54 protein-coding genes (2 of these 54 only partly in view) are annotated in these 56,471 nt (G+C 68.3%); 31 read left to right on the plus strand and 23 right to left on the minus strand.

Annotated elements, in window-relative coordinates; all coding sequences use genetic code 11:
• The 6 genes from EV643_RS02990 to EV643_RS03010 all read left to right on the plus strand — a co-directional run.
• Positions 1–6: the 3' end of a PadR family transcriptional regulator gene (locus EV643_RS02990; RefSeq protein WP_133798356.1), read on the plus strand. 573 nt of this gene lie to the left of the window's left edge; the window shows 6 of its 579 coding nt (coding positions 574–579); its start codon lies off the left edge, out of view; it ends in the stop codon at positions 4–6.
• Between the two features lie 10 nt (positions 7–16).
• The gene (locus tag EV643_RS02995) at positions 17–1,096 is read left to right on the plus strand and encodes an inositol-3-phosphate synthase (protein ID WP_133798357.1); all 1,080 of its coding nucleotides are present in this window, start codon (positions 17–19) and stop codon (positions 1,094–1,096) included.
• 76 nt (positions 1,097–1,172) lie between these two features.
• Positions 1,173–1,598, plus strand: a complete 426-nt coding sequence (locus tag EV643_RS03000; protein ID WP_238165315.1) for a DUF72 domain-containing protein — start codon at positions 1,173–1,175, stop codon at positions 1,596–1,598.
• Between the two features lie 122 nt (positions 1,599–1,720).
• The gene (locus EV643_RS03005; protein ID WP_133798358.1) at positions 1,721–2,161 is read left to right on the plus strand and encodes a hypothetical protein; all 441 of its coding nucleotides are present in this window, start codon (positions 1,721–1,723) and stop codon (positions 2,159–2,161) included.
• 91 nt (positions 2,162–2,252) lie between these two features.
• A complete protein-coding gene (locus tag EV643_RS43990) occupies positions 2,253–2,414 on the plus strand; it encodes a hypothetical protein (protein WP_166665291.1) in 162 nt (53 codons plus the stop codon).
• Positions 2,411–3,490 carry a hypothetical protein gene (locus EV643_RS03010; protein WP_133798359.1) on the plus strand — a complete coding sequence of 360 codons (1,080 nt, stop codon included), beginning with the start codon at positions 2,411–2,413 and terminating at the stop codon, positions 3,488–3,490. Before EV643_RS43990 ends, EV643_RS03010 begins: the two co-directional genes overlap by 4 nt.
• A 40-nt stretch (positions 3,491–3,530) precedes the next feature.
• Here the strand turns inward: EV643_RS03010 and EV643_RS03015 are convergent, their stop codons facing one another.
• Positions 3,531–4,559: an Lrp/AsnC family transcriptional regulator gene (locus EV643_RS03015; protein ID WP_133798360.1), complete on the minus strand. Its 1,029-nt coding sequence runs from the start codon at positions 4,557–4,559 to the stop codon at positions 3,531–3,533.
• A gap of 210 nt (positions 4,560–4,769) precedes the next feature.
• Here EV643_RS03015 and EV643_RS03020 point away from each other — a divergent pair, with 210 nt between their 5' ends.
• The 6 genes from EV643_RS03020 to EV643_RS03045 all read left to right on the plus strand — a co-directional run bounded on the left by EV643_RS03020 (position 4,770) and on the right by EV643_RS03045 (position 11,589).
• Entirely contained in the window at positions 4,770–5,753 is a 984-nt protein-coding gene (locus EV643_RS03020) for an ABC transporter ATP-binding protein (protein ID WP_305000387.1), read from the plus strand.
• Positions 5,750–6,805 (plus strand): ABC transporter ATP-binding protein, encoded by a 1,056-nt coding sequence (locus EV643_RS03025; RefSeq protein WP_133798362.1) that lies wholly within the window; start codon positions 5,750–5,752, stop codon positions 6,803–6,805. Before EV643_RS03020 ends, EV643_RS03025 begins: the two co-directional genes overlap by 4 nt.
• Complete coding sequence (locus tag EV643_RS03030) at positions 6,805–7,755, plus strand: ABC transporter permease (protein ID WP_133798363.1); 951 nt, start codon at positions 6,805–6,807, stop codon at positions 7,753–7,755. The genes EV643_RS03025 and EV643_RS03030 overlap by 1 nt, the downstream gene beginning before the upstream one ends.
• Positions 7,756–7,797: 42 nt before the next feature.
• The gene (opp4C, locus tag EV643_RS03035; RefSeq protein ID WP_133798364.1) at positions 7,798–8,703 is read left to right on the plus strand and encodes an oligopeptide ABC transporter permease; all 906 of its coding nucleotides are present in this window, start codon (positions 7,798–7,800) and stop codon (positions 8,701–8,703) included.
• Between the two features lie 64 nt (positions 8,704–8,767).
• Positions 8,768–10,411, plus strand: a complete 1,644-nt coding sequence (locus tag EV643_RS03040; protein WP_133798365.1) for an ABC transporter substrate-binding protein — start codon at positions 8,768–8,770, stop codon at positions 10,409–10,411.
• Positions 10,411–11,589, plus strand: coding sequence for a M20 metallopeptidase family protein (locus EV643_RS03045; RefSeq protein WP_133798366.1), 1,179 nt, complete (start codon positions 10,411–10,413; stop codon positions 11,587–11,589). The genes EV643_RS03040 and EV643_RS03045 overlap by 1 nt, the downstream gene beginning before the upstream one ends.
• Before the next feature lie 59 nt (positions 11,590–11,648).
• On the opposite strand, the gene EV643_RS03050 is transcribed toward EV643_RS03045, so the two are convergent.
• The 4 genes from EV643_RS03050 to EV643_RS03065 all read right to left on the minus strand — a co-directional run bounded on the left by EV643_RS03050 (position 11,649) and on the right by EV643_RS03065 (position 16,333).
• Positions 11,649–13,088: a pre-peptidase C-terminal domain-containing protein gene (locus tag EV643_RS03050; RefSeq protein WP_133798367.1), complete on the minus strand. Its 1,440-nt coding sequence runs from the start codon at positions 13,086–13,088 to the stop codon at positions 11,649–11,651.
• Positions 13,089–13,196: 108 nt separating this feature from the next.
• Positions 13,197–14,645, minus strand: a complete 1,449-nt coding sequence (locus tag EV643_RS03055; RefSeq protein WP_133798368.1) for a M12 family metallo-peptidase — start codon at positions 14,643–14,645, stop codon at positions 13,197–13,199.
• Positions 14,646–14,813: 168 nt separating this feature from the next.
• A complete protein-coding gene (locus tag EV643_RS03060) occupies positions 14,814–15,920 on the minus strand; it encodes a zinc-dependent alcohol dehydrogenase family protein (protein ID WP_133798369.1) in 1,107 nt (368 codons plus the stop codon).
• Positions 15,917–16,333 (minus strand): acyl-CoA thioesterase, encoded by a 417-nt coding sequence (locus tag EV643_RS03065; RefSeq protein WP_133798370.1) that lies wholly within the window; start codon positions 16,331–16,333, stop codon positions 15,917–15,919. The genes EV643_RS03060 and EV643_RS03065 overlap by 4 nt, the downstream gene beginning before the upstream one ends.
• A 75-nt stretch (positions 16,334–16,408) precedes the next feature.
• Between EV643_RS03065 and EV643_RS03070 the strand changes: the two genes are divergently transcribed.
• A complete protein-coding gene (locus tag EV643_RS03070; protein ID WP_133798371.1) occupies positions 16,409–17,746 on the plus strand; it encodes an MFS transporter in 1,338 nt (445 codons plus the stop codon).
• Here EV643_RS03070 and EV643_RS03075 read toward each other — a convergent pair.
• The 4 genes from EV643_RS03075 to EV643_RS03090 are packed head-to-tail and all read right to left on the minus strand — an operon-like array spanning position 17,654 to position 22,084.
• Positions 17,654–19,060, minus strand: coding sequence for an ABC transporter permease (locus EV643_RS03075; RefSeq protein WP_238165316.1), 1,407 nt, complete (start codon positions 19,058–19,060; stop codon positions 17,654–17,656). The two genes, EV643_RS03070 and EV643_RS03075, sit on opposite strands and share 93 nt — an antisense overlap.
• Positions 19,054–19,746, minus strand: a complete 693-nt coding sequence (locus EV643_RS03080) for an ABC transporter ATP-binding protein (protein WP_133798372.1) — start codon at positions 19,744–19,746, stop codon at positions 19,054–19,056. The genes EV643_RS03075 and EV643_RS03080 overlap by 7 nt, the downstream gene beginning before the upstream one ends.
• Positions 19,743–21,041 carry a peptidoglycan-binding protein gene (locus tag EV643_RS03085; RefSeq protein WP_133798373.1) on the minus strand — a complete coding sequence of 433 codons (1,299 nt, stop codon included), beginning with the start codon at positions 21,039–21,041 and terminating at the stop codon, positions 19,743–19,745. Before EV643_RS03085 ends, EV643_RS03080 begins: the two co-directional genes overlap by 4 nt.
• Positions 21,038–22,084: a hypothetical protein gene (locus EV643_RS03090; protein ID WP_133798374.1), complete on the minus strand. Its 1,047-nt coding sequence runs from the start codon at positions 22,082–22,084 to the stop codon at positions 21,038–21,040. The genes EV643_RS03085 and EV643_RS03090 overlap by 4 nt, the downstream gene beginning before the upstream one ends.
• A gap of 111 nt (positions 22,085–22,195) precedes the next feature.
• On the opposite strand from EV643_RS03090, the gene EV643_RS03095 reads away from it, so the two are divergent.
• From EV643_RS03095 to EV643_RS03110, 4 genes are read left to right on the plus strand one after another with little or no spacing between them, the layout of a single operon-like run.
• Complete coding sequence (locus EV643_RS03095) at positions 22,196–22,894, plus strand: response regulator transcription factor (protein WP_133798375.1); 699 nt, start codon at positions 22,196–22,198, stop codon at positions 22,892–22,894.
• A complete protein-coding gene (locus tag EV643_RS03100; protein ID WP_133798376.1) occupies positions 22,884–24,764 on the plus strand; it encodes a sensor histidine kinase in 1,881 nt (626 codons plus the stop codon). The genes EV643_RS03095 and EV643_RS03100 overlap by 11 nt, the downstream gene beginning before the upstream one ends.
• Positions 24,765–24,773: 9 nt before the next feature.
• On the plus strand, positions 24,774–25,193 hold the full coding sequence (locus EV643_RS03105; RefSeq protein WP_238165317.1) for an MmcQ/YjbR family DNA-binding protein: 420 nt from the start codon (positions 24,774–24,776) through the stop codon (positions 25,191–25,193).
• A gap of 52 nt (positions 25,194–25,245) precedes the next feature.
• Complete coding sequence (locus EV643_RS03110) at positions 25,246–25,941, plus strand: hypothetical protein (RefSeq protein ID WP_133798377.1); 696 nt, start codon at positions 25,246–25,248, stop codon at positions 25,939–25,941.
• Between the two features lie 67 nt (positions 25,942–26,008).
• On the opposite strand, the gene EV643_RS03115 is transcribed toward EV643_RS03110, so the two are convergent.
• A complete protein-coding gene (locus EV643_RS03115) occupies positions 26,009–26,407 on the minus strand; it encodes a MarR family winged helix-turn-helix transcriptional regulator (protein WP_133798378.1) in 399 nt (132 codons plus the stop codon).
• Here EV643_RS03115 and EV643_RS03120 point away from each other — a divergent pair.
• Positions 26,387–26,590: a hypothetical protein gene (locus EV643_RS03120; protein WP_202869358.1), complete on the plus strand. Its 204-nt coding sequence runs from the start codon at positions 26,387–26,389 to the stop codon at positions 26,588–26,590. The genes EV643_RS03115 and EV643_RS03120 overlap by 21 nt on opposite strands.
• 4 nt (positions 26,591–26,594) lie before the next feature.
• On the opposite strand, the gene EV643_RS03125 is transcribed toward EV643_RS03120, so the two are convergent.
• From EV643_RS03125 to EV643_RS03150, 6 genes are read right to left on the minus strand one after another with little or no spacing between them, the layout of a single operon-like run.
• Complete coding sequence (locus EV643_RS03125; protein WP_133798380.1) at positions 26,595–27,539, minus strand: LLM class F420-dependent oxidoreductase; 945 nt, start codon at positions 27,537–27,539, stop codon at positions 26,595–26,597.
• On the minus strand, positions 27,539–28,294 hold the full coding sequence (locus EV643_RS03130) for an SDR family oxidoreductase (protein WP_133798381.1): 756 nt from the start codon (positions 28,292–28,294) through the stop codon (positions 27,539–27,541). Before EV643_RS03130 ends, EV643_RS03125 begins: the two co-directional genes overlap by 1 nt.
• 8 nt (positions 28,295–28,302) lie before the next feature.
• Complete coding sequence (locus EV643_RS03135) at positions 28,303–28,983, minus strand: histidine phosphatase family protein (protein ID WP_133798382.1); 681 nt, start codon at positions 28,981–28,983, stop codon at positions 28,303–28,305.
• A 33-nt stretch (positions 28,984–29,016) separates the two neighbouring features.
• Positions 29,017–30,105, minus strand: coding sequence for a phosphotransferase family protein (locus EV643_RS03140; protein WP_238165318.1), 1,089 nt, complete (start codon positions 30,103–30,105; stop codon positions 29,017–29,019).
• Positions 30,102–31,016 (minus strand): SDR family NAD(P)-dependent oxidoreductase, encoded by a 915-nt coding sequence (locus tag EV643_RS03145; RefSeq protein WP_133798383.1) that lies wholly within the window; start codon positions 31,014–31,016, stop codon positions 30,102–30,104. The genes EV643_RS03140 and EV643_RS03145 overlap by 4 nt, the downstream gene beginning before the upstream one ends.
• A 23-nt stretch (positions 31,017–31,039) precedes the next feature.
• Positions 31,040–32,260 carry an acyl-CoA dehydrogenase family protein gene (locus EV643_RS03150; protein ID WP_133798384.1) on the minus strand — a complete coding sequence of 407 codons (1,221 nt, stop codon included), beginning with the start codon at positions 32,258–32,260 and terminating at the stop codon, positions 31,040–31,042.
• 88 nt (positions 32,261–32,348) lie between these two features.
• On the opposite strand from EV643_RS03150, the gene EV643_RS03155 reads away from it, so the two are divergent.
• Positions 32,349–33,080: a TetR/AcrR family transcriptional regulator gene (locus EV643_RS03155; RefSeq protein ID WP_238165319.1), complete on the plus strand. Its 732-nt coding sequence runs from the start codon at positions 32,349–32,351 to the stop codon at positions 33,078–33,080.
• Here the strand turns inward: EV643_RS03155 and EV643_RS03160 are convergent.
• On the minus strand, positions 32,968–33,978 hold the full coding sequence (locus tag EV643_RS03160) for a LacI family DNA-binding transcriptional regulator (protein WP_133798386.1): 1,011 nt from the start codon (positions 33,976–33,978) through the stop codon (positions 32,968–32,970). The two genes, EV643_RS03155 and EV643_RS03160, sit on opposite strands and share 113 nt — an antisense overlap.
• A gap of 126 nt (positions 33,979–34,104) precedes the next feature.
• Here EV643_RS03160 and EV643_RS03165 point away from each other — a divergent pair, with 126 nt between their 5' ends.
• Entirely contained in the window at positions 34,105–36,030 is a 1,926-nt protein-coding gene (locus EV643_RS03165; RefSeq protein ID WP_133798387.1) for a glycoside hydrolase family 30 beta sandwich domain-containing protein, read from the plus strand.
• On the opposite strand, the gene EV643_RS03170 is transcribed toward EV643_RS03165, so the two are convergent.
• A complete protein-coding gene (locus tag EV643_RS03170; protein ID WP_133798388.1) occupies positions 36,021–37,283 on the minus strand; it encodes an amidase in 1,263 nt (420 codons plus the stop codon). The two genes, EV643_RS03165 and EV643_RS03170, sit on opposite strands and share 10 nt — an antisense overlap.
• A gap of 7 nt (positions 37,284–37,290) precedes the next feature.
• Complete coding sequence (locus tag EV643_RS03175; protein WP_133798389.1) at positions 37,291–38,847, minus strand: alkaline phosphatase D family protein; 1,557 nt, start codon at positions 38,845–38,847, stop codon at positions 37,291–37,293.
• 145 nt (positions 38,848–38,992) lie between these two features.
• On the opposite strand from EV643_RS03175, the gene EV643_RS03180 reads away from it, so the two are divergent.
• On the plus strand, positions 38,993–39,460 hold the full coding sequence (locus tag EV643_RS03180) for a GNAT family N-acetyltransferase (protein WP_133798390.1): 468 nt from the start codon (positions 38,993–38,995) through the stop codon (positions 39,458–39,460).
• A gap of 60 nt (positions 39,461–39,520) precedes the next feature.
• Here EV643_RS03180 and EV643_RS03185 read toward each other — a convergent pair whose 3' ends face one another.
• Positions 39,521–40,135, minus strand: coding sequence for a hypothetical protein (locus tag EV643_RS03185; protein ID WP_133798391.1), 615 nt, complete (start codon positions 40,133–40,135; stop codon positions 39,521–39,523).
• A 53-nt stretch (positions 40,136–40,188) separates the two neighbouring features.
• Here EV643_RS03185 and EV643_RS03190 point away from each other — a divergent pair, with 53 nt between their 5' ends.
• A complete protein-coding gene (locus tag EV643_RS03190) occupies positions 40,189–41,004 on the plus strand; it encodes an aminotransferase class IV (RefSeq protein WP_166665292.1) in 816 nt (271 codons plus the stop codon).
• A gap of 198 nt (positions 41,005–41,202) precedes the next feature.
• On the opposite strand, the gene EV643_RS03195 is transcribed toward EV643_RS03190, so the two are convergent.
• Together EV643_RS03195 and EV643_RS03200 are read right to left on the minus strand one after the other, a co-directional pair.
• On the minus strand, positions 41,203–41,970 hold the full coding sequence (locus EV643_RS03195; protein WP_133798393.1) for a hypothetical protein: 768 nt from the start codon (positions 41,968–41,970) through the stop codon (positions 41,203–41,205).
• A 90-nt stretch (positions 41,971–42,060) separates the two neighbouring features.
• Positions 42,061–43,452, minus strand: a complete 1,392-nt coding sequence (locus EV643_RS03200; RefSeq protein WP_202869359.1) for a CCA tRNA nucleotidyltransferase — start codon at positions 43,450–43,452, stop codon at positions 42,061–42,063.
• Between the two features lie 99 nt (positions 43,453–43,551).
• Between EV643_RS03200 and EV643_RS03205 the strand changes: the two genes are divergently transcribed.
• The 9 genes from EV643_RS03205 to EV643_RS03245 all read left to right on the plus strand — a co-directional run bounded on the left by EV643_RS03205 (position 43,552) and on the right by EV643_RS03245 (position 54,880).
• Positions 43,552–45,921: a hypothetical protein gene (locus EV643_RS03205; RefSeq protein ID WP_133798394.1), complete on the plus strand. Its 2,370-nt coding sequence runs from the start codon at positions 43,552–43,554 to the stop codon at positions 45,919–45,921.
• Positions 45,914–47,569 (plus strand): murein biosynthesis integral membrane protein MurJ, encoded by a 1,656-nt coding sequence (gene murJ / locus EV643_RS03210; protein WP_133798395.1) that lies wholly within the window; start codon positions 45,914–45,916, stop codon positions 47,567–47,569. Before EV643_RS03205 ends, murJ begins: the two co-directional genes overlap by 8 nt.
• 160 nt (positions 47,570–47,729) lie before the next feature.
• A complete protein-coding gene (locus tag EV643_RS03215) occupies positions 47,730–49,376 on the plus strand; it encodes a protein kinase family protein (RefSeq protein ID WP_133798396.1) in 1,647 nt (548 codons plus the stop codon).
• On the plus strand, positions 49,373–50,167 hold the full coding sequence (gene sigM / locus EV643_RS03220) for an RNA polymerase sigma factor SigM (protein ID WP_238165320.1): 795 nt from the start codon (positions 49,373–49,375) through the stop codon (positions 50,165–50,167). Before EV643_RS03215 ends, sigM begins: the two co-directional genes overlap by 4 nt.
• Positions 50,168–50,276: 109 nt before the next feature.
• A complete protein-coding gene (locus EV643_RS03225) occupies positions 50,277–51,035 on the plus strand; it encodes an anti-sigma factor family protein (protein ID WP_133798397.1) in 759 nt (252 codons plus the stop codon).
• Positions 51,036–51,152: 117 nt separating this feature from the next.
• Entirely contained in the window at positions 51,153–52,133 is a 981-nt protein-coding gene (trxB, locus tag EV643_RS03230; RefSeq protein ID WP_133798398.1) for a thioredoxin-disulfide reductase, read from the plus strand.
• 52 nt (positions 52,134–52,185) lie between these two features.
• On the plus strand, positions 52,186–52,503 hold the full coding sequence (gene trxA, locus EV643_RS03235; protein ID WP_440589962.1) for a thioredoxin: 318 nt from the start codon (positions 52,186–52,188) through the stop codon (positions 52,501–52,503).
• A 62-nt stretch (positions 52,504–52,565) separates the two neighbouring features.
• Positions 52,566–53,714, plus strand: coding sequence for an N-acetylmuramoyl-L-alanine amidase (locus tag EV643_RS03240; RefSeq protein WP_133798400.1), 1,149 nt, complete (start codon positions 52,566–52,568; stop codon positions 53,712–53,714).
• Positions 53,715–53,875: 161 nt separating this feature from the next.
• Positions 53,876–54,880 carry a DUF6528 family protein gene (locus EV643_RS03245; protein WP_133798401.1) on the plus strand — a complete coding sequence of 335 codons (1,005 nt, stop codon included), beginning with the start codon at positions 53,876–53,878 and terminating at the stop codon, positions 54,878–54,880.
• Here the strand turns inward: EV643_RS03245 and EV643_RS03250 are convergent.
• Positions 54,871–56,471, minus strand: the 3' portion of a protein-coding gene (locus EV643_RS03250) for an MMPL family transporter (protein ID WP_133798402.1). 550 nt of this gene lie beyond the right edge of the window; only the last 1,601 of its 2,151 coding nucleotides appear in the window; the start codon falls outside the window, past its right edge; its stop codon occupies positions 54,871–54,873. The two genes, EV643_RS03245 and EV643_RS03250, sit on opposite strands and share 10 nt — an antisense overlap.

Consider the following 56,471-nt stretch of genomic DNA (forward strand, 5'->3'; position numbering starts at 1 on the left):
AACTAAGGAGTTCCAGATGACTTCGATCCGCGTAGCGATCGTCGGTGTCGGCAACTGCGCCAGCTCGCTCGTCCAGGGCGTGCACTACTACCGCGATGCGAAGCCAACCGAGCGCGTCCCCGGCCTGATGCACGTCGTGTTCGGCGACTACCACGTCAGCGACGTCGAGTTCGTCGCCGCCTTCGACGTGGACGGCAAGAAGGTCGGCCTGGACCTCGCCGACGCGATCGGCGCCAGCGAGAACAACACGATCAAGATCTGCGACGTACCGCCGACCGGCATCACCGTGCAGCGCGGTCACACCCTGGACGGGCTGGGCAAGTACTACCGCGAGACCATCACCGAGTCCGACGCCGAGCCGGCCGACGTGGTCGCCACCCTGCGCGAGGCCGCCGTCGACGTACTGGTCTGCTACCTGCCGGTCGGCTCGGAGCAGGCGGCGAAGTTCTACGCCCAGTGCGCGATCGACGCCGGCGTCGCCTTCGTCAACGCGCTGCCGGTGTTCATCGCGGGCACCAAGGAGTGGGCGGACAAGTTCACCGCGGCCGGTGTGCCGATCGTCGGCGACGACATCAAGTCGCAGATCGGCGCGACCATCACGCACCGGGTGCTGACCAAGCTGTTCGAGGACCGCGGCGTCACCGTCGACCGGACCTACCAGCTGAACGTCGGCGGCAACATGGACTTCAAGAACATGCTCGAGCGGGAGCGGCTGGAGTCCAAGAAGATCAGCAAGACCCAGTCGGTCACTTCGCAGATGCGCGAGGAGATCGAGGACCGGAACGTGCACATCGGCCCGTCCGACTACGTGGCCTGGCTGGACGACCGGAAGTGGGCGTTCATCCGGCTGGAGGGCCGCAACTTCGGTGACGTGCCGCTGTCGCTGGAGTACAAGCTCGAGGTCTGGGACTCGCCGAACTCGGCCGGCATCATCATCGACGCGATCCGCGCCGCGAAGATCGCCAAGGACCGCGGTATCGGCGGCCCGATCCTGTCCGCCTCGTCGTACTTCATGAAGTCGCCGCCGGAGCAGTACGCCGACGACGTCTGCCGCGACCTGGTGGAGAAGTTCATCCGCGGCGAGGTCGAGCGCTGAGACACAGCTGACACAGGGCCCCGCGCAGTGCGGGGCCCTTTCAGTTTGTGTCTGTACGGGCGGCTAGCGTCTGGGCATGCGGCTGCACGTGGGATGTGCGATGTGGACTCATGCGTCCTGGGACCTGGGGTCGAAGGACAAGCTGCGGTCGTACGATACGGTCACGTTGTTCGGCCGGCCGGCGACCAGCTTGGCCGAGCGGGAGGCGTGGATGAACAAGCCTCGGGTGGCTCGCCGGACCCAGGCCCTGACCGCGCGGCCGATCGTCCGGTACATCGGGCGGGACGATCCGGACCAGACCGTCGCCGGTTGGCAGGACTGGGCGGAGCTGGCGGCGTCCTGGTTGCGGGAGGGCCGGTCGCCGACCGTGTTCATCCACACGCCCGACAATGTTGGCGCGTTGTGGCTGGCGCGGCGGTTCCACGACGACGTACGGGCCCGGGTTCCGGATCTGGAGCCGCTACCCGAGCCGTTGGACGTGAGCCCGCCAACGCTGTTCTGACGCCGCCGACGCCGTTCTGACGTTGGAATGACGGCCTTCGGGACCCGGCTTGGGCACCGGGCCCGATCGAAGACTCTCCGTGTCTCGCCCTCGGCGTCCGTTTTGCCCTAGGTTTGTTCACCGTGAGGTACGACGAGTTCCGCTCTGCTTACGACGGGGTGCAACAGGCGTGCCTCGAAGCACGGCTGGACGTGGACGGACTGGCCGCCGAGGTGACCCGGCTGGCCGTGCTCCGGGACCAGGTCGAGCTCCGCTCCGAGCGCCAGCAGGCATCCGCCGATCTGGCCGCGCTGACCGATCTGCTGGAGATGGTCCGGCGAACCGCGCCGCCGCCCGCGTCCCCGGCGTACGAGCAGGCCTTCCAGGAGGCGTTCGCGCTGACCGCCGAGGCCAATGCGGAGGACGGTTCGGTGACCGAGCGGATCAACCGGGCCAAGCGCGCGATCAACCGGATCCGCAAGATCGCCGAACGCGTCGACGACCCGCGCGAGCGGTTCACCCTGCTCAAGATGACCGAGCCGCTGACAGTGCTCGCGGACGGGCTCGAGCACTCTCGGTCCTGAGCTTTTCCACAGGCGGAAAACTCGTCGCTGAAACGCGGCCCGATCTCAGTACTTTCCCTGGCGAGACCTCAACTCGTCAGGGAGGACAGCAATGGAGCACGACCAGATCCAAGGTGACCGGCTGGCCCGTACGGAGTGGCTGATCGCCCAACTCCGCGAGCGCGCCGCGACCTGTGCAGACCCCAAGGAGCAGACCAACCTCCGCCGATCGGCCGACGCGCTGATCCGCCTCGCCACGGCGCTGCGCCCATGAGCACCGTCACGGATCCCATTCAGGCCGCCCTCCACCAGCACAACGCGGATCTGTTCGCTTCCGATGTCGTCGGGCATCCGCCTCAGACCCTGGTGGAGTTTCTGGCTCGGCACGCTGATGCCGCGCTCGCGGTTTCGGGTGCGGACCAGACCGCCTGGAACGGCCAGATCGTCGAGGCCGGTGAAGGCATCCTCGGCCTGGCCCACTGGGACGGCACGCTGCACCTCGACCGCGAGTGCATCCTCGAACCCCTGCGGGAGCTCTACCTGCGGGCCGGCGATCCACAATCGGACGCGGCGCTGATCCGCTATCGCGAAGCCCTGGTCACGATCCTGCACGAACAGTCCCACTTCCTCGGCCCGGCCGGCGCCACCCAGGAGGCCTCCCGCGTGGCCTTCAAACAACCGGGCAGCCGTGCCCTGGAGGAAGGCGTCGCCGAAGCCTGGTCGCACGCCAACCTCGACGACTATCTACTCGACCTCGGCATCGACGACCTCGCTCCCGGCATCACCGAAGTCACCGCCGACCCGTCGTACCAAGCCTTCGTGCCAGCCGTCCTGATCCTCACCGCCGACCTCGATCACCGCGCCGGTCTCCCACCCGGTACCGCCCTGCATCTCCTCAACCGCCAAACCGCCGAAGGCCAATGGCCGTTGGTCGTCGACCTCGCCTACACCTCCAGCCCTCTCCCCTCCGTGGTGCCGCCGGACCTCGAGCCGGCCATCCGCCTGAGCCTCGAATCCACCCTCCGCGAATACTTCGCCGACCTGGACACCCTCGAACCCCACCCCCGCGACTACGCGGCAGCCCGCTCACGCACCACCGCCCACCAAGCCCTGGCCCACCTGACCACCGAGATCCAATCCATCCACGACGTCTTCGCCCCCGACCCCACAATCCCCGACCGCCTCCGCCCCACCCCAGCCAGCCGGCACCAACCGTCCACCGACCCGTTCCACCACGCCTTCGCCGGGCTCGCGCCGCCCGGCCGACCGGTGCCCAGCTCGACCACCCCTTCCAAGCCCACGCGACCCTCCGCCAACGCAGCTGCCCTGCCAACCGAGCGAGGAGCTTGACGCGTGAGCCGATGAGGTCAGCGCTGGGTTGGTGGTGGGGTTAGTTGGTGGGTTGGAGGGGGAGGGGGGTTCGGGTGGGGCGGATGAAGTCGGTGTGGAGGCCGGTGGGGGTGAGGATGTGGCCGATGCGTTTGGCGAAGCGGGGGAGCATCCAGCGGTCGGCGATCTGGGCGCTGGGGAAGGCGCGGGCGATCTTGGCCTCGATGGCGTCGAACTCGCGGAGGTTGCGGAGCCAGAGGACGACCGCGAGGTTGGCGCTGTTGATGACGGAGCAGCACATTCTCGTCTCGGGCAACACGGCCAGACCGGCGCCGACGGTTTCCAGTTGGTGGTGCGGGACGCTGAACCAGACCATCACGGACGCGTTGTAGCCGACCAGGTTGTGGGCGAAGTCGATCCGGGTCCGGGCCCAGGGCGCGTGCAGGATCTGGCCGATCGCGCGTGTGACGGTGGCGACGCTCTTGCCGATCTCGTCGGCGATCGAGGTGGCCGATCGGCGGATGTCACCGGCCAGGCCCGCGATCACCTGGTCGTGCAGCCTTGTTGGTGCGGCCGGAGCGTCGATACCGGTGGCCGGAAGGGCGTGCAGGGCGCGGACCTGGCGTGGGGTGAGGACACCGGGCCGCCAGCTCGTGCCTTCCTTGAAGAAGGTGCGGGTGTAGTGGGTCCGGGTCCCCAATACGCCGGGGACCGCGGCCAGCTCCGTCGCGACGTACGTGTCGATGTCTGTGACGGAGTTGAAGGACAGGGTCAAGATCAGTTCGCGGGAGCCTGAGGTGCATTCGATGGTGAGCACCGAGGGGTTGGGGGCGATCCGCTCGATGACGTTCTCGCGATCGCCGGCGACGCAGGACACCTCGACCAAGGCGACCACACCGGCCGGGGGCTGAACCTGTTCGGGCGGGGTCACGGCGAAGCACGAACTCCACGCCAGACCGCTCTCGACCAGCCGGGCCCAGCGCCGCGAGAGCGTGGTCGCGTCCACGCCGAGGATCGCCTCGAGCTGCGACCAACTGGCCCGCGGGCTGACCTGTAAAGCGTTAATCAGTGCGAAATCTACTTCGTCCACGACTCAATATCCCCGCACTGATCACAGTCGCTGTGCAAGTTCCCCGCAATGTCATGACAGGAATTTGACCGAATGCGCGGAGCACGGACGATCCTCACTAGAGAGATCGTTTGTATACCGTTTGGCCGCCCCAGCCCTGACCGCACCGTGAGCTCCTCGACGCCCCCATGGAGGATCGCTTTGTCAGTCAATGCCCCGGTAGTGCTACGGGTGGAGAACCTGAGGACCGAGTTCGGTACCGACCAGGGTCCGGTCACGTCCGTCGACGAGGTCAGTTTCAGCCTGGCCGCCGGGGAGACCCTCTGCCTGGTCGGTGAGTCCGGCTCGGGCAAGTCGGTGACCGCGCTGTCGATCATGGGGCTGCTCGCCGACAACGGCCGGGTCGTGTCGGGCTCGGTGGTGTTCGAGGACGAGGACCTGGTGAGGTTGCCGGAGAACCGGCTGCGGGAGATCCGCGGCAACTCGATCGCGATGATCTTCCAGGAGCCGATGACATCGCTGAACCCGGTGCTGACCATCGGCGACCAACTCGCCGAGTCGATGATCCTGCACCTCGGCCTGACCAAAGCGCAGGCCAGGCAGCGGGTGATCGAACTGCTGGACAAGGTCGGCATCCCGCGCGCCCCGGAGGTGGTCGACGACTACCCGCATCGGTTGTCGGGTGGGATGCGGCAGCGGGCGATGATCGCGATGGCGTTGAGCTGCGAGCCGAAGCTGATCATCGCCGACGAGCCGACGACCGCGCTGGACGTGACGATCCAGGCGCAGATCCTCAAGCTGATGCGGGACCTGAGCGCCGAGACCGGGACGGCGATGATCTTCATCACCCACGATCTCGGCGTGGTGGCCGAGATGGCCGATCGGGTCGCGGTGATGTACGCCGGTCAGGTGGTCGAGCAGGCGGACGTCTACACGCTCTTCGACGAGCCGAAGCATCCGTACACGATCGCATTGCTGCGTTCGATCCCCCATCTGTCCACCGACGAGAGGCTCGCCTCGATCTCCGGATCGGTCCCCAGCCTGTTGTACATGCCGACCGGGTGCCGGTTCCACGAACGCTGCCCACAAGCGATGGACCGGTGCGTCGGCGAACGCCCGGAACTCCTGCCGATCGCGGGCGACCACGACGTACGGTGCTGGCTGTACGACGAGGCGGCGCAACCGCAGTCGTCCGGAGCGGCGGTGCCGGCATGACGATCACCAAGCCCTCCGAAGAGCAGGCCGCACCATCCACGCCGGACGAGCAACGTGAACCGCTGCTGCGGGTCCGCAATCTCAAGCGGTACTACCCGATCCGCAAGGGTGTGATCGCCCGTACCGTCGGCCACGTTCGCGCGGTCGACGACGTCAGTTTCGACGTGTACCCGGGCGAAACCCTCGGCATCGTCGGCGAATCCGGCTGCGGCAAGTCCACCACCGGCCGCGCGATCGTCCGGCTCGAAACCCCGACCGCCGGCTCGGTGATCTTCGACGGCACCGATATCGCCGAGCTCTCCACCGCCCGGATGCGCCGGCTCCGGACCGACCTCCAGATGGTCTTCCAGGATCCGTACTCCTCCCTCAACCCGCAGATCCGGATCGGCGACCTGCTGGCCGAACCACTCATCGCCCACCACCGGCTCGACCGATCCGGCGCGCACGCCAAGGCGGCCGAGATGCTGAAGATCGTCGGCCTGCCGGCGGCGTACCTGAACCGCTACCCACACGAGCTCTCCGGTGGCCAGCGGCAACGAGTCGGCATCGCCCGGGCCCTGATGCTCGAGCCGAAGCTGATCGTCTGCGACGAACCCGTGTCGGCGCTCGACGTCTCGATCCAGGCACAGGTGCTCAACCTGCTCAAGGATCTACAGGGCGAGTTCGGCCTGACCTACGTCTTCATCTCGCACGGTCTGGGCGCGATCAAGTACATCAGCGACCGGATCGTGGTGATGTACCTCGGCAAGGTGATGGAGACCGCGACCACCGCGGAGATCTTCGCCCGGCCCCGGCACCCGTACACCGAGATCCTGCTCGACGCCTATCCCGAGCCCAACCCGCATCTGCGCGACCGCGAGCGGATCATCGTCGAGGGCGACGTCCCGGACCCGGCCAAGCCGCCGCCCGGTTGCGTCTTCCACACCCGTTGCCCTTACGCACAAGAGATCTGCAAGACCGACGTCCCGCCGCTGACGACCGGCGTACACCAAGTTGCGTGTCACTTCCCGCTGGCGATCGAGAAGCTCGCAACCGAGAAGGCGGTGAGCTGATGGCCTCCTATCTGATCCGGCGCCTGCTGATCGGGATCCCGGTCCTGCTCGGTGTCACGGTGATCAACTTCTTCATCATCAACCTGGCCCCGGGCAGCCCGGCCGATCTCTATCTCTCCCCCACCGCGACCCCCGAGGACGTCGCCCGGACCGAGGCCGAGCTGGGCCTGAACCAGCCGATCTTCGTCCAGTACGTCCGCTGGCTCACCCAGCTCCTGCACGGCGATCTCGGGGTGTCGTTCCAGAACCGCGAACCGGTCGCGCAACTGATCGGCGACCGGATCGGCCCGACGCTGCTGCTGATGGGTACGTCGCTGGTCGTCGCCTACCTGATCGCCATCCCGATCGGGATCTTCGCCGCCCGGCGGAAGAACACGGCCGCCGACTACAGCGTGGTCGGCGCGTCGTTCCTCGGCATCTCGGTGCCGCACTTCTTCCTCGGCCTCGCGGTGATCTACCTCTTCGCGCTCCAGTTCGGCTGGTTCCCGACCGGCGGCATGCTCACCCTCGGCCGCGGCGGCGGATTCGTCGACCGGGTCGAACACCTGGTCCTGCCGGTGACCGTGCTGGCGACGGCGATCGCGGCGAACATGGTCCGCTACGTCCGGTCCAGCATGATCGACGCGTTCGGCCAGGACTACATCCGGACCGCGCGGGCGAAGGGGCTCGGCGGTTTCACGATCACCAACAAGCATGCCCTGCGAAACGCCTTGATCCCGGTGGTGACGGTGATCGGGGTCGACCTGTCCGCGTTGATCGGCGGCGCGATCGTCACCGAGCAGATCTTCCAGTGGCCCGGGATCGGGTTGCTGACGATCCAGTCGATCGGTTCCCGTGACTACTCGGTGCTGATGGGCATCAACCTGATCGCCGCGATCGCGGTGTTCGCCGCGAACCTGCTGACCGACGTCGCGTACGCCGTGGTCGATCCGCGGGTTGCTTATGCGTGAGCCCACGACGTACCGGCAAACCAAAGACCAGGAGGAGGCTCGATGACCGTCACGGTGAAGTCAGACACTCCGGTCGAGACGCCCGACAGCGTCACGGCGGCACTGGGCCGGGAACGATCCTCGGCCGGCCTGGTGGTCAAGCGATTCCTCCGTCATCGGATGGCGGTCGCGGGCCTGGTCATCGTCGTGTTGATGGTGCTGATCGCGATATGTGCGCCGTTGCTGGCACCCCACGATCCCAACCGGATCTTCGACTCCTTCGAGGCGGCGCCGTCAGCGGATCACCTGCTCGGCACGGACGCCGTCGGCCGGGATGTGCTGAGCCGGTTGATCTACGGCTCCCGCGTGTCGATGAGCGTCGGAGTCGGCGCCGTCGCTGTGTACGTGGTGATCGGTGTCCTGCTCGGACTGCTTGCCGGGTACTACGGACGCTGGGTGGACCTGGTCATCATGCGGATCACCGACGTGTTCATGTCGTTCCCGTACTTCATGGTGATCCTGATCCTGGTCAGCGTGCTCGGTCCGAGCCTGCTCACCATCATCGCGGTGATCGGCGTACTGGCCTGGCCGATGATCGGTCGCCTGGTCCGCGGCAGCGTGCTGTCGATCAAGCAGAGCGACTACGTCCAGGCCGCGGTGACGTTGGGGTACAGCACACCGCGGATCCTGTTCCGGCACATCCTGCCGAACGCGCTGTCGCCGATCATCGTGAACGCGACGTTCGGGGTGGCGCAGGCGATCATTCTCGAATCGGGACTCAGCTTCCTCGGGATGGGGGTCCGGCCGCCGGCCGCCAGCTGGGGGAACATGCTCAGCGAGGCCCAGTCGATCACGGTGCTTTCCAGCCAGCCGTGGATCTGGATTCCCCCCGGCCTGATGATCCTGTTCGCCGTGCTGGCGATCAACTTCGTCGGCGACGGCCTCCGCGACTCGATGGCCAGCCGTTGACCACACGGCCGCTCCCACCTGTAAGCCCCTTGAGACCGGCCCATCTGAGAAGGGAACCCCATCAATGAGTGCTGTGACCATCGCCCCACGACGAAGGCGTCGACTGCGCACGGTCCTGATCGCACCGATGACCGCCGGCGTACTGCTCGCCGCCGCGGCCTGCTCGGGCGACGCGGGCTCCGGCGGAGCCGGCGACACGTTGTACATCGGCACGGTCAACCCGCCGGCCAGCTTCAACCCGATCAACCAGGCCGACATCGCCGGCCAGTGGGCGACGCGGTTCGCGATGGACACCCTGCTGGACCAGCCGGAGCCGCTGAAGTTCATCCCGAAGCTGGCCGAGTCGATCGAGACCACGGACAACAAGACCTTCACCGTCAAAATGCATACCGGCGCCAAGTGGAGCGACAGCAAACCGATTACCGCCAAGGACGTCGTCTTCACCATCAACCTGATCGCCAACAAGGACTCGCTCACCACCCTCGGCGGCAACATCTCCTCGCTCACCGGGGTCGATGCCACCGGCAAACTCCCCAAGGGCCAGACCAAGGTGCCGGGGCTGCTGGCGAAGGACGACAGCACGGTCGTGTTCGCGACCAAGACCTCGGTGGATCCCAACTACATCAAGGAGATGCTCGGCACCAAGGTCGTGATCGTGCCCGAACACGTCCTCGGCAGCATCCCACCGGCTCAGGTGGACGACAGCAAGTACGCGCAACTCCCCGACGTCACCAGCGGGCCGTACAAGTTTACGAAGTACACCCAGAACGCCAGCATCGAGTACGCCGCGGACCCGACCTACTACGCCGGGGCGCCGAAGATCGCCAAGGTGATCATGAAGATCATGCCGGCCGCCAACCTGGCCGGTGAGCTGCAGACCGGATCCGTGCTGATGAACTCCGGCGGCGGGATCGGCAACATCCCGTTCCAGGACCTGAAGACCGTCCAGGGCCTGAAGGACGTGAACACCAAGGTGAATCCGACGATCGGGTTCCAGACCATCCAGTTCAACGTGAAGCGGTTCCCCGACCCGCGGATGCGGCTGGGCCTCGCGCACGCGATCAACCGGCAGCAGATCGTCGACGAACTCCTGCTCGGCAACGGCGAGGTGGTCGACGGTCCGTACACCAGCCAGAGCCCGTACCTGGACAAGGGCCTGAAGAACCTGACCTACGACCCGGCGCTGGCCAAGAAGCTGCTCACCGACGCCGGCTGGGACTTCGCCACCAAGATCAACTTCGTCGTCCCTACCGGCAACAAGATCCGGGAGCGCTCGGCCGACATCATGTTGCAGAACTTCAAGGCGATCGGCCTGAACGTCGTCCAGACCAACTACGACTTCCCCACCACGCTGTCCAAGGCCCGCGCGAAGGACCACGACATGGTGCTGATGGGACTCAACTTCAACATCGACCCGGACGTGTCGAACATGTACGCCTCGACCGGATCCTTCAACCTGACCGGGTACAACTCCAAGCAGAGTGACCAAATGCTCGAGGCCGGCAAGGCCGAGCCGAACACCGCCGCCCGGCACAAGATCTACAACGACCTGCAGAAGCTCTGGCAGACCGACCTACCGGTCCTCACCCTGTACTCCGACCACGCGGTCGCCTCGACCAACAAGGCGATCGCGGTCGGTGGCGCGGCACCGTTCTGGAACGGTACGGTCGCCACCGTCGGACAATGGGCGTTCGAAGGAGCGAACTGATGGGCTTCGCCGAGGAGGGCGCCGCGATCGCGCCCGACCTGATCGATCTGCGCCGGGTCCTGCACCAGATCCCCGAGGTCGGCCTGGACCTGCCGAACACCCAGGCCACGGTGCTGGATGCGTTGTCCGGGCTGCCGCTTGAGATCACCACCGGCAAGGAGCTCAGCTCCGTCGTGGGAGTGCTGCGCGGTGAGCACCCTGGGCCGACCGTGCTGCTCCGTGGCGACATGGACGCCCTCCCGGTGGTCGAGGAGACCGAGCTGGACTACGCGTCGGCCAACGGAAACATGCATGCCTGCGGCCACGATCTGCACACGGCCGGGCTCGTCGGCGCTGCGCGGTTGCTGACCGACCATCGCGGCGAGCTGCACGGGAATGTGATCTTCATGTTCCAGCCCGGCGAAGAGGGTCTGGGCGGCGCCGGGGTGATGATCAAGGAGGGCCTGCTCGCGAGCACCGGCGAGATGCCGGTCGCGGCGTATGCGCTGCACGTCTGGTCCCAGGCACCCAAGGGTCAGTTCCTCACCCGGCCCGGGACGATCATGGCCGGCTCGAACCAGCTGTACATGACGGTCCGGGGCAGGGGCGGGCACGGTTCGGCCCCGTACACCACGGCCGACCCGGTGCCGGTCCTTGCGGAGCTCGTGCTCGCGTTGCAGAGCTATACGACCCGCAAGCTGGACGTCTTCGATCCGGTGGTGATCACGGTGACCCAACTGTCGGCCGGGGTCGCGATCAACGTCATCCCGGACACGGCGAAACTCGGTGCCTCGGTCCGGACACTGTCCAACGCCACCTGGGATCAGCTGGCCCGGGATCTGCCGGTGCTGGCCGAAGGCGTCGCAGCGGCGTACGGGTGCACGGTCGAGGTGGACTTCAGCAAGCAGTACCCGGTGACGGTCAACGACTCGACGCGCACCAGTGAGACGCTCGCCGAGCTCGGCGAACTGCTGGGTTCCGATCGCGTGCTGCCGCTGGAGAATCCGCTGATGGGTTCAGAGGACTTCTCCATGGTGCTGAGCGAGGTGCCCGGCACGTTCGTGATGGTCGGCGCGCGGCCCGACGACGTGGGCGAGGACGGGCCGTCGAACCATTCGAACAAGGTCCGCTTCGATGACGCCGTACTGGCTGATCAGGCCGCGGCGCTTGCTCAGTTGGCGATGCTCAGGCTGAGCTGACTGACAGAGCCTGCGGTGGTTGGTCGCCCCGCCAGAGGGTGACCAACCACCGCAGGGGTTCAGCTCGGGTTGACGGCGAGGGTGTAGGCCCCGCGGCTCCCGTAGGTCGAATAGCCGGTGTCCAGCGGGTTGCCGTAGCCGACGTTGTCGATGCGGAGGTAGTACGTGCCGGGCTGGAGGGTGCTGGTGACGCTTGCACCCAGACCGGTCGGGGTGGCGGCGTTGCTCTGGCCGGAGTCCGGGTTCGCGGATGTCACCACGTTGCCGGCGCTGTCGAGCAGGTCGAGCTTGATGTCGAGGTTGCCGCCAAGACTCGCGGCGTCGGCGGTTGCCGTGTAGTTACCCGCGGTCGTGACGTCGAAACGGAGTACGTCGGTGTCGGACTCGGCCGCGATGTAACCGTTGACCGGAGTACCGATGGTCAGCGGGGATGCGGCGGCCGTGGTGTCGCCGTTGTCGTCGGTGCGGAGCGCGAGGCCGTTGGCGCCGATGACGGAGTAGTCGTCCTCGGTGTTGTTCGCACCGGAGTACTCGCCCTTGCTCCACTGGCTGATCCCGCGGTAGTAGCCGACGCCCATGATCGGTGCCCAGGCGCCGTGCCCCTGGTAGTAGCCGACGGACGCGGTGCCGTCGTGGCCGAGCCCGACGTTGTGACCGGCCTCGTGGGACGCGGCTTCGGCGATGTTCTTCGCACCGGTCCCGACGCCCTTGGTGAAGACGAGGGCGGGCTGATAATAGTCGTGCTGGCTGGTCGCGTCGTACACGCCGATATAGGCGACCCCACCACAACCACAGCCCGACTGGTACCAGGTGTCCGGATCGATCAGCACGCGCGTCCCGTACTGCAGATCACTGGAACTCGTCCGGTTGATCGCGTCCTGCGGCGGTTCCTGCGTGGTCACGTCCACGTCGAACGCGGCGTAGTCCTCCGCGACCCGCGCCCACACCTCATGTACGACGTCCTGCTCCGCGGTGCCGAACACCGCCGGATCACCGTCCGTGTCGTAGGCCGTGACGTTGACCGGGTCGATCCCCTTGCTCGCGTTCCACGCGGTTCCAGTGATCGTGTGGCCGTCGAAGTCCAGGTAGATCACCCGGTTCGAACCCGGCTTGCTGTGCAACTCGAACGCAGGACCTTCAGCGGCCGCGACGGCCTTGGTCGCCTTGCGCGGCGAGGCCTTGGCAGCCTTCTGCGCAGAGGTCAGCTGTGGTTCACGGAAGAACAGCCGGCCGTCGGCGTCGAGCCAGCTGGTCTTGTCGGTGGCGAGAATGTCGAGCAGTTTCTGCTCCGCCAGGCCGTTGTGCTCGGCAACTTCTGCCAGCCGGGACTGAACCTTCGCCAGCGCTGTCCTGCCCTGCGCCGGCTGGTCCAGCAGTTGGTCGATCGGTGACTGTGTCTGTTGTGCGTCGGCCTGGGTGCCGGCGGCAACCGCCAGCGCTCCGAAGACGACGGCACCGGCGCCGACAAGCGCACCGGTGCGGCGGAATCTGCTTCCCATCCGGAATCCTCCTCAAGGATTCCCCCCAGCCTCACTGTTGGTTCCCCCGACCCGGGCCACCGCCTCCTGCGGCAGAGGCGGCGACCGAGGCAAACCTGTTGAGTTGTGTCAGCCGTTGGCGACCCGGACGGAGTACCCGCCGAGGCTGCCGTAGGTCGAGTAGCCGTTGTTCAGCGGGTTGCCGTAGCCGACGTTCTCGATCCGCAGGTAGTACCGGCCCGCGGCCACCTGCTTGTCGATCCGCGCGCTCACCCCGGTCGGCGTCGCCGCGTTCGCCTGGCCCGAGGCCGGGTTGGCGGTGGCGATGACGGTCCCGGCGGAGTTCAGCAACTGTAGCCGGATGTCCAGGTCGGCGCCCTTCGCGGAGGGTGCGGCGACGAAGCTGAAGGTGCCGGCGGCCACGTCGATCCGGAAGACGTCCTTGTCCGAGTCGGTGGCGTAGACGCCCTTCCTGCTGGTGCCGAGCGTGAGCGCGGTCGCCGTCGCGGTGGTGTTGCCGTGGTCATCGGCCCGCCGCGCCAAACCGTTCTCGGCGACGACGGCGTAGTCGTCCTGCTTGTTGTTGGCGTCGGCGTACTCGCCCTTGCTCCACTGGGTGATCGCCTTGTTGTAGCCGACGCCCATGATCGGCGCCCAGGCCCCGTGACCGCGGTAGTAGCCCTCGGTCGAGGTGCCGTCGTGGCTGAGCCCGACGTTGTGGCCGGCCTCGTGCGCTGCGGCCTCGGCGATGTTCTTCGCACCCGTGCCGACGCCCTTGGTGAAGACCATGGCCGGCTGGTAGAACGAGTGCTGGCTGGTCCGGTCGAAAACGCCGACGTAGGCGATACCGCCACAGCCGCAACTCGTCTGGTACCAACTGGACGGGTCGATCAGCACCCGTGTCCCGTACTGCTGGTCGGCCGCGTCCGTACGCGTGATCGCCGATTCGGCCGGCGCCTGCGTTGTCACGTCGACGTCGAACGGCGCGTAGTCGTCGGCCACGCGGGCCCACACATCCTTGACGACGTCCTGCTCAGCCGTGCTCCAGTTGCTCGTGTTGCCGTCGGTGTCGTACGCCGGGACCTTCACGCTGGCCGGTTTGCCGTCGGAGTTCCACGCCGTACCGGTGACCGTGTGGCCGTCGAAGTCCAGGTAGATGACCCGGTTCGAGCCCTTCTTGCTGTGCAACTCGAACGCCGGGCCGACCGCTGCCGCGACGGCTGTGGTCGCCCACTTCGGCGACGCCACGGTCTCGGCCTGCTCTGCCTTGGTGGCAACGGGTTCGCGGTAGAAGAGCTTGCCGTCCTCGTCCAGCCAACTGGTCTTGTCGGTGGCCAGGATCCGTTCCAGCTGATCTGCGGCGATCCCGTTGCGGTCGGCCAGTTCGGCGAGCCGCGGTTGAAGTTTGGCCAGTGCCGTCCGGCCTTGGACCGACTGCTCACCGAGCAACTGGTCGAGCGGGGCCACGGGCGGAGTCTGTTCGGCGCCGGCTTGGTTGCCGAGCGCGACAGCCAACGCTCCGAACAGAACGGCACCGGCGCCCACGAGCGCACCGGTTCGGCGGAACCTGCTTTGCATGTTCGGGGTCCTCCTCAGGGACTCCTAGGCGACGACTGCCTGGGCGGCAGCCATCACCTACCTCACTATTGCCTCACTTGTGGTGCGCGAGCGCACACTTTGCGTAGCCTGCCTTAAGCGTTGCCTCTCTGTACACGGTTTCGTCCGGAATTTACGTAATACCGGGGGTCAGAGGACGAGAACCTGGCGGAGGGATCGGCCGGCCGCCAGTTCGTCGAAGGCCTCGTTCAGTCCGTCGAGCGGGACGGTCGAGCTGAGCAGCCGATCGACGGGGAGCCGGCCCGCGCGGTACAGGGCGATGTAGCGGGGGATGTCGCGGCTCGGGATGGCGGAGCCGAGGTACGAGCCCTTGAGGGTGCGTTCCTCGGCGACCAGGGAGACGGCCGGGATGGTCAGGGTCTGCGACGGATGCGGCAGCCCGACGGTGACAGTCGTTCCGCCGCGACGAGTGGCGGCGTACGCCTGCGCGAGCACAGCCGCATTGCCGACCGTCTCGAAGGCGTAATCCGCACCACCTGCCGTTGCGTCACGGACGGCCTCGACCAAGTCATCGTCGCGAGCGTTTATAGCAGCGGTCGCGCCGAGCGACAGGGCCAGCGTCAGCTTCTCCGGTACGACGTCGACGGCGACGATCGGATGAGCTCCGACCAGGACGGCACCGAGTAGGGCCGACAACCCGACCCCGCCGAGGCCGAAGATGACCGCACTCTGGCCGGCCCGTACGCGCGCGGTGTTCACCACAGCCCCGACGCCGGTCATCACCGCACACCCGAACAGCGCGGCGATCTCGGGCGGCAACTCCGGGTCCACCCGTACTGCGGACCGCGCCGACACCACCGCATGATCGGCAAACCCGGACACGCCGAGATGATGGTGTACGCCGGACAGCCGCCGTGATCCCCCGAGCAACGTGCCCTGCATGTTGGAGGCGGCACCTGGTTCGCACAAGGCCGCGCGTCCTTCCGCACAAGGGCCACACGCACCGCACGCCGGTACGAACGCGAAGCCGACCGTGTCCCCCGGCGCGAAACCGGGCGCCTCGGACACGACCACCTCACCCGTCGCCTCGTGCCCGAGCAGCATCGGCATCACCCGCGGCCGCGATCCGTCGATCACCGAGAGATCCGAGTGGCACAACCCGGCCGCCCGGATCCGGACCAGCAGCTCTCCCGGTCCGGGTGGATCCAGTTCGACCTCTTCGATCCGCAGCGGCCGCGATTCGGCGTACGGGCTGGGCAGGCCCATCTCCCGCAGTACCGCTCCTCGCACGATCATCCGGAGATCCCCTCCAGCGCGGTCCGCAGGTGATCCGGCAGCGGGACCGGTCGCCGTTCCTCCCGATCGACGAACACGTGCACGAACCGCCCGAGCGCGGCCGGCTCAGCCAGGCCCGCGCGGAACAGCCCAATCTCGTAGGCGACGCTCGAGTTCCCCAGCTTCGCGACCCGCAGCCCCGCGTCGACCGTGTCTGGAAACGCGAGCGACTGCTTGAACGTGCACTGCGACTCGACGCACAACCCGATCACCGGCCCACCGTGGATGTCGAGCCCACCGACCCGGATCAGGAACTCGTTGATCACCGTGTCGAAGAAGCTGTAGTACTCGACGTTGTTCACGTGCCCGTAGACGTCGTTGTCCTTCCAACGCGTCCCGATCGCCAGAAAGTGCGGAAAGGAGTCGCGGTCCATCGGCCCACAATAGGCGGCCGCCCTGACCTCAACCGGTGAAGCGGCGCGTTCTGCTTGGGGGGCTACAGTGCAGGCGTGCAGTTCAACCGGGATCTGGGCAGGCTGCTGAAGCGGGGTGACTTCCGGCGGCTGTTCGCTGTTCGGCTCACCTCGCAGTTCGGCGACGGCGTGTTCCAGGTCGCGCTCGCGTCGTACGTGCTGTTCTCGCCGGAGCGGGCGCCCGACGCCGCGGCGATCGCGGGGCTGTTCGCGGTCGCGCTGCTGCCGTATTCGGTGCTCGGCCCGTTCACCGGCGTACTGCTGGACCGGTGGTCGCGCCGCCAGATCCTGTTCGCCGCGAACGTCACCCGGGCCGCCTTGGTCCTGATCGTCGGCGCAGTCGTTGCTGTCGGCAACGCGGGGATCCCGTTCTACCTGATGGTCCTGCTCACGCTCGGGGTGAACCGCTTCCTGCTCTCCGGCCTGTCCGCGAGCCTGCCGCATGTGGTGGATACGGACGAGCTGGTGATGGCCAACGCGGTCACGCCGACCTCGGGCACAGCGCTGTTCCTCATCGGCGGCGGTGTCGGTGCCGGCGTGAAGCTGATCGTCGAGTCCGACCTGGCGGTCCTCGGGCTCACGTCCGCCATCTACCTGACCGCGGCGCTCCTGGCGTTGCGGCTGGCGCGGAACCAGCTCGGTCCCGACCTGAACGGTGACGAACCGGGCGTGCTGGAGGCGCTCGGCAGTATCGCGACCGGTCTGGTCGACGGCGGCCGGCATCTGCGGCAGCGACCGCAACCCGCCCTCGGTCTGGCCGCGATCGGCTCGCTCCGGTTCCTCTTCGGCCTGGTCACGGTCGCGATGATCCTGCTCTACCGCAACGAGTTCTACGGACCGGACCAGCTGGACCAAGCCTTCGGCGCGCTCGCCCTGGCGACCGGAGCGGTCGGCGCCGGGCTGTTCCTCGCCGCGCTGGTCACCCCGTGGGCCACCCGGGTGCTGACGCTGCGCCGCTGGATCACTGTGCTGTTCGTGGCGGCCGCGGTGGTGACGGCGATGCCGGGCGGGCTCTACACCCAGCCGGCCCTCCTGGTCGCGGGTTTCCTCACCGGGTTCTGCGCGCAGGGCGTGAAGATCAGCGTCGACACCCTCGTGCAGACCGGCGTCGACGACGTCTATCGCGGCCGGGTGTTCTCGCTCTACGACATGATCTTCAATGTCGGGCAGGTCTCGGCCGCCGCGCTCGGCGCCGTGATCCTGCCCGACAACGGGAAGTCCTACCCGGTACTGGTCTTCATCGTGTTCGGCTTCCTGGTGACCGCCTTGATCTATGCGCGGCTAAGTTCCCCGGAGCGCGGTGATCGGCTCGATGGCGGAGGCTTTCCAGGCTGGGTAGGTACCGGCGATCAGCCCGATCAGCGCGCCCAGTAGCGGCGAGCCGATCGCGAGCCGGTTGTCGAGGATCGGGGTCCAGTCCCGGCCCCAGGAGACCCCGATGGTGAGCAGTACCCCGACCGCCGTACCGAGCAGCCCGCCGAGGAAGCCGACGATCACGCTCTCGACCAGGAACTGCACGGCCACGTGTCTTCGGGCCGCGCCGAGGGCCCGGCGCAGGCCGATCTCGGAGATGCGTTCCAGCACCGAGAGCAGCGTGACGTTGGCGATCCCGAGACCGCCCACGAGCAACGCGACCGCGCCCAGCAACAAGAACAACGCATTCAGGTCGGACTCCACCCCGCGCCGTACACCGCCCTGGACCGGCGGGGCGTCGACCTTGATCGCGCTCGGGTTGTTCGGCTCGATCGCGACCGGCGCCTGACCGGCGATCAGCTGCGCCGCGCCGACCTGAGTACGGATCTCGACCGCATCCGGGGACTCCAGGTCGAACTCCGTCTTGGCGGCGCCGTTCGGCATGATCACGCCGTCGAGCAGCTCGGCCCGGCCACTGACAGCGTCGAGGATGCCGACCACCGTGTACGCCTGGTCGCCGATGAACACGGCCGGCTGCGAGTCCACCCGGTTGATCCCGAGCTTCTCCGCCGCGTGCTTGCCGAGGACAACGACCCGGTCGCCCCGCCGGTCGTGCCCGGCGTCGAAGAACCGCCCGGTCTTCAGGCTCGCCCGGACCGCGTCGAACAGCCCGGCCGATCCCGCGAGCACCGGCAGCGCGTACCCGGTCTTCTGCCCGTCGAGGCCCTCCACGCTGCGCACCATGTCGTCGCCGATGTCGAGCGCGCTCACCGTCCCAGCGGCGTCGACCCCGTTCAGCCGGGCGAGCCGGTCCGGCGCGTCCCACGGCAACTGCGTGGCAGCCTCGCCTTCCTGACCACCTTTGTCCTCCGGCTGTACTACGACCCGGGTGGCCGCGGCCAGGTCGAACCGCTGGGTGATCTGCCCCGCGGCCGTCTGCCCGAGTCCGAGGGTCCCGACCAGCGCGGCGATCCCGAGCACGGTCCCCAAGGTGGTGAGGATCAGCCTGGTAGGCCGGGCCGCGACCCCCGCGAGCGCCTCGTCGAGCAGGTCCCGTACGGCGGGCCCGCGTCTCAGCCGTACCGCGGATCCCCGCCTCAACCCGGGACCACGGGTCAGTCGCCCGCGCCGGGACGGACGCCCGACCCGTAGTACCAGCTCCGCGAGCCCGAGCCGCAGCCGGGCGAGCAGCCGACGGCGAGCGGGTGGGGACGTGGACGGGGAAGTGGACGGCCCGCCGGCGGGATCCGGGAGGCCGGTCTGTGGGTTCACCATTGGAGGGTCCCGTCGACGATCCGCACCTGGCGCTGGGCTCGGCGGCTGACTTGGTCGTCGTGAGTGATGACGGCCAGCGTCATGCCCTCGGCGTGCAGTTCGTCGAACACTTCGAGGATCGCCTCCGCGTTGACGGTGTCGAGGTTGCCGGTCGGCTCGTCGGCGAGGAGCAGGCTCGGCTCGGCGACCAGGGCACGGGCGATCGCGACGCGTTGGCGTTCACCGCCCGACAATGTGGTCGGCGCGAACTCCATCCGGTGTGCGAGGCCCACTCGTTCGAGTGCCACTCGCGCCCGGGCGAGGCGTTCCTTCCGCGGCACCCCGACGTACACCATCGAGAGCGCGACGTTCTCCAGCACGGTCCGGTGGTCGAGCAGGTGGAACGACTGGAAGACGAACCCGATCCGCTCACCACGCAGTACCGCACGCCGTCGCTCGCGCAGGTTCGACGTGTCGACTCCGTCGAGGCGGTAGACGCCCCCGGTCGGGTTGTCGAGCAGGCCGAGCAGATGCAGAAGAGTGGACTTGCCCGAGCCGGACGGGCCCACGATCGACAGGTACTCGCCCTGCCCGATGACCAGGTCCACCTCTCGGATCGCCTGGACCTCGGGCGGACCGGGGAAGAACCGGCGAACGCCGATCATCTCCACCACCGGAGCCGGCAGCGCCACTGCCGTCGCGGTCATCGCCCGACCACCACTTGATCGCCCTCGGCCAGCTTGGCGTCGCCGGTCGGGGTCACCTGAGCGAACCCGTCGGCGGACAGCCCGACCTTGACCGGAACCAGCTCGACCTTGCCTTCCCGCAGTACCTCGACGCGAGAAGAGCCGTCGGATCCGGCCGAAATCGCGGCGACCGGCACGGCCAGCACCTTGCCGTTCGTGCTCTGCACCGGGATGGTCACCTTGACGTTCGCCTCGCGGAGCCGCTCCAACTGGGCCGCGGTCAGCGACTTGGGTGCGACGACCACGTCGTACTGGTCCGCGTTCCGGGTGATCCGGCGGACCGTCGCCTGCACGATGGTGCCGTCGCCGAGGTCGAAGCTGGCCGGCATCCCGACCTTGAGCCGCTCCTTGGTCTGCGCGTCCACCTTCAGCGTGACGACCAGGGAGGCGCCGCTGACCGACATGACGACGCCGTTCACGGTGCCGCCGCGCTCGACCTTCACGTCGTCCACCCGGCGCGGCAGCGTCTTGACGAAGACCACCTCGGACACCGGCAGCGGCGTACCGGCCTTGAATTCGGCCTCGGCCAGCGCGGTCTCGGCGTCGTTCAGGTTCTCCTCCGCGTCGTCGACCTGGCCTTGCTCAACGGAGAAGTCCGTCTTACCGGGCTGCTTCTTGGCCTGCTTCAGCGCCGCCTCCGCCTGGCGCAGCGCGTTCTTCGCCTGGTCGACGGTCTTCTCGGCCTGGTCGACCGCCTGGGTGAGCTGCTCTTCGGGCTCCGGCGCTTCGTATCCCGCCGCCTCGTAGAGCTCCTCGATCGCCCGCGCGGTCCCACCGTCGTACTTCGAGTCCACCGTCCCCGGGTCGAACCCGAGCCGGTCGAGCGTCTGCTCCAGTTGCAGCACGTCCGGGCCGCGGCTACCCGGGCTGAGCGTGCGGTACATCGGCAGCACCCCGGCCAGACCGATGACCGGCCGCCCGGTGATCTCCAGCAGCGCCTTGCCCTCGTGGATCGTGGACCCGACCGCCGGAACCTTGCCGGTCACCACGGCCGGAGTACGCAGCCCGCTCGTCTCCACCCGGACGTTCACCGCGCCGTCGAACGACGTGTCGCCGCGGCCCACCACCTTGCTGGACAGCGCCTTCTTCTCCACCGGCACCGTGATCTGGGAAGCGCTAGGCGCTGCCGTCTTCGCAGCCGCGTCCTCGGGCGACTGGATCCGGCTGCCGGCGGCGACGCCGACCCCGAGGGAGAGCGTCGCCACCGCCGAGACACCGACCAGGACCCGCCGACGCGACTTGGGCGACGCGGTCACCGCTCCGCCATCGTGTCGCGGTACTGCTCGAGCTGAGCCTTGTTCTGCTCGACGAACTCCTTCTCCAGCTCGTACTGCACCTGCTTGTACGGCGCGTCGTAGACCTTCGCCATACACGCCTGGTCCGCCTTGGCCAGCTCGATCTCGAACTTCCGCAGCTCAGCCAGCTTCTGCGAGTCGACCTTGTCGAACGACGGCGGCCCGGACACGGTGGCCTTGCCCTGGTTCGGCCCGCTGGTGGTCCCGGTCAGCTCGTCCAGCTTCTGGTGCACCTTGGTCCGCGTCTCCTCCGGCTTCTTGTAGCCTGAGTGCCCGGAGTCGGCGAGGCAGTCGGACCAGGCCGTGGTCGCGGCGACCACCCGCTGGTCGGACTCGATCCGCTTGCGCAGCGCCTCGATGTCCTTGAACAGCGACTCGAACTTGTTGAAGTCGGCCATCCGGTCCTCGCCCTTGCCGTACACCTCCTCGGCGGACTTGCCCCGGCAGCCGGTGTTCATCTGCTTGTTCGTGCTCTTGCCGTCTTTCGGGGCGACCACAACGTTGCCGTCGCCCATGTCCCCGTTCAGCGCCTTGTCGTACGCCTTCTTCGCGGCGGCCGAGAGAGCGTTGCGGATCTTGGTGTTCGGGTTGCTGTCGTCCTCGTCCGGTTTCGACCAGTCGATCGTGCTGATGCCGTAGCCGTACTGCGCGGCGAACTTGTCCGGCGGCAGGTTGAAGGCTTCGTTGAACTTCGACTTCGGGTCCGACTCCGGCGGCACCGCGACGTACTCGAACCCGGCCGACTTCATACAGGCCGCGGTCGCTTCCTCGACCTTGCGCTGCTTGGCCAGCTCCTCCTCGGTCGAGCCCTGTCCGCCGCCGGCCCGGATGGCGACCCGCATTCCGCCGCCCGGACCGCTCGAGAAGCCCTCGCCCATGTACTCCGAGAGCGGGCTCTTGTCCTGGTTCTCGCTCGGTGGCGCCGCTCCCGGGTCGTTCGTGCTCCCGCATCCGGCCAACGCGAGCACCGCGACCAGAGCGACGGCTTTCGATGAGGTTTTCATGGTCGTGAGCCTGGCCGCGACGCTGTGAAGAACCTGTGAAGGACCGATCAGCACCCGATGCTCTCAGCCGATCTTCATCGAAATCTCATGAAGATCGGTCACTGTGAGGGAATGCCAGCCCGGATTCTCGTTGCCGAAGACGACCGGAAGCAGGCGGAGCTGATCCGGCGGTATCTCGAGCGAGAGGGCCATCTGACGGTCGTCGTGTACGACGGCCGGGCCGCCATCGACGAGGCCCGCCGGCGCAGCCCGGACCTGCTGGTGCTCGACGTGATGATGCCGAAGGTCGACGGCCTGGACGTCTGCCGGGTACTACGCGCCGATGGCGACGTGCCGATCATCATGCTGACCGCGCGCTCCACCGAGGACGACCTGCTGCTCGGCCTCGATCTGGGCGCCGACGACTACCTGACCAAGCCGTACAACCCGCGCGAACTCGTCGCCCGGGTCCGGACCGTACTGCGTCGCACCCAGAGCCGGTCCGAGGGCGAGGTGTACCGGGTCGGGGAACTGGAGATCGACCCGGTCCGGCACGAGGTCCGGCTGGCCGGCCGGCTGGTCGAGGTGACGCCGGCCGAGTTCAAGATCCTCGCCTGCCTGGCCGCGTCCCCGGGCCGTGCCTTCACCCGGCAGCAGTTGCTCGAACACGCCTTCGGCTTCGACCACTACGTGTTCGACCGGACGATCGACGTCCATGTGATGAACCTGCGCAAGAAGATCGAGCCGGCGCCCACCTCCCCGGCGTACCTGAAGACCGTGTACGGCGTGGGGTACAAGCTGGCCGACAAGGTGGTGTCCGATGCGTCATAGCGTCCTGGTCCGGTTCCTCGGGCTGTCCCTGGCCGTCGCTCTCGGGGCGGTGATCGCGACCGCGGTGATCGCCACCTACAGCACGTCGGAGAAGCTGCAGGGCGAGATCGCCACGAATCTCTCCCAGCTCGAGGTCGACGGCGAGATCTACTCTCGGCTGACCAAGTACGCCGAAGACAACACCGGCTGGTCCGGGGTCGACCAGATGGTCCGCGAACTGGCCGACCAGACCGGCCGGCGGATCGCGCTGACCAAGCCAGACGGCACGGTGATCGCGGACTCGGCGCGGATGCTCGGCGCCAGCCCCGAGCTCCCTTCGGTGCCAGCGGCAACCATCGACGCCGCCAGTCAAGGCAACGGGATGTTCAAGGCGGCGGCCGGTGGAGCGATGACCACCACGCGGCTGCGGACCGAGAAGGCGCTGGTCGGATCGGTGATGATCGGATCGGCCTCGGCCACGCCGTTCTGGGGACTCACCGACGAGGAGCGCCGGCAGCGCGAAGACCTCGCGAAGCAAGCGGTCGCGTGCTATCGGGCGGCGGGCCGCCAGGTCACGGTGACCAGCACCACCGAAGGGCCTCGGCTGGTCTTCGAGGCGGTCACGACGATGGACGGCGCCACGGTGACCGAGATCCAGAAGGCGAACGAGAAGGTCGACGACCCGTGCATGCCGCCCGGCCTCTATGCGCCGAGCGCCAAGGCCCGGACGGTGAACCAGGACGAGATCCGCCGCGCCACCGCATGCCTGCAGAAGGCCGGCGAACCGTACGAGCTCACGTCGATCCAGGCCGACGGATTGCAGTCCGTGACGCCGAAGAACCCCGAGGGCAAGGTCGTCTCACCCGCCTTCGTCGAGTGCACGTCCGCCGCCCGCACCGAGGCCCTCAAGCCGTACGTCGCTCCCGAGGCGCGCCTCTATCTCGGCTCCAGGTCGACCTTCAACGTGTTCTCCGCCGAGGGCATGCTCCGTACCGCGGCCACCGCGCTCGGCGTACTCCTGATCGCGGCGCTGGTGATGGTGTTCGCGGGTCGCCGCCTGGTTCGTCCGATCCTCGCGCTCACCGGCGCGGCGCAGCGGATGACGAACGGGGATCACGCGGCCCGGGTCCCGGTCGCCGGGCGGGACGAGGTGGCCCGGCTCGGGCACGCCTTCAACGCGATGGCCGAATCGATCCAGCGGCACGACTTCCAGCGCAAGGCGATGGTCAGCGACGTCGCCCACGAGTTGCGGACTCCACTCGCCAACATCAAGGGCTACCTGGTCGCGTCCGAGGACGGCGTGGTCCCGCTCGACCGGGAACTAGTCACCTCGCTGCTGGAGGAGACCGCGCTGCTCGAACACCTGGTCGCGGATCTCCAGGACCTCGCGCTCGCCGACGCCGGCATGCTCCGGCTGCACCCCGCGCTCCGCGACCTGAGCGAGCTCGCCACCCAAGTCGTCGCGGCGCACAGCCCCACCGCCGACGCGGCCGGGGTCACGCTGAGGGCCGAGGTCAACGGTCCCGCGCCGGCGATCGTCGACAACGCCCGAATCCGCCAGGCCCTCGGCAACCTGGTCTCGAACGCGATCCGCTTCACCCCGTCCGGCGGCCGGGTCGTCGTCGGCATCCGCCGCGTCGGCAACGGCTACAACCTCACTGTCACCGACAACGGCACCGGCATCGCCGCCGAACACCTCCCGCACCTCTTCGACCGCTTCTACCGCGTCGAACACTCCCGATCCCGAACCACCGGCGGCAGCGGCCTGGGCCTAGCCATCACCAAACACCTTGTCGAAGCCCACGACGGCACCATCACGGTCACCAGCCAGCCATCCCACGGCTCCACCTTCACCATCCACCTCCCCAGCCAGCCCTCAAGGCCGTCCTAGACTGCGGCTGTGGCGCGGAGCCGGAAAGCGCGGGTTGCCGACGTGCACGAGGTCGCGTCGGGGATGCCACATGTCACGGTCGTACAGGGTGGTGGGGAGAACCCGGTCTACCAGGTCGGCGGCAAGTCGTTCGTCTTCTTCCGGACGCCGCGAGCCGATGCCTTCGATCCGGAGACCGGCGAACGCTACGACGACGTGATCGTCTTCTGGGTACCCGCCGAAGAAGACAAGCTCGCCCTGGTCTCGGACGAGAGCAACCCGTTCTTCACCACTCCACACTTCGACGGCCACCTGTCGGTCCTGGTCCGCGCCAGCCGCCTCGGCGAACTCACCGTGCGGGAACTGACCGAGGTGATCCAGGACGCCTGGCTCTCCCGCGCTTCCAACCGCCGCGCCACCACCTGGCTCCAGGAACACCGCCTCTCCTGATCAGGAATCCATCGCGGGGCAGAGTGAGCCTCGCGCTGCGACACTGAGAGCTGTGAGCTACCCACCGCCCGGCCCGCAGGATCCCCGGCCGCAGGATCAGAACTCCGGCTGGCAGTCTCAGCCGTACCAGCCCCAGGGCTATCAGCCGGGCAACTACCCTCCGGGTGGGCGGGCCGCGCCGCCCTATGGTCAGCCGCCCAGGAAGAACAGAGCGGGCCTGATCATCATCCTGCTGCTCGTCGTCCTGCTCGCCGCGCTGGGAGTCGGAGGCGTGATCGCCTTCGGCCTCGTCGCAGGCGACGGCGAAGCATCCCCGGACCCCGGCCCGGCCACCTCGGGCGCGCCCCCGGCCAGTACTCCGACGCCGAAGAAGTCGATCCCGGCTCCGCAGCCGACGAGAACGGTCAAACCTCCGACGACCAAGCCGCCCGTCACCCAGCCGGCAAAGCCGGCGGCCAGCCCGGCCGAGCTCGCCAGGCGCTTCGTCGCCCAGCTCAACGCGAACAATCCCGCTGCCGCGACCGCCCTCGGCTGTGCGGGCACGAAACAGTTCCTTCCGGCGATCATCGAGCAGTGGATCGCACCGCCCACCAAACTCGTCGTCGGTGACCCGATCGGTCAGCAGTCGGCCTTCCTCGTCCCCCTCTCGGGTACTACCAAGGGCGCAGCCGTCAGCGGCATGGTCGTCGTCCGGAAGATCGGCAACGACCCACTCTGCGTGCAGGTCTTCCAGGTCACGCCACGCTGATCAGGTCTCGCTCCCGCTCGATGCCAAGGGCAAGGAAGAGCGTGGCACCGCGGCCCGCGCTCCTTGTTCAACCGTTGGCGAGGCGGCCGAGGATGCTGATCAGCGATCGCCGCTCGGCAGCGGTCAGCTCACTGAGCAGATCGTCTTCCATCGCGCGGATGCCGGCCTGGGCGGCGGCGTGCCGGGCCCGGCCCGTGGGCGTCAACTGGACCCGACGGTTCCGGCGATCCGCCGGGTCCGGCTCCCGGACGATCAGCCCGTCCCGCTCGAGCTCGTCGAGCAGCGCGATCAGGCGTGACTTGTCGTACCCGATCGCGGTGGCGAGAGCCAGCTGGTTGACCGCCGGCAGGCCCTGCCCCGCTGGGCTCCGGGGGTCGCCCGGGCCGTCCGCGTGGACGGCGACGACTGGATCCTCGAGAACGATCAGGGGGAAACCCGCGTCACCGTGCGCACCTCGCCAGACCACGGCACCGTCGACCTGCTGACCGCCGAGAACCAGGGAGCGTTCACCCGGGTCCTGCCGAACGGCGCAGGCAGCGAGTACCAGTTCACCTTGCTGTTCCCCGCAGACGTGCCCGACGACGCGGTCGCGCAGCAGATGACCATCGTCGAAGCGGAACTGGAGGCCGTCCGCGCACTCTGCGAGTGAGGTTTCAGGGGGCGAGAGCCCGGGCTGTTTCCAAGAGGTCAGTGCCAGTCGGAAGGGTGGCTATGATCGGGGTGTCCAGCCCGTTCTCCACGTACTGGTTGATCTGGGCGCGACAGTCGGCGGCCGTTCCGTGGACGATCAGGTCGTCGATCACCTCGACCGGCACCGCAGCCATTGCCGCGTTGCGGTCGCCTGCCGCCCAGGCATCGCGCATCGCCTTCATTGCCTCACCGCGGCCCAGCCAGTCGTGGAAGGCGGCGTAGCCGGGGACGGTCAGGTACGTGGCGATCAGGAAGCGGCCGATGTTGCGGGCCATCTCGGTGTCCTCGGTGACGCAGACGAAGATCCGGGCGGCCAGTTCCTTCTCGTCGCCGAGTTCAGCGCGGACCTGGCGGACGTCTTCGGCGGACAGCCAGTTCGTGATCGCGCCGTCGGCCTCGCGGGCGGCGAGACGGAGCATCTGTGGGCGGAGCGCGGCGAGCATGATCGACGGCGCGATCTCTGGCGCCTTCTCCAGCCGGAACCGCCGAATGGTGAAGCTGTCGAACTCGCCGTCCACCTTCTCCCCCGCGAACGCCTGCCGGAGGAACCGCAGTACGTCGCGGGTCCGGGCCAGCGGCGGGTCGTACGCGATCCCGTTCCACCCGGTCACGATGGTCTCCGACGACGCCCCGATCCCGAGCACGAACCGGCCGGGCGCGAGGTCGGCCAACGTCGCCGCACTCATCGCGAGCGCGGCCGGCCCACGCGTGTGCACCGGTACGACGGCCGTCCCCAACCGGAGCCGGTCGTCCCACTCGGAGGCCAGCACCAACGGCGTGAACGCGTCCGCGCCCGCCACCTCGGCCGACCAAAGATCGGTGTACCCCAGCGACGCGAGCTCCGCGACCAGGTGCCGGTGGTCCCGCAGCGGAACCCCGGTCAGCGGAACAGTCAGGCCCCAGCGCATCAGATCATCCTCCTCAGCAACGGCAACGGCGCCAGCCGCATCACCCGCGCGAGCGGCGCCCACGGCCAACCGGGAACATACGCCTTCGCCTTCTCGGCCTCGATCGCCGCCACCATCGCGCGTACGCCGACCTCGGTGTCGACCACGAACGGCGTGTTCGCGACGTGCTCGTTCAGCTCGGATCGGATGTACCCGGGGAAGATCGCGCTGACCTTGATCGGCTTGCCGAGCAGTTCGAGCTGTAGCCCTTCCGCCAGCGTGCCGACAGCAGCCTTCGTGGCGGCGTACGTCGTGACCGCTTTCGGCAGTCCACGGACCGCGGCGACCGAGGAGATGAAGACCAGATGCCCGGCGTTGCGGGCCCGGAACAGCTCCATCGCGGCCTCGGCCTGGGCCAGGGCGGCGATGAAGTTCGTCTCCGCGGTCTCCAGGTTCGCGTCGAACCGGCCGGTGCCGAGCGGGGTCCCCTTGCCGATGCCCGCGTTCACGATGATCCGGTGGAGACCGCCCTCGAGCTCGGCATCGGCGGCCCGGAACACCTCGAACACCTGCTCGTGGTCGGTCACGTCGAGCCGGTACGTGACGACCGTCGTACCGGACAGCCCCTCCTGCCCGGTCAGCTCCGTCTGCAGAGCCTTCAGCCGGTCCTCGCGCCGGGCGGTCAGCACGAGATTGTGGCCCTTGGCAGCGAACTGCCGGGCCATCTCCGCGCCGAGGCCGGAACTCGCCCCGGTGATCAGGATGTTGCGTCGCATCGGTCGCCCTATCGGTAGGTGAGCAGGTCGGTGCCGTCGAGATGCCCGTGGTCGTTGTAGCCGACCGCCGTCAGCCCGCTCCGGCCCACGGTGAACTTGGTGATCGCCGTGTTGATCGTGACGGGGTTGAGCGTGAGCCACAGCTCGTCGCCGCCGGACCACGATCGGCTGACCGCGGCCGCGATCGGACCACCCGAGGTGAACACCACGGCGGTCTCCCCTTTGCCCAGCCGATCCGCAGTACGCCGAACCGCGGCCTCCGCGCGACCACAGAAGTCGGCGAAGGTCTCGGTGTATCCGTCGCCACCCTGAGTCCATCGCTCCGTCGCCTCCGCGAACATCGCCTGGAAAGCGCGCCCCGGATGCCCCGTCCGGCCCAGATCCGCGAGCAACACCGCCCGATTCTGGTACGCCGGGTTGAGGGCCACGATGACCTCGTCGTGATCGAACTCGTTGAACCCTTCGTCGATGATCACGTCGTGGGTCAGCCCGGCGGCCTTCAGCGCGATCGCAGCGGTTTGCGCATGCCGCCGCATCGCCCCGGCGACCACCACGGTCGGCCTGATCCCGCGGGCGACCAGGGCTTCGCCGAGCCGGACCGACTGCCGCTCGCCGAGGTCCGAGAGCTGGTCGTAGTCGCGCTTGCCGAACGACGCCTGCGCGTGCCGGACCAGGTAGATCGTGCCCATCCGAAATCCCTTCGCCCGAATCCTTGGCCCGTCTCAGCGGCCGATGATCCGGCGGCAGCGCCGCTCGAGCAGGTTGACCGGCAGCCAGAGGTTCTTGAACCGCGGGTTCCTGGTCTGCTTGTGGTGGTAGCGGTAGTAGATCTGTTGCGCGATCACCGCGAGCCGGAACAGCCCGAACACCTCGTAGAACGCCCAGTTCGCCGGCTCGAGCCCAGACTTCTCCGTGTAGTACCGGACCAGTTCGTCGCGGCTGACCATGCCAGGAACGTCGGACGGCTGCAGCCGGAACTGCCGGAACGCCCAGTCGTCGTCCGCCTGGACCCAGTACGCGAGAGCGCCGCCGAGATCCATCAACGGGTCGCCGATGGTCGCCAGCTCCCAGTCGAGGACGCCGACCACCTTCAGCGGGTCATCCGGCGCGAGCACGACGTTGTCCAGCCGGAAGTCGTTGTGGATCACGCAACTGCCGACATCGTCCGGGCGGTTCGCCGCCAGCCAGGCCATCACCTTCTCGTAGCTGGGCACGTTCCACGTCTTGACCTTGCGGTACCGCTCGGACCAACCGGTCACCTGCCGCTCGACGTACCCCGGACCGCGGCCGAGATCCGCGAGGCCGGCCGCCTCCGGATCGACCTGATGCAGCGCGATCAACGTGTCGATCAGGGTGAAGCACAGCTGCCGGGTCTGCTCCGGCGTGAGGTCGACGCCGAGCTCGGAGGTGCGCGGGATCGTCCCCGGGATCCGGTCCATCACGTAGAAGTCGGAGCCGAGCACACCCGCATCGGTGCAGTGGGCAACCATCGTCGGCACGTACGGGAAGACAGGGGCGAGCGCGGCCTGGATCCGGTACTCGCGGCCCATGTCGTGCGCGCTCTTCGCCTTCGTCCCGACCGGCGGGCGGCGCAGAATCAGATCGCGATCGGTGTACCGCAGCAGATAGGTCAGATTCGAAGCCCCACCGGAGAACTGCCTGACCTCAGGCATTCCCTCCGGCAACGCGGTGTGCTCCCGCAGCCAGGAATCAACCGCCGGCACGTCGAAGGCATCCTCTTCCCGGACCGCCCGCGCGCCTTCAACCACTGCCGTCGGCGCGTCACCATCGCTCGCTGCCAATGCACTCACTGCTCTCCGGCCGACGGCACCTGAGCCACCTCGCCCGTGCCCTGGTCGGTATCGCCGCCCTGCCGCTCCCGGCCCGACTGCACGTGCTGCTCCTGGGCCGGCTGGGCCTGTTGTTCTCGGGCCGATTGCACCTGCGCATCCGCCTTGTCGCGCGCCCGCTCGGCGATCTTGCGCATCTGCCGGTCGTACAGCGGCCGGGCGAACCGCTTCGTCCGCCAGGCCAGCAGCGCCGGCCGATCCGGGATGATCAGGAACTGCTTCTTCTTCACCCCCGCGATCACCCCCGCCGCGATCTCGTCGGCCGTCCGCGGTGACTTCTCGATCAACTGGCGAGCGGTCGCGCCCATCGCGGCGTCATCGCCCTGGATCGAGTCCCCCAGGTTGGTCCGGAAGAACGACGGGCAGACCACCGACACACTCACGCCGTACGGGCTCAGCTCGTGCGACAGGGTCTCGGAGAGCGCGACGACGCCGGCCTTGACGGTGTTGTACGAACTCATCATCGGCGGATGCACGAGCCCGGCCGCCGACGCCGTGTTCACGATCTGTCCGGACCGCTGCCGCTTGAACACTGGGGTGAACGCACGGCACCCGCGCACCACACCCATCAGGTTGATGTCGACCACGCGATCCCACTCGTCCAGCGACTCGACGTCGATCCGCCCACCGGTGGCGATACCCGCGTTGTTCACCAGGATGTCGAGGCCGCCCCAGGTCTCCTCACACCACGCGACCGCCGCCGCCCAGTCGTCCGCGCTCCGCACGTTCAGCCGCAAGTACTGCCCTCCGTCGGGTGCGGACGCGTCGGCATGCACGTCGGTGCTGAGCACTTGGTGGCCTTCAGCAACGAACTGACGGACCAGGGCCAACCCGAGTCCGCTGGCCCCGCCGGTGACGAGAACCCTGCTCACTGCGCCTCCTCCCGCCCACTCCGCTACTGATACTTCGCCAGCTCCACCTTCGCGATGACTCCACGGTGCACCTCGTCGGGCCCGTCCGCCAGCCTCAACGCCCGCGCACTCGTCCACGCCCCGGCCAGCGGGAAGTCGTCGGACAGGCCACCGCCGCCGTGCAACTGGATCGCCATGTCGATCACGTCCTGCGCCATCCGCGGCACCGCCACCTTGATCTGGCTCACCTCGCTCAGCGCACCCGCAAGCCCTTTGGTGTCGAGCAACCAAGCCGTTTGCAGCACCAGCAACCGAGCCTGGTTGATCGCGATCCGCACATCGGCGATCCGCTCCCGGTTGCCGCCCAGGTTGACCAGCTGCTTACCGAACGCGGTCCGGCTGGTGCCCCGCTTCAGCGCCAACTCAAGCGACTTCTCGGCGAGTCCGATCAGCCGCATGCAGTGATGGACCCGGCCCGGACCGAGCCGGCCCTGCGCGATCCCGAAGGCACGTCCGAGGCCGACCAACACATTCGATGCCGGCACCCGGACCTCGGTGAACGACACCTCCCCGTGGCCGTACGGCTCGTCGTACCGCCCCATCGCGGGGAGCAGCCGCTCGACCTTGACGCCCGGGGTGCCCCGCGGAACCAACACCATCGTGTGGCGGGCATACCGATGAGCGTCCGGGTCGGTCAGGCCCATGAAGATGAGCAGTTCGCAGTCGGGGTGGCCGACGCCGGTGCTCCACCACTTCCGGCCGTTGAGGACGATCTCGTCGCCGTCGGGGATCGCGGTCGCGGCCATGTTGGTGGCATCGGACGAGGCGACGTCGGGCTCGGTCATGCAGAACGCGGACCGGATCGCGCCGTCGAGAAGTGGTTCCAGCCAGCGCTTCTTCTGCTCGGGTGTGCCGTAGCGGAGCAGGACCTCCATGTTGCCGGTGTCGGGCGCGTTGCAGTTGAACACATACGGCGCGACGAAGGACCGGCCGGTGAGCTCGGCGATCGGGGCGTAGTCCAGATTGGCGAGGCCCTCGCCGTACACCTCGTTGCCCGGCTCGGCGGGCGGCAGGAAGAGATTCCACAGGCCCTGCTTGCGGGCTTTTGCCTGCAACTCCTTGAACGCCGGCAACGGCTGCCACGGATCGTCGGCCGCGCGATGGGCAGCGTGCAGCTCACCCTCGACCGGCTCGATCTCGGTCCGGATGAACTCGTCCACCCGGTCGATCAGCTCCTGCGCCCTCGCGGACGGTTCGAATCCCATCAGCAGCTCCTCACCCTTCGGCTGCTGTTGACCGTAGCGCACTTTCTAAGCAATGCTCAATAGCGTGGATGCCGCAGATGCAGAACCAGTGGCCGCTCCAAGCACGTCCGGCGGCAAGCGGCAGCGACTGACGGCGGCCGATCGACGCAAGCAGTTGGTCGGGATCGGGCTGATGATGTTGCGGACCCAGCCGATCCACGAGCTGTCCATCGACGCCGTGGCGGCCGAGGCCGGGATCTCCCGCGGCCTGTTGTTCCACTACTTCCCGACCAAGCGCGACTTCTATGTCGCCGTGATGAGCGCGGCCGGCCGGCGCCTGCTGCGCGTGACCGAGCCGGATCCATCCCTCGCGCCACCCGACCAGCTCCGGCAGATGCTGCTGTCCTTCGTCGCCTTCGTGACCCGGCGACGTGACTCGTACATCTCGTTCGTCCGAGGCGCGGCAGGCGGCGACGTCTACGTCGTCGAGGTGTACGCCGAGACCCGGGCCGGCCTCACCACCCGCGTGCTCACCCTCCTCGGCGAGGAGCCACACGCCGGCAACCCCGCCTCGCCCGAGCGGATGACCGCACACGCCTGGCTCGCGTACGTCGAGGACCTCGCGATCGAGTGGTCGGGACTCCCCGAGTCCGAGCGCCCCTGCTCGGCCGAGGACCTCGTCAACCAGTCGCTCGCGGCCCTGGACGCCCTGCGGAACCTCACGCCTGCTACCCGCTCGGGGCAGCCCGCCCGGTGGACCCGCGGACGACCAGTTCGGTCGCGAGTTCCACGTGCAACGCCTCCACCTCGTGCCGATCAAGCAGGCGAATCAGCAGGCTGACCGCCATCCGTCCCATCTCCTGCAGCGGCTGGCGAACCGTGGTCAACTGCGGCGAAGTCGACCGACTCACATCGATGTCGTCGAACCCGGTCACCGACAAGTCGTCCGGCACACTCAACCCACGCTCAGCCGCTGCCCGCAACGCACCCACCGCCGCCTTGTCGTTGAACGCCACCAACACGGTCGGCCGATCGGGCAACGCCAGCAACTCGCCAGCCGCGAGGTAACCCTGCTCGGTGGTCGGCTCGACGTGCCGGACCAGCTCGGCCGTCGGCAGGAACCCGGCATCGGCGAGCGCAGCGGCGTGACCGCTGAGCCGGGCATCCGCGGCGAGCCACTCGCGAGGTCCGGCGATGACGCCGATCCGGCGGTGCCCGAGCTCCACCAGATGAGCCGTGACTTGGCGGGCGCCGGAGAAGTGCGCGGCGGAGACGGACGGGATGTCGCGCGGCAGCGTCGTCCGCGGATCGACCACCACGAAGGGGAATCGCCGACCGCGAAGCCGGATCAGGTCATCGCCCGGCTCGGGTGGAAGAATCAGGATCGCCCCAGCCAGGCCACTCTCCAAGGCCAAGCGCGCCAGCACGGGTTGATGCGCGGCGGCCTCGCCGGCGTTGAGGATGAGCCGCCGCCCGTGCCGGTCGAGCGTCTCCGCGATCGAGGAGACGATCAGGCCGAAGTAGTCGGTCAGCACATACGGGCAGCGCACGTACACCGCACCGGCCACCGGCCTCGCACCGCCGCGGAGTCCTGGTGTGCCAAGACGCCCGACGGCTTGCTCGACCAGTTCGCGGGTCTGTGGTGCCACGTTGCTCGCCTGGTTGAGGACACGGGAGACGGTCGCGATGGAGACGCCCGTTTCCGCCGCGATGTCCCGGACCGTGACTCGCCTAGGCATTTGTTACACCGATTTGTTTCATCATCACACCTTAGTTCAAGCCTTGACACCAGACCAGACCGGTTGTTTCGTGTGCTCTGAAGTGCCGCTCGTTGTTCCACTTGTTACATCGTGAGGAGCGCAGGTATGAGAACTCAGGCGCTGGGCGCGTCGGTCGCGGTTTCCGCTCTGGTGATGACCGGGCTGCTGCCCGCCGCAGAAGCCGTCCAACCGGCCGACCGGGAGTCCGCAGTACAGGCTCGGGTCTGGGTGACGACCCCCGATCGGGCCGAGCTGTTGCACGAGCGGACGCCGGTCGCGTTCGCCAAGGGGTCGAGCCCGTTGACGACGATCACGGTCGACCCCGCTACGAAGTACCAGACGATGGACGGCTTCGGCGCCTCCATCACGGACTCGGCGGCGAACGTGCTCTACCGGTTGTCGCCGGCCGTGCGGGATCAGACGATGCGGTCGCTGTTCGATCCACGGCAGGGAATCGGCGTGAGCTTCCTCCGCCAGCCGGTCGGCTCGTCCGACTTCACCGCCGAGGCCGAGCACTACACGTACGACGATGTGCCGGCCGGGCAGACCGATTTCGGGCTCAAGCACTTCAGCATCGCGCACGACCAGGGGCAGGTGCTTCCTCTGCTCCGCCGGGCGAAACAGCTCAACCCGGCGCTGAAGGTGCTGGCGACGCCGTGGAGCCCACCCGCCTGGATGAAGACCGGCGATTCCCTCGTCGGTGGTCGGCTCAAGGACGATCCGGCCGTGTACAACGCCTACGCGCGCTACCTAGTGAAGTTCGTGCAGGCGTACACCGCGGCCGGCGTACCGGTCGACTTCCTCACGATCCAGAACGAGCCGCAGAACCGCAAACCCAGCGGCTATCCCGGGATGGATCTGCCCGTCCGTCAGGCGGCCGCCGTGATCGAGCAACTCGGCCCGATGCTGCGAGCGGCCAGCCCGCGCACGAAGATCCTCGGTTACGACCACAACTGGACCACGCATCCCGGCGACATCGCTAGCACCCCGCCGGGCGAGGACCCGGAGACCGACTACCCGTACAAGTTGTTGCGGACCCGTGCCGCCAAGTGGATCGCGGGGACGGCGTACCACTGCTACTCCGGCGACGCGTCGGCGCAGACCGCCTTGCGGCAGGCGTTCCCGGAGAAGGGGATCTGGTTCACCGAGTGCTCCGGATCGCACGGGCCGAACGACACGCCTCCGCAGATCTTCCGCGGCACCCTCACCTGGCACGCGCGCAACCTGATGCTTGGGACCACCCGGAACTGGGCCAAGTCGGTGGTCAACTGGAACATCGCGCTCGACTCCGCAGGCGGCCCGCACAACGGCGGCTGCGACACGTGCACCGGGTTGGTCACCCTGCACCCGGACGGCACGGTCAGCAACGACGCGGAGTACTACACGATCGGTCACCTCTCGAAGTTCGTGAAGACGGGCGCGGTGCGGATCGGCAGTACGTCGTACGGGACGACCGGCTGGAACGGGCAACTGATGTCGGCCGCGTTCCGCAACCCCGACGGCTCGACCGCGTTGCTGGTCCACAACGAGAACGACGACCCTCGCTCGTTCGCGGTCGCGATCGGCGGCCGGTCGTTCGAGTACACGCTGCCCGGTGGATCGATCGCGACCTTCGTCTGGTCGAGTGACCTCCGTTCCGAGTTCACGCCCATCTCGCTGGCCAACGCCCGGGCCACCGCCTCGACCGCAGCCGACCTCGCGTCCCGCGCAATCGACGCCGATGGCTCGACGGTGTGGACGACCCAGGCAGCCCAGGTCCCGGGGCAGTACTTCCAGGTGGATCTGGGCACCGCTCGCTGGTTCCGTCGCATCGCCCTCGACAGCGGTGGCAACCAAGGGGATTACGCGGCCTCGTGGCAGCTCGCCTACAGCAACGACGGCATCACCTGGCGCCCGCTAGCCACAGGCACTTCCAACGGCCAACTCACCAACATCGACGTCACCCCGACTCGCGCCCGCTACCTCCGCATCACCTCGACCGCCACCAGCGACCACTGGTGGACCCTGGCCGACCTCCGCCTCTACAGCTGATCCTCGATCCAAGCGGCGGTGGTCGCGGCGCGATCGTTGTCGAGGGCAATGACCTGCAGGCCTATCGGCAACCCGGTAGTGGGAAGGGGGACGGTGATGGCGGGATGGCCGGTCAGGTTGGCCAGGCGGGTGTTCGTCAGGAGCTGAGCTCGTACTGCGCGAGCGCCGGTCGGCGTGGTCACCGCATCGATCGGTGGCGCCGTGGTGAGGACGGTCGGGGTCAGCACGGCGTCGACATCGTGGAGGAGGTTCGCCATCTTCAGGGTGTACGCGGCGGCCTTCGCGCGGGCCAGGTCGTACCGCGAGACCGGGATTTCGGCGGCCTCGCGGAGGCGTTCCTGGACGTCCGGCTGGTAGAGCTCGGTTGAGCGGCCGGCGTGGTTGGCGGCTGCTTCCGGTCCTTGGAGGTCGGCCGCTGTCCGGAAGGTGTCGGCCCAGTCGGGCAGTTGCACCAGCCTTGTGGTCGCCCCGGCCTTCTCCAGGTGCGCGATCGCGGCGGACCAGGCGGCGCCGACCTCCGCGGTGTGGTTCAGGTATTCCTCGTTCGTGACCACGCCGAGCCGCGGAGGCGTCGTACGGGGTGGTGCTGGTGTAGCGCCAGTGAGCGCTGCGAGTGCGTAGGCGGCGTCGGCGACCGTGGTGGTGAGGACGCCCACGTGGTCGAGTTCCTGGGCGAGTGGGAAGACACCGTCGGTGGGCAGCGTGGCGTAAGCGGGCTTGAAGCCGACCACTCCACACAGAGCCGCGGGGATGCGTACCGAGCCCGCCGTGTCCGTGCCGATCGCCAGGGGGACGACTCCGGCCGCGACCGCTGCGGCGGCGCCCGAACTGGACCCTCCGGTCATCCGGGTCGGGTCGTGTGGGTTGTGACACGGGCCGACCCGGTTCGACGTACCGGTGCAGCCGTAGGCGAATTCGTGCGTGTGGCTCAGTCCGATCAAGATCGCGCCCGACGCCCGCAGTACAGACACAATCCCGGCATCGCGGCGACCGATCTCGTCCATCGCGTTCGAGCCGCAGCGGAACGGCCAGCCCTCGACCTCGACGATCTCCTTCACCAGGACCGGCACGCCGGCGAGCGGACCGGACCGCGGGTGATCCTTCGCCGCCGCACGCGCACCGTCGGCGTCGAGATGGACCACGGCGTTCAGGTCGGCGGTCTCACCGGCCCGCCGCAACGCGTGCTCAACCAGCTCAACCGGATCCAGCTCACCCGCCCGGACTCCCGCGGCGATCTCCTGCAGCGACTGCACCCGCCCATCACAGCACGTCGATGGTCGAACTTCCCCTGGTTGTGCGGACCTGGTAGCTGGTGGACACCCCGGCATCGGCGTGCAACTTGTCGACGGCCCGGTACGACAGCTTGGCCTCGTCCCGGGTGACCTCCAGTACGCCGTACCCGTGCTGCCGCATGTCGGTCAGCTTCAGGTGCGGGTTGTACTGCAACCGCGTCTGCTCCTCCGCCTTCGACCCGGCCTCACCCTTGAGGTCACCGGTGTTCGTGGACGACACCGACGGTACGACGAACTCGACGCCCGCACGCCGGGTCCCACCCGGGTTGCCGGGACTCCCCGGCGCGAACCCGGTGTCCCAGAGCTCGCCGGAGAACGTGTCGTGGTCGTCGCCGGTGACCACTACCAGGTCGGAGACCCGTTCGGCCGCGAGCGAGAGGAGTTCGGTCCGCTCGGCGCCGTAGCCGTCCCAGGTGTCCATGAAGGCGCGCTCGCCGGCGGCACCGGTGACCATGCCCATCATCATGTTCGGGTTCGCGAGCACCTTCCATTGGGCGCCGGACGACCGCAGGCCCTGTTCGAGCCAGGTCTTCTGCGCCGGGCCGAGCATGCTCCGACCAGGAGTGTCGGCCGCCTCGCAGATGATGCTGCCACCGTCGTCGCAGGGCTGGTCGTCCTTGTACTGACGGTTGTCGATGGCAAACAACTCGACAGTCCGGCCGAGCCGCAGGGACCGGTATGTGCGGGTCATGTCACCGGCGTACCGCGGTACCGGCATCCGCTCGAACCAGGTGTGCCAGGCCGCGCTCTTCTTCTCCTGGAAGAACGCCTCCGGCAGGGTCCAGTTGTCCTTGCTGTAGTTGTTGCGGAACTCGTGGTCGTCCCACAACGGCAGGAACGCGTGCTGCGCGTGCATCGCCCGCAGGTCCGCGTCCGAGCGGTAGTACGTGTACTTCGCCCGCATGGTCGGCAGGATCTGTGGACAGAGGTTCAAGTCGATACCGCGGACTCCGGGCACGGTCGCCTCGTACACGTAGTCGCCGAGGCAGACGACCAGGTCGAGGTCCTCGGCGGCCAGGTGCCGGTGGGTCGCGTAGTACCCCTCGGTGAACCCCTGGCAGGTGAAGAACCCGATTCGCACCGGCTGGTTCGAATCGGCCGGGCGCAGGGTCTGGAACCGGCCGACCGGGGACACCTTGTCCTTGCCGCGGAACTGGTAGAAGTACTCCTCCCCCGGGGCCAGACCGGTCGCCTGGAAGTGGACGCAACCGTCCCACTGCTTCTGCGCGATCACCGTCTCGACGATCGCCGGCTGGGACAGGTCGCGCTGCCGGGACACGACGATCGCCAGCTCGGCGTCTCCCTCGAACAACCCGCGCGGGACTCTCGTCCACAACGTCGCGCCGTCGGTCCGGGGGACGCCGGCCATGATCCCCTCGGGGAACGTGGCGCCCGTGACGAGCGTGGCCGACGAGTCCGCCGCGGTCCGTAGTACGGGCGAACCCCAGGCCTGCGCGGGTGCCGCGGTGGCGGCGCCCAACGCGGTGAGCCCGCCGATCAGAGTCCTGCGCTTGAGCTGAGCCATGGCAGAAATACTGAGCGGTAATGATGAACCGCGGAAGAGCTCAGCGCGACGAATCGGTGGCGCAGCGTCGACCTCACTGCTCTTCCGGAGCCCAGAGAGGAATGTGAAACAGGAGCGTCATGCCAAGTTGCTACCGTCCGACCACATGATCGAAGGGGCGGAACTCATCGAAGGAGCAGTACTACGACCGGCCGAGGGCTCTGATCCCGCCGTCCAGGCGCTCACCAATGCCCAGCAGGCCGAACTCGCCGCGATGTACGGCGAGGACCAACCGCTGGTCGGCCTGCATCCCGGTATCGCCTTCACCCTGCTCCTGATCGAGGACGCCCCGGTCGGCTGCATCGGCCTGCAACCGGTCGCCCCCGGCGTCGGCGAGATCAAACGCCTGTACGTCGACCCCGCCTTCCGGGGCTGGGGCCTGTCCCGGCTACTCCTCACCCATCTGGAGTCCCAGGCGCGCGCCCAGGGCCTGACCACCCTCCGCCTGGAAACCGGCACCGAACAACACGCCGCCCTCGCCCTCTACACCCGCCACGGCTACACCCCCATCCCCGCCTATCCCCCCTTCGAAAACGAACCCGCCTCCCGCTGCTTCACCAAGTCCCTCGGCTAGCAACTGCAGTTTGTATAAACACACTTATAAGAAATTTGCTTATACAAACTGCTTGACCCGTCAGGGGAGGTTGAGGACGAGGTCGGGGCCTTCTCGGTGGAAGCCGAGGGTGTGGAGGTAGGAGGCGGACTCGCGCATCCGGCGGGGGGCTACGACCTGGTGGAAGCCGTGGTCGGTGAAGACGTCGCTGCGGCGGTAGACGAACTCGCCCGGGGTAAAGTCGCGGTACTTCGGCAGCACGTAGTCGAGGTCGATCTGGGCCCGGCCGTCGCCGGCGTCGTGGGCGAGGACCACGCCGACGGTGCGTTCACCGCGCTGGACCAGGAAGGCGTACGGGCTGATGGCAGAGGTGAAGTCGGGGTTGAAGCTGCTGATGTCCTTGCTGTTCGTCTTCAGCACGTGCCGGAGGTAGGCGTCGGCGGGATTCACCTCGAGCACCTCGTACTCCGCTTCGTCGTGGCGGTGACGGAGCAGTCCGTAGAGATGCACCGCGTTGATCACCGCGAGGACGGCGTTCATGCCGACCATCGGCCAGACCTCGATCACCAGGTTGAAGCCGACCAGGATCACGCAGCCGATCAAGTTCAGCACCCGGAGTCGCAGGATCCGGGTCTGCAGCAACGACACGACCACCAGGGCCGACCCGCCCCAGCCGATGATGTTCCACACGTCCACGTCGTGAGGGTAGACCAGATAGTTCAGTGGACTGGTTCGGTGAGACTTGGCGCGTGACCGACTACCTGGAACTGGACGGCGAACCGCTCGATCGGGTCGATCCGGGGTTGCTGCGAGCAATCAGCTCCGGGCACTTCACCTCGATGCAGGTCCGGGGTGGGCTGGTCCGGGGGTTGCCGTTCCACGTGGAACGGTTGGACCGGAGTTCGGTCGAGCTCTTCGGTCACGGGGTGCCGGCCGAGCGGTGGCGGTCGTACGTGAGGTCGGCGCTCGAACGCGCGGGCGTAGCGGACGCGTCAGTCCGGATCACCGCGTTCACCCGCGATCGGGCGAAGGTCGACCAGGGCATCGCTGTCGCGCCTGAGCTCCTGGTCACCGTCTCCGCACCGATCGCGTCGACCGGGCGACCACTCCGGTTGCTCGCGGTCGAGCACGAGCGACCAGTGCCGCACCTGAAGCACACCGGGTCCTTCTCACTCTCGTACTACGGACGCGCGGCGAAACTGGATGGGCACGATGACGCGCTGTTCTACGACCGGGCGGGCCACGTGTCCGAGGCGTCGATCTGGAACATCTGCTTCGCCCAAGCCGGCCGGATCGTCTGGCCGGAGGCGGCCGTCCTCCCCGGGATCACGATGCAGGTCCTCCAAGCGGGACTCGCCGCCACCGGCACCCCGAGCGAAACCCGGCCCGTGCCACTCGACGAACTCGCCACCTACGACGCCGCGTACCTGACCAACTCCATCGACCCAGCGCTCCCCGTCGCCGCGATCACCACCCCAGCCGGCACCACGTCGTACCAGCCCGACCCCACGTCAACAGCACAAATCGAAAAGGCCTACAAAGCAAAGCCGGCGCAGCCGATCTGAGCCGTAGGTAGACCCCGAAGGGAAGGCGAACAGTAGGCAGCGCGCGGGGCGCGCGCGGGGTGGTGGCGCGAGGTGTCTGCCGGCACGAGCCGCGTGCCGGCGCGGGGCGGTACGTGCGCGGGGGGTGCGGGCGCGAGGGTGCGGGCGCGGGGGTGCGGGCGCGGGGGTGCGGGCGCGAGGTGCGTGCGGGTGGGGCGGTCAGCCGTCGCCTCCACCGCCGCCGCCGGCGTCTCCTCCGCCGGGGTCGAAGCCGGCGTCGTGGCCGGTGGGGTCGTAGCCGGTGTGGGTGCCTGGGTCGCCCCAGCCGCCGGTGGCGCCGGCCTGGGATTCGAAGCCGGCCAGGGGGATGTAGCTTGCGCCGACGCCGACGGTGAAGTAGCCCTCGCCGTAGGGGGCGACCGCGGCGCCTGCCTCCCAGTAGGGGACCCGGCGGCTGCCGTACTGGACATAGCGGACCTCGGGCTCGTCCCCGGCTCTCACTCGTGCGGCGTCCTGGGCACAGGCCGGGACCGTGCGAGTACCGACCTTCGGCTGGGTCCAGACCACGTCCGTGGTCGACGGACCGTGCTGCGGGTTGAAGAAGCATGGCACCCGCCGCTCGGGTACCGGCTCGCCCGCGACCCGCGCCTGCACGCAGACGATCGCGTACCGCCCGGTGGCGAGCGCGTCGGTGACCGCGCTGATCGCTTCCGGCTTCCGGATCCCCCGCACCGCCCGCTGAGCCACCTCGTACGAGTCCAGTGCCAACTGATAGTCGACCCGCGTATCGGTATCGAGTTCGCGACCGGTCACCCGGCCGTCCAGCCGGGCCAGCTCCTCGCCGAGCAGGGTGACGTCCTCGTCGGCGAGCTTCTTGATCTGTTCGAGCTCCTCGGCGTCACCCTGCGTGGCCGCCCGCCGGTCCCACAGGTACCGGCCCGCGAGCGCCAGCCCGCCCCCACCCAAGGCCGCTAGAAACCACCACATCCCAAGAAGGTAACCCCGCCCGAAGGCGCTGGGGAGCGGTCGTCATAGACCTGTGGACAACCGTGACCTTCACCGAACAGCCCCCCAGGTTCAGGACCGCTCGTTCCACCACCTCAGGAGCTCCTCCCGAGCGCGTTCCTCGCCGAGCGGGCCGTGCTCCAGCCGCAGCTCCATCAGGAACTTGTACGCCTCACCGACGTCGCGTCCCGGGCCGATGCCGAGGATCTCCATGATCTGGTTGCCGTCCAGATCCGGCCGGAGCGAATCCAGTTCCTCCTGCTCCGCGAGCCGGGCGATCCGCTCCTCGAGATCGTCGTACGCCGCGCGCAGGGCCTCGGCCTTCCGCCTGTTCCGCGTGGTGCAGTCGGCTCGGGTGAGAACGTGCAGCCGGGTCAGCAGGGGTCCCGCGTCGCGGACGTACCGGCGTACGGCGGAGTCGGTCCACTCACCGGTTCCGTACCCGTGGAAGCGCAGATGGAGCTCGATCAGTTTGCTGACCTGCTCGATCTGCTCGTTGCTGAACCGCAGCGCCTTCATCCGCTTCCGGGCGAGTTTGGCGCCGTACACGTCGTGATGGTGGAACGTCACCTTGCCGGCGCCCTCGAACTTCCGGGTCTTCGGCTTGCCGATGTCGTGGATCAGCGCGGCGAACCGGACCACGAAGTCGGGCAGCTCGTCGACGTCGACCAGCCGGGACTCCAGGTCGATGGCCTGCTCAAGCACGGTCAGTGAGTGCTCGTACACGTCCTTGTGCCGGTGGTGCTCGTCCACCTCCAGCCGGAGCGCGGGCAGTTCGGGCAGCACGTGGTCGGCCAGGCCGGTCGACACCAGCAGGTCCAGACCGACCCTCGGGTTGCCGGCGTCGACCAGCTTGATCAGTTCGTCCCGGACGCGCTCGGCCGACACGATCGTGATCCGCTCGGCCATCGACGTCATCGCGGCCACCACGGCCGGGTCCGGGGTGAAGTTCAGCTGGGCCGCGAACCTTGCCGCCCGCATCATCCGCAACGGGTCGTCCGAGAACGAGTCCTCCGGCGAGCCAGGCGTCCGGATCACCTTGTTCCGCACGTCGTCGCGCCCGCCGAACGGGTCGACGAACTGGTGCGACGGCAGCAGCACCGCCATCGCGTTCATCGCGAAGTCCCGCCGGGACAGGTCGCCCTCGAGGGTGTCGCCGTACGCGACCTCCGGTTTGCGTGAGGTGGGATCGTAGGACTCCGACCGGTAGGTGGTGATCTCCAGAACCCATTCGCCCTTGCGACATCCGATGGTGCCGAAGGCTTTCCCGATGTCCCAGACGTGGTCGGCCCAGCCGGCCAGCAACCGTTCGACGACATCGGGGCGGGCCGAGGTGGCGAAGTCGAGGTCCTTGCTCCCGCGACCGAGGAGAATGTCCCGGACAGGACCTCCGACCAGCGCGATCTCGTACCCGGCCGCGTCGAAGCGAGCACCCAGCTCGTCGACCACCGGAGCGATCATCATCAGGGACTGGACACCTTTCCGCTGGACCGCTGACAACGATCCGGAGGAGGCCGAGCGGTCGGGGATAGGAGACACAGGAAACTAGGTTACGGTGACGGCGTGTTGAGACGGCGACTGAGGCTCTCCGCAGCAGCGGGTGCGAGCCTGGTGATCGCTGCGTCGGCAACGGTTCAGCCGCTTCCGGCGGCGGTGGCCGACCCACGCGCCGAGGACCCAGTGGTCGAGGTGACCATCGACTCGTTCGCTCCGGCCACCCCGATACCGGGCCAGCAGGTCGTCATCACCGGCCGGGTCACCAACACCAGCACCACCACCTTCGACAACCCGCAGGCGATCGCGTGTATCGAGGAACATCGGCTGACCACCCGCGCCGAGCTGGCCGCGATCCCGACCGAGCTCGAGCAGCCCCTGCAGAAGCAGAACGACTGCAGCGGTCTCGACAACCCCGCCTCCACCACCTTTCAGTCCTTCAAGGCGCCGCTGCAGCCGAAGGCCTCGGTGCCGTTCCGCCTCGTGGTGCCGTGGCAGGAGTGGCACATCAGCAAGCGGGCGGGCGTCTACGTGGTCGGCGTGACCTTCCGCGGTAACCCGTCCGACGGCAACCGGATCACCGCGGGCCGGGCCCGGACCCTGATGCCGGTGATCGATACCAAGCCGATGCCGCGCAAGGTGAACACCGCCCTGGTGATCCCGCTCCGGCACCGCCCGACGCTGCTGGCTGGTGACCGGTTCGCGAACGAGTCGCTGGCCGAGTCGATGGCGCCGAACGGCCAGCTCGGCCGACTCCTCGCGCTCGGCAGGCAACAGAAGGTCACCTGGCTGGTCGATCCGGCCATGATCGACGAGGCCAGGCGGATAGCCAACGGTTATCGGGTGGTCGGCAGCAACAACCAGACCAAGGCCGGGACCGGTCAGCAGACGGTCGCCGCCTGGCTCAAGGCCTTCGACGCCACCCGGACCCGGAACCCGGTCGTCCTGCTCCCGTACGGCGACCCGGACGTGGCCAGCCTGATCGACGCGGGCGGCACGCTGAAGGATCTGGTCGGTCAGTCCCGGTCGGCGACGGAGCAGTTCAACCTCGGCGTACCGCTCTTCCGGTCCGGGCTCTGGCTCGAGAACGGGTCCGCCACCAGCCGCAACCTCGCCGCCGCCTCCACCGGGTACGCCGGTGCCAAGGCCGACGACCTCAACCTCGTCAGCAGTGCGTCCTGGACCCCCGAGACCCGACCCAGTCTTTCCCCGTCACCGGTGTACGACGTACTCACGCCCGAGGGCCCCGTGAAGAGTGTGCGCACTGTGATCGCGGACTCCACCCTGACCACGGGCGGACCGGACGCGGCCACGGCGAACTCCCCGATCCAGGTACGGCAGCGCTTCGCGGCGGAGACCGCGTTGCTCGCGTCGACCGGCACGGGTTCGATCACGGTGGTCGCCCTCTCGCCGCGCGGCTGGGACACCGACGGCCGGGCGACGACCGCGATCGCGCAGGACCTGTCCCTGCCCTGGATCACCCCGGTCGGCATTGATCAGGTGCTCCCCCAGTCGTCGACCAGCCCAGCGGTCACCAAGCCGCCGACCGCACTGCGCTCGACCCCCGGGCTGACCGGCACCCAGCTGGACCAGATCAAGCAGCTCAACAACGCGACCACCACCTACGTCTCGCTGCTGAACAACCCGGAGGACGCGGACGAGAACATGCGCCGCGCGTTGCTCCGGGCGAGTTCCTACAGCTGGCGTGGCTTCCCCGACGAGTCGCAGCGATTCACCGGCTTCGAGCTGGCCGCGGTGAACTACCAGCTCGGCCGGGTGCACCTGGTGACCAACTCGGCCGGTGGCAAGGGAGCGCGCCGCGAGATCAAGGTCAACCTGTCCGGCAGCAAGGGCACCTTCCCGCTCACCATCGCGAACGAGCTGAACGTGTCCGTCCGGGTCGGCATCGTGGTCAGCTCGGCGAACCGGCCCGACCTGCGGATCGAGCCGCTGGAGACCAGGGTGCTCGCGGCCGGCCAGAAGGCGACGTACCAGATCAACGCAAGCGCGGAGCAGAACGGCCTGATCCGGGCCGACGCGCAGGTGATCTCGGCCCAGCAGCTCCCGGTCGGCCGGTCCCAGGAGCTCGTCATCCAGGCCGCGCAGTACGGCAGTGTCGGCTGGATCCTGGTCGGCTCGGCCGTCGCGCTGCTGTTCGGTACCTCGCTGGTCCGCATCTACCGGCGGATCCGGTCCGAGCGGAAGAACCCGACCGCGCCGGAGCCCGGATCCGATCCGTTGCACCCGGCCCCGATCGACCCACAGGACGTCGCGACAGCGGATCTGGAAGCGCAGGCGGAGGTTGATCCGGGCGGCGACGAGCCGAACGCGTTGGAACCGGTGAAGCAACTGCGAATCACCCCGGGCCGCGCGAACGGCGTACCGGCAGACGACACGGCGGAGAGCCTGAAAGAAGGAGTCGGTACCAAGGATGGCTGATCGCACCCTGCGATCCGCAGCGGTGATGGCAGCCGGAACGGTGCTGTCACGCCTGCTCGGATTCGTCCGGATCGCCCTCCTCGCGGCAGCGATCGGTACCGCACTGCGCGGCGACATCTTCACCGCGGCGAACACGATCCCGAACAGCCTCTACATCCTGCTGGCCGGCGGGGTCTTCAACACCGTCCTGGTGCCTCAGCTGGTCCGGGCGATCAAGAACCACGAGGACGGCGGCCAGGATTTCACCAACCGGCTGCTCACCTTCGGTTTCGTCGTGCTGGCCGTCGTCACGGTGGCCTGCGTGCTGCTGTCGCCGCTGATCGCCGAGCTCTACCTGCCGGGTGAGTTGAACGATCCGTCCCGGGCCGCGGAGAAGGCCTCGATGGTGATGTTCGTCCGGCTGTGCCTGCCGCAGATCTTCTTCTACGGCGCGTTCGTGCTGGTCGGCCAGGTGCTGAACGCGCGGCGGCGGTTCGGCCCGATGATGTGGGCCCCGATCGCGAACAACATCGTCGCCTGCGTCTCGATCGTGATCTTCCTGCTGGTCTACCGGGTCGGCGACAACCCGCCCACCTTCAGCGGCGGCGAGGAACTGCTGCTCGGTCTCGGTCACACGGTGGGCATCGCGGTTCAGTTGCTGGTGCTACTGCCCTATCTGAGGGCCAGCGGTCACCACTACCGGCCCAAGTTCGGCCTTCGCGGCACCGGGCTGGGGCGGACCGCCAAGCTGGGTATCTGGACGGTCCTGTTCGTCGCGGTCAACCAGGTGACGCTGGTCGTCGTCACCAAGCTGGCGATCGCCGGTAGTGCGTCCGATGCGCCAGGCTCCAAGGCAGGACTGGTCGCCTACAGCACGGCCATGCTGATCATCCTCGTCCCGCACGGCATCGTGACGGTCTCGCTCGCGACCGCTGCGCTGCCGCAGATGTCGTCGCTGGCCGCCGAGGGCGATGTGACCGAGGTGGCCCGGCTGTCGGCCCGGTCGATCCGGCAGACGCTCGCGATCGTGGTACCGGCGGCTGCCGCCATGGTGGCGTTCGCGCAGCCGATCACGACGGTCATCGCCGGCTACGGCGCCGGTAAGAACAACACCGAGTTGATGGGCTACACGCTGATCGCGCTGGCGCTCGGGCTGATCCCGTTCACCGTGCAGTACTTCCAGCTGCGCACGTTCTACGCGTTCGAGGACACCCGGACGCCGTTCTTCCTGCAGTGCGTGATCGCCGCGACCAACATCGCAGCGGCGATTGTCGGCGTCCGGGTGGTGCTGGGCGAGGAGCACCTGCGGTTCAGCGGTGTCGCACTCGGGGTGGCGTACTCGCTCGCCTACCTGGTCGCTGTGCTGATGTCGCGACGGGTGCTGGCCAGGCGGGTGCCGCGAGTGTCCGGCTCCGGCATCGGCCTGCCGCTGTTGGCGATGGTGATCGCGGCCGCGGTCGGTGCGGGGCTCGGCCGGTTGGTGCTCGTACTGCTCGAGATGGTGACCGATTGGGAGGGGCCGCTGACGTCGGCGTTGCAACTGGCGATCGCCGCGGCGGTGATGCTGCCGATTTACGTCGGTGTGGCCCGGGTATTGCGGATCCACGAGGTGACCGACCTCGTGTCCGTGGTCACATCCAAGCTGCCGGGAGGGTCCCGCCGCTCCTGATCCGGCTGCTTGTGCACTCGTGCACCTCGCCTCGCCGCCCCTGGGCACTAGCATGGGGGCTGCGATCGGGCCGCCACCCGATCGCAGCCGGGTCCCCGCCGACTGGATCCGGAGCGCCAGACGCAGGCCGACCAGTGCATCGAGGAGGGCGAAAGACACCGTGTCGAACCAGACCGTGAGTCCGGGTGCCCTGCTTGCCGGCCGCTACCGGATCGCCGAGTTGCTCGCGGAGATCGACGGTGCGCGGGTCTGGCGGGCAGTGGATGAGGTGCTCAGCAGAGCGGTCGTCGTGGACGTCCTACCGGTTGGCGACCCGCGGACGAACATGCTCTTCGACGCCGCCCGCCGGGCCGCCGCCGCTGCCGACCCCCGATTCCTCCGCGTCCTCGACTGCGACCTCTTCGAGGGCGTCACGTACTGCGTCCGCGAGTGGGCCGGCGGCCGTCCGCTGGAACGCATGCTGAGCGCGGGCCCACTCACCGGTCAGCAAGCCGGCTGGCTGGCCCGCGAGGTATCCGAAGCGCTGGAGAACCTGCACCGCACCGGGCACGCCCACGGCTCGATCAGCCCGGCCACGGTCGTGGTCACCGATGCCGGCGCTATCAAGGTCGTCGGACTCGCCACCGAAGCGGCGCTGCGATCCACTGGTCCGGGTACGCCGGAGCAGGACGTCCGCGCGCTCGGCGAGCTCCTGTACAGCTCCCTCACCGGTCGCTGGCCCAGCCCCGCGCCAGCGTGGGGTCTCCAGCCCGCGCCGGTCGAGCACGGCCGGCTGCTGAGCCCGCGGCAGGTGCGCGCCGGAGTGCCGCGTTCGCTGGACGACATCGCCGACCGGCTGCTCGGCGATCCGCCGCGGCACCACACAGCCCCGATCACGAGCGCCGCTGGTCTGTCCGCTGCCTTGTCCGGCGTGGTCGGCAGCTCGCACGAGCCGCCGAGCCAGATGGACGAGACGGTCGCGATCGCCCGGCAGAACGGCAGCGTCGACGACGCCACCCAGGTCGTCCCACAGACTCCGCCCGCGCTCGACCCGACCCCACCGGCGGTCGCGGTGGCGAGTAACGGTCACACCCCGCGCGCGGCGTACGGGCAGGTGACCGAGACCCGGCCGGTACGCCGGCAGCAGCCGAACCAGAACGGGAACGGCCGGCGCCGTCCGCCGGTCGACGAGCCGAAACCGCGCGGCAGCTGGGGCGGGCGGATCCTGATCCTGCTGGCGATCCTGGCCCTGTTGTCGGTGATCGCGATGGCGCAGTTCCTGGTCAAGGGTGCGATCAACAAGGACCAGGGCTCCGGCAACAACGCCACCGAGACGCCGCAGGCCACGGCCCCGGAGACCCCGACCAGCGCGAACGTCAAGATCGTCTCCGGCAAGGACTTCGACCCGCCGCCGGACGGCAACGGCGAGGAGCACCCGGAGGACGTCCCGAACACGTTCGACGGCAAGCCGAGCACCACCTGGACGACCATGTCCTACAAGCGCCGGGCGGACCTCGGCGGCACCAAGGACGGCGTCGGCATCATCTACGACCTCGGTCAGATGACGTCGGTTTCCCAGGTGACGGTGACCCTGGTCGGCGACGACACCGATCTCCAGCTGATGGTGCCCAAGGCCGATGGCAACACCTCCCCGACCGCGGCGAGCGGCTGGAAGTCGGTGGCGGCGGTCGAGGGTGCCGGTGAGTCGGCCGAGCTGAGGCCGGCCGCGGCGGTCCAGAGCCGGTACGTCCTGGTCTGGCTGACCAAACTGCCCAAGGAAGGCAGCGGCTTCCGGGGCGAGATCTCGGAGGTCACGGTCCAGCGATGACCTCCGGTATTGATTCCAGCCCCACCCCGCCGCCCCGGTCGGGCATCACCCGGATCGGCCCGCCGCCGAGCCCGGGTGAGCAGCCGGTGGCGCACGGCTATGAGGCGATGGACGACCACGAGCTGCTCCGGCTGCACGTGGCCGGCAACCCGGACTCGTTCGGGTTCCTGGTCAAGCGGCACCGGGATCGGATGTGGGCGGTCGCGATCCGTACCCTGGGCGAACCCGAGGAGGCTGCGGACGCGCTGCAGGAGGCGTTCATCTCCGCGTTCCGCCGGGCCGACTCGTTCCGCGGTGAGGCCAAGGTGACCACCTGGCTGCACCGGATCGTGGTCAACGCCTGCCTGGACCGGATCCGCCGCCGCCAGGTCCGCGCGGCCGACCCGCTGCCGGAGGACGAGGACCGCGCGGCCGAGCTCGCCGGTCCCGCCGAAGACGACCCGGCCGAGGTCCGGGAACGCCGGATCGACGTCCTGAACGCGCTCAAGCAGATCAACGTCGACCAGCGCAGCGCTCTCGTCCTGGTCGACATGGAGGGCTACTCGATCGAGGAGGCGGCCGCCATCCTCGGCTGTGCCCCGGGCACGGTGAAGAGCCGTTGTGCTCGCGGCCGGGCCCGGCTGCTGCCGCTGCTGAAGCACTGGCAGACCACCCACGCCGGGCGGTCCGACGTACCGGAGCAGGCCGCGGCGGAGACCGAGGCTGAAACCACGGCGGAGACCACAGTGGAGACCACGGCCGGGCCGGAGTCGGCCGCCAAGACGTCTGCGGAATCGGTGGGAACCGAATGAGCGGAACGCCCGTCGAAGCGAAGTCGCTCAACTGCGACCTGCCTTCACTTGCCTACCGGAGCATTCCGATGACCCATCTGCGCACCTCCAGCGAGGGGGCGAGTTCCCGATGACCGATTCCGGTCTGCCGACCAGTGAGCATCTCGAGCACCTGGACACGGACACCATCGCCGATCTGATCGAGAACCTGCTGCCCGCGACCGAGGCCCACCGGGCTCGTGAACACGTGAAGGCCTGCCCGGACTGCCAGCAGACATATGACGCGCTGTGGCAGCTGTCCGAGGACCTCGCCGAAGAGGGCCGCAGCGACATCCCGATTCCGCCCGACGTGGCCGAGCATCTGGACGCCGTGATCGTGTCGGAGTCCGTCCTGCGCGCCTCCACGGTCGGGGTGCACTCGTTGGCCCAGCTCCGCGAGGAGCCCCACCGGCACTTGCCGAAGCTGATGCTCGGAGCCGCCGCGGTCATCGTGGTCGCGGCCGTCGGGGTCGGCGTGGTGCTGGCGACCGCGGACCAGAGCAAGGACGGCGCCGCGGCGACCAAGACGACCCAGCCGGTGGCCGTCCCGACGCTCACGCCGGAGCAGGTCGGGCCGGAGGCGCAGCGCTGGCTGGAGAACTCCACCGACCCGGTGCTGCACGGCGCCAGCAGCGAGATCGACTGTGCCCGGGACTTCGCCTCCGGCCGGCCGAACCCGGTCGTCCGGCTGGTCCAGCCCGCCGAGGTGGGTGACCGGCGGGCCACCATCATCGGTCTGCAGGGTGGTTCACCCCGCGACATCCAGATCTTCGTGGTCACCGGCTGTAGCTCGTCCGGCGGTGTCGCGAGCCCGTTCTACGACACCACCATCACCCTGCGCAATCGCTGATTCCGTTCGGTGAGCCAGTGGCCTGCGTGGCGTGCGTCATGGGTACGGTGGGAATGGTCGGCCTCTAGGATCCGTTGAGTACGACGTCCAGTCTCGACGAGAACGAGGAACGCCTGCATGAGCGACGCAGCAGTCCGCAACGTGATCATCATCGGCTCCGGCCCCGCGGGCTACACGGCTGCCGTCTACGCCGCCCGCGCTCGGCTGGAACCACTGGTGTTCGAGGGGTCCGTCACCGCTGGTGGCGCGCTGATGAACACCACCGAGGTGGAGAACTTCCCCGGTTTCTCGGACGGCATCATGGGCCCGGCCCTGATGGACGAGATGCGTTCCCAGGCCGAGCGGTTCGGCGCCGAACTGGTCGCCGACGACATCGTCGAGGTCGACCTGACCGGTGACATCAAGGTGGTCACCGACTCGGCCGGTACCCAGCATCGGGCCAAGGCCGTCGTACTCGCGATGGGCTCGGGCTACCGCAAGCTGGATCTGCCGGACGAGGACCGGCTGTCCGGCCACGGTGTTTCCTGGTGTGCGACCTGTGACGGGTTCTTCTTCCGTGAACAGGAGATCGCGGTCGTCGGCGGCGGTGACTCCGCGGTCGAGGAGGCGATCTTCCTGACCCGGTTCGCCAGCAAGGTGACGCTGATCCACCGGCGCGACGAGCTGCGTGCCTCGAAGATCATGGCCGACCGGGCGTTCGCGAACGACAAGCTCGAGTTCGCCTGGAACTCCGAGGTCGCCGAGATCCACGGCGACGACAAGCTGACCGGCGTGACCCTGCGGGACACCAGCACCGGCGAGACCCGGGAGCTGCCCGTCGGCGGCCTGTTCATCGCGATCGGCCACGACCCGCGCTCGGAGCTGGTCAAGGGTCAGGTGGACCTGGACGACGAGGGCTATGTCCTTGTCGAGGAGGGCAGCACCGCCACCAACCTGCCGGGCGTGTTCGCGTCCGGCGACCTGGTGGACCACACCTACCGGCAGGCGATCACCGCGGCCGGCACGGGCTGCGCCGCCGCCCTGGACGCCGAGCGCTTCCTGGCGCACCTGGAACACGCCGAGGCCACCGCCCTGGCGACCGAACCTGTCTCTGTCTGAACACTCGAAGTTCGAGAAACAACCCGTTAAGGAGTTCGCCGTGGGCGAGAAGATGAAGGCCGTCACCGATGCCGAGTTCGAGCAGACCGTGCTGAAGAGCGACAAGCCGGTGCTGGTCGACTTCTGGGCGGAGTGGTGCGGCCCGTGCCGCCAGGTCTCGCCGATCCTGGAGGAGCTGAACGGTGAGCACAGCGACAAGCTCACCTTCCTGAAGATGAACGTCGACGAGAACCCGGTCACCCCGAGCAACTACCGCGTCACCGGTATCCCTACCATCAATGTCTACGTGAACGGTGAACTGGCCAGGTCCATCGTCGGCGCGAAGCCGAAGGCAGCGCTGCTGAAGGAGCTTGCTGAGTTCACCGCCTGACACACTGCTTGAGAGCGTCCCGGTAGTTGGGGCGCTTGTCCGCCGCATGGCAAGGAGCATTGATGACCGGCCCACTGTTGGATGGCCCGCACGGCGCCCGGATCTACCGGATCGGGGACAGCGGCGAAGCCGTCGCCGAGATCATCGGCAAACTGCAGCGGCTCGGCCTGCTGGCGCCCGGTGAGCACTACGTGTACGACGAGGCCACCGCCCACGCCGTCCGGGGATTCCAGCAGCAACGCGGACTGATGATCGACGGGATCGTCGGCCCGCAGACCTATCGGGCGATCGACGACGCACGTTGGCGGCTGGGCGACCGGCTGCTGACGTACGTCGTCTCGCATCCGCTCACCGGTGACGACGTGGTCGACCTGCAGTCGAAGCTGCAGGAGCTCGGGTTCGCCGTCGCCCGGGTGGACGGGATCTTCGGGGCGGACACGCAACGCGCCGTGACTGAATTCCAGCGCAACATGGGTCTGCCGGCGGACGGGACGTGCGGTCCGTCCACGTTCAAGGCTCTGCAGCGGATCCGTCCGATGGCGACCGGCGGCCGCCCGGACGCGTTGCGCGCCTCCGAGGCGGTGCGCGCCGCCGGTCCGCGGTTGTCCGGGAAGACTGTCGTGATCGATCCCGGGCATGGCGGATTCGACTACGGCTGGGAGGGATTCGGCCTGCGCGAGTCCGACGTGGCGTACGACCTGGCCGCGCGGATCGAGGGTCGCCTCGGCGCCACCGGCGTACGGGCTTATCTGTCCCGTGGGCGGGATCAGGGGCCGGACGAGCTGGCGCGGGCCGCGTTCGCGAACGACACGGACGCCAACCTCTGCGTGTCCCTGCACACCGACGGGTCGATGAACCCCGAAGCGCAGGGTGTCGCGACCTACTTCTACGGCAACGATCTGCACGGCGCCTCGTCCAGCGTGGGCGAGCAGTTCGCCGGCCTGGTACAGCGCGAGATCGTGGCCCGGACCGACCTGCTGAACTGCCGGACCCACGCCAAGACCTGGGACCTGCTCCGCCGGACCAAGATGCCCGCGGTCCGGCTGGAGATCGGCTACGTCACCAACCCGCACGACGCGGCCCGGCTGGCCGATCCCGCCTTCCGCGACGTGGTCGCCGAGGCGATCGTGGTCGCGATCCAGCGCGTCTACCTCCCGCCGGAGCAGGACGCCGCGACCGGCATGCTCCGGCTCGGCCAGCTGACCGTTTGACCTCTCCCCGTACTCCGGGGTCCGCGGCCGGCCGCTTGTCCAGGATTCTCGGCGGTTTGATCACTTTTCTGATCGAGATCCTCCGCGCGCCCTTCACCAACTGTCAGTGATCAGACAGCTACCTTAGGTGACTTGTCGATCAACCTAGGTGGTGGAAAGCGTTGTTCAAAGCTCTGATCGGCAGCGTCGGCCTGCTCGCTCTCGCGGCCGGACCCGGCGTTGCACCTGCGACCGCGCAAGCGCCGCCGAATGCTCTGCCTTCCAATATGGCAACCGGCGTCGAGGCGCAGGACGGGCGACTGATCGGCCTGACCGACCAGCAGTACGAGAACACCCAGGCGGCCCGGATCCGGGTGATGGACCCGGCGGTCGCGAACTGGAACACCGCGGCCGCGCAGAAGTGGGCGTGGGCCCCGACCAGCGGGAACGGGTTCGCCGGATTGGCGAGCGCCTGGGGACTCCCGTCAGACGTGAAGCTGCGGAAACGGGCCGGCAAGTACGTCGCGGTGGTGTCCGACACCCGCGGCCTGGCAGCCTTGATCAGCTACCCGGCCGGCAAGCGGTTGTGGGCGGTCAACGTCGGCGGATCGTCCGCGAGCCCGCACAGCGTCGAGCTGCTGCCGAACGGAAACGTGGCGGTGGCGGCGAGCGGCAGCGGCGGCTTCATCCGGGTGTACACGGCGTCCCAGGGCTCTGCTTCGGCGAAATACGTGAACTTCCCGCTGAACTTCGCTCACGGCGTCAGCTGGGACCCGGCCCGCAAGGTGCTCTGGGCCCTCGGCAACGACCAGTTGGTGGCTTTGAAGATCACCGGGACGGCGGCCGCCCCGAAGCTCGAGAAGTCGAGGGTGATCACCCTGCCGAACGGCGGTGGGCACGACGTGGCTCCCGCGCTGGAGAACCACGACGTCTTCTGGGTCTCCACCGCGGAGACCATCTACCGGGTGAGCAAGTCCCGTGGCGCGGTCCTCGCCAGCAAAGACCTCCGGTCCGTCAAGAGCGTGAGCAGCATGGCCAACGGCCGGCTGATCCGCACCAGGCCGAAGCAGGGCTGCCGGTCGGGGTGGTGCACGGACACGGTGGAGTTCGCCGGACCGGCTGGGCTCCGGACCTTGTCCGGAGCCCAGATCTACAAGGCCCGCGTCTGGAGCTCCCGCTACGAGTGATCCCGCTCGAGCGCGATCTTCGGGAGCACTCGCTCCAGCCTGCTCGGTAGCCACCAGGCGTGGTTGCCGAGCAGGCGTAGTACGGCCGGGACGATCACGCAGCGGATCAGCAGGGCGTCGATCAGGACCGCGGTGGCCAGACCGAGACCGAACTGGTTCAGCATCCGGTCCGGGCTGAGCAGGAAGGCACCGAAGACGACGATCATGATCGCGGCCGCGGCGGTGATCACGCTGCCGGTGTTCGCCAGCCCTTCCCGGACGGCTTCCTTCGCATCACCGGTCCGCCGCCATTCCTCGTGGATGCGGGAGATCAGGAACACCTCGTAGTCCATCGAGAGCCCGAACACGATCGCGAAGATCATCACCGGGACGAACGCTTCGATCGGTCCCGGCTGCGCCCCGAACCAGCCCTGCTGGAAGACCAGCGTGATCACCCCGAGGGACGCGCCGATGCTGAGCAGGTTGAGGATCGCGGCCTTCAGCGGGATCAGTACGGATCGGAAGACGGCCAGCAACAACAGGGCGGACAGACCGACCACGACGAGCACGAAGATCGGCAGCCGGTTGCTCACCGCATCCGCGAAGTCATCGGCCGCAGCGGTCGAACCGCCGACCAGGTACGTCGCCTTGGTCTCCTGCTCGAGAGCGGGCAGCGTCGTGTCGCGCAGCCGGCGGACCAGGTCGCTGGTCGCCTCGTCCTGCGGCGCCGACTTCGGGAACGCGATCACCGTGGCGACCTTGCCATCGGGCATCAGTTGCGGCGGAGTGACGGCGGCGATGCCCGGATCCGCTGCCAGCTTGCGGTTCAGCGCGTCGGCCGCGGCCTGGTTACCTTCGGACACGACGATCAGCGGGCCGTTGAAACCGGGCCCGAAGCCTTCGGCCAGCAGGTCGTACGCCTTGCGGGTCGTCTTGGCCGGATCGTCGGTACCGGCATCGGCGAAGCCAAGCCGCATGTCGAGCGCCGGCAGGCACAACGCCACCAGGGCGACCGGGCCGAGGATCAACGGAACCCACGGGCCCTTCTGTACCAGGGATGCCAGCTTGCGCCAGCCGTCGCCAGGGTTCCGGCGGGCCTTGGCGGCGTGCTTGCGGACGCTGCGCTCGATCCGCTTGCCGAACAAGGTCAGCAGCGCGGGCAGCAGGCTCACCGTTGCCAGCATCGTCATGAGCACGGTCAGGGTGACACCGAGAGCGACGCCTTGCAGGGCACCAAGTCCCAACGCCAGCAGGCCGAGCAGCGCGATGACCACCGTGCAACCGGCGAACATGACGGACCGGCCGGCCGTGTCGAGCGCGATCTCCGCGGCCCGTGGGCGCTCGGCTCCCTTGAGTAGTTCGCTGCGGTAGCGGGAGAAGATCAGCAACGCATAGTCGATACCGACGCCGAGACCGACCAGCATCATCACCGGGGCGGTGTAGTCGGGAACCGTGAAGAGGTGCGAGGCGAGGACCAGCAGGCCGAGCGTGCTGCCGACCGCGAACAGCGCGGTCAGCAACGGGAGAGTTGCCGCTAGCAATGATCCGAAGAGGAAGACCAGGATCACCAGGGCGGCCAGGATCCCGGCGCCTTCGGACGCACCACCTCCAC

Origin of the sequence: Kribbella caucasensis (assembly GCF_004361855.1) — a bacterium.
Classification (GTDB): domain Bacteria; phylum Actinomycetota; class Actinomycetes; order Propionibacteriales; family Kribbellaceae; genus Kribbella; species Kribbella caucasensis.

Bases quoted from the DNA above. Each gene is read 5' to 3' on its own strand.
- EV643_RS03095 (WP_133798375.1), top strand. From the start codon at position 22,196: ATGCCAGCCCGGATTCTCGTTGCCGAAGACGACCGGAAGCAGGCGGAG.
- EV643_RS03090 (WP_133798374.1), bottom strand. From the start codon at position 22,084: ATGAAAACCTCATCGAAAGCCGTCGCTCTGGTCGCGGTGCTCGCGTTG.
- EV643_RS03000 (WP_238165315.1), top strand. From the start codon at position 1,173: ATGCGGCTGCACGTGGGATGTGCGATGTGGACTCATGCGTCCTGGGAC.
- EV643_RS03150 (WP_133798384.1), bottom strand. From the start codon at position 32,260: ATGGGATTCGAACCGTCCGCGAGGGCGCAGGAGCTGATCGACCGGGTG.
- EV643_RS03130 (WP_133798381.1), bottom strand. From the start codon at position 28,294: ATGCGACGCAACATCCTGATCACCGGGGCGAGTTCCGGCCTCGGCGCG.
- EV643_RS03195 (WP_133798393.1), bottom strand. From the start codon at position 41,970: ATGTGGTGGTTTCTAGCGGCCTTGGGTGGGGGCGGGCTGGCGCTCGCG.
- trxB (WP_133798398.1), top strand. From the start codon at position 51,153: ATGAGCGACGCAGCAGTCCGCAACGTGATCATCATCGGCTCCGGCCCC.
- EV643_RS03180 (WP_133798390.1), top strand. From the start codon at position 38,993: ATGATCGAAGGGGCGGAACTCATCGAAGGAGCAGTACTACGACCGGCC.
- EV643_RS03065 (WP_133798370.1), bottom strand. From the start codon at position 16,333: ATGGACCGCGACTCCTTTCCGCACTTTCTGGCGATCGGGACGCGTTGG.
- sigM (WP_238165320.1), top strand. From the start codon at position 49,373: ATGACCTCCGGTATTGATTCCAGCCCCACCCCGCCGCCCCGGTCGGGC.
- EV643_RS03055 (WP_133798368.1), bottom strand. From the start codon at position 14,645: ATGCAAAGCAGGTTCCGCCGAACCGGTGCGCTCGTGGGCGCCGGTGCC.
- EV643_RS03045 (WP_133798366.1), top strand. From the start codon at position 10,411: ATGGGCTTCGCCGAGGAGGGCGCCGCGATCGCGCCCGACCTGATCGAT.
- EV643_RS02995 (WP_133798357.1), top strand. From the start codon at position 17: ATGACTTCGATCCGCGTAGCGATCGTCGGTGTCGGCAACTGCGCCAGC.
- EV643_RS03200 (WP_202869359.1), bottom strand. From the start codon at position 43,452: ATGATGATCGCTCCGGTGGTCGACGAGCTGGGTGCTCGCTTCGACGCG.
- EV643_RS03075 (WP_238165316.1), bottom strand. From the start codon at position 19,060: ATGGTGAACCCACAGACCGGCCTCCCGGATCCCGCCGGCGGGCCGTCC.
- EV643_RS03135 (WP_133798382.1), bottom strand. From the start codon at position 28,983: ATGGGCACGATCTACCTGGTCCGGCACGCGCAGGCGTCGTTCGGCAAG.
- opp4C (WP_133798364.1), top strand. From the start codon at position 7,798: ATGACCGTCACGGTGAAGTCAGACACTCCGGTCGAGACGCCCGACAGC.
- murJ (WP_133798395.1), top strand. From the start codon at position 45,914: ATGGCTGATCGCACCCTGCGATCCGCAGCGGTGATGGCAGCCGGAACG.
- EV643_RS03100 (WP_133798376.1), top strand. From the start codon at position 22,884: ATGCGTCATAGCGTCCTGGTCCGGTTCCTCGGGCTGTCCCTGGCCGTC.
- EV643_RS03080 (WP_133798372.1), bottom strand. From the start codon at position 19,746: ATGACCGCGACGGCAGTGGCGCTGCCGGCTCCGGTGGTGGAGATGATC.
- EV643_RS43990 (WP_166665291.1), top strand. From the start codon at position 2,253: ATGGAGCACGACCAGATCCAAGGTGACCGGCTGGCCCGTACGGAGTGG.
- EV643_RS03160 (WP_133798386.1), bottom strand. From the start codon at position 33,978: ATGCCTAGGCGAGTCACGGTCCGGGACATCGCGGCGGAAACGGGCGTC.
- EV643_RS03225 (WP_133798397.1), top strand. From the start codon at position 50,277: ATGACCGATTCCGGTCTGCCGACCAGTGAGCATCTCGAGCACCTGGAC.
- EV643_RS03060 (WP_133798369.1), bottom strand. From the start codon at position 15,920: ATGATCGTGCGAGGAGCGGTACTGCGGGAGATGGGCCTGCCCAGCCCG.
- EV643_RS03240 (WP_133798400.1), top strand. From the start codon at position 52,566: ATGACCGGCCCACTGTTGGATGGCCCGCACGGCGCCCGGATCTACCGG.
- EV643_RS03165 (WP_133798387.1), top strand. From the start codon at position 34,105: ATGAGAACTCAGGCGCTGGGCGCGTCGGTCGCGGTTTCCGCTCTGGTG.
- EV643_RS03175 (WP_133798389.1), bottom strand. From the start codon at position 38,847: ATGGCTCAGCTCAAGCGCAGGACTCTGATCGGCGGGCTCACCGCGTTG.
- EV643_RS03030 (WP_133798363.1), top strand. From the start codon at position 6,805: ATGGCCTCCTATCTGATCCGGCGCCTGCTGATCGGGATCCCGGTCCTG.
- EV643_RS03010 (WP_133798359.1), top strand. From the start codon at position 2,411: ATGAGCACCGTCACGGATCCCATTCAGGCCGCCCTCCACCAGCACAAC.
- trxA (WP_440589962.1), top strand. From the start codon at position 52,186: ATGAAGGCCGTCACCGATGCCGAGTTCGAGCAGACCGTGCTGAAGAGC.
- EV643_RS03040 (WP_133798365.1), top strand. From the start codon at position 8,768: ATGAGTGCTGTGACCATCGCCCCACGACGAAGGCGTCGACTGCGCACG.
- EV643_RS03050 (WP_133798367.1), bottom strand. From the start codon at position 13,088: ATGGGAAGCAGATTCCGCCGCACCGGTGCGCTTGTCGGCGCCGGTGCC.
- EV643_RS03125 (WP_133798380.1), bottom strand. From the start codon at position 27,539: ATGCGCTGGGGCCTGACTGTTCCGCTGACCGGGGTTCCGCTGCGGGAC.
- EV643_RS03025 (WP_133798362.1), top strand. From the start codon at position 5,750: ATGACGATCACCAAGCCCTCCGAAGAGCAGGCCGCACCATCCACGCCG.